Here is a 55988-nt window from a genome sequence, read left to right on the forward strand (position 1 = left end):
CCCGGTGCCGTCTTTCGGCCCGGGAAGTGCCGTCCTGCGCCGGAAGCGCGTGCCGGGCCCGGCGGAGATGCTGGGGTCGCACACCGCACTTCCACCGCCGGAAAGGACAGGCCAAGGCCGTGTTCGTCGCCTGGAGAGACTTGAGATTCGCCAAGGGGCGCTTCTCCCTGATGGGGACCGTCATCGTACTGATCACCCTGCTGGTGGGGCTGCTGTCCGGGCTGATGGCCGGGCTGAGCAGGCAGAATGTCTCCGCGATCACGTCCCTGCCCGCCGACAGGCTCGCCTTCCGGGCTCCCGGCGGCGGGCAGAAGCTGTCGTACTCCGACTCCACGGTCACGCAGGCGCAGTGGAAGGAGTGGTCCGAGGCACCGGGTGTCGAAAGCGCCGAGCCGCTGGGGATCACCATCACCAGGGCCACCGTCGGAGACAGGAGCACCGGGGTCTCGGCCTTCGGCGTGGAGCCCGGCTCCCGCCTCGCCCCCGACAGCGAAAGGATCACCGGCAGCGCGGTGGTGCTCTCCACCGCGGCCGCCGACGACCTCGGCGTCGGCACCGGAGACGCCCTGACCCTGGCGGACCGGCAGCTGAAGGTGGCCGCCGTCGCGGGCGACGCCCACTACAGTCACACGCCGGTGATCTGGACCAGCCTGGACACCTGGCAGAAGATCGCGCCGCCCACCGGCACCGCGGAAGGTCCGACCGCCACCGTCATCGCCCTGCGCGTCACCTCCGGCGCCGACACGGCGGCCATCGACCGCCGGGCCGGGACCGAGACGGTCTCCACCGGCGACTCGCTGTCGGCGATCGGCTCCTACAGCTCCGAGAACGGCTCCCTCCAATTGATGCGCGGCTTCCTGTTCGCCATCTCCGCCCTCGTCATCGGCGCCTTCTTCACGGTGTGGACCATCCAGCGCGGCGGCGACGTCGCCGTCCTCAAGGCCCTGGGCGCCTCCGACGTCGATCTGCTGGGGGACGCCCTCGGCCAGGCCGCCGTCCTGCTCGTCGGCGGCACACTGATCGGCACCGGCATCGCCGTCGCCTCGGGAGCGCTCATGGCCGACTACGCCGTGCCGTTCCTCCTCACCCCCGCCACCGTCCTGATCCCGGCCGCCGTGATCGTCCTTCTCGGTGTGCTCGGCGCGGCCGTGTCCGTCCGCCGCATCACCTCCGTCGACCCGCTGACCGCCCTGGGGAGCGCACGATGAGCCTGGTCCTGGCCGATGTCACCCTCACCTATCCGGACGGCGGCACCCGGCTGACCGCTCTCGACCAGGTCCGCCTGGAGGTGCCCGGGGGCAGCCTGACCGCCGTGGTGGGCCCTTCCGGCTCCGGGAAGTCCAGCCTCCTCGCGGTCGCCGCCACCCTGATCACTCCCGACACCGGCACCGTCACCGTCGACGGTCAGGACACCACCCGCCTCACCCGTGGCGAACTGACCGCACTGCGCCGCCGCACGATCGGCATCGTCTTCCAGCAGCCCAATCTGCTGCCTTCCCTGACCGCCGTGGAACAACTCCAGGTGATGGCACAGATCGACGGCCGCAGCCCCCGCACCGCCCGAGGGCGGGCGATGGAACTCCTCGACACCGTCGGCCTCGCCGGCCAGGCCGGCCGCCGCCCGCACCAGCTCTCCGGCGGCCAGCGCCAGCGCGTCAGCATCGCTCGCGCCCTGATGAACGATCCCACCGTCCTCCTGGTCGACGAGCCCACCAGCGCCCTCGACCACGAGCGCGGCGCCGCCGTCCTCGACCTCGTCGCCCACGTCACCCACCAGCAGGGCGTCGCCACGGTCCTGGTCACCCACGACCGCACCCACCTCACCGCCGCCGACCGGATCGCCGAAGTGCGGGACGGACGCCTGCACATCCCGGCACCGACGCGCTGAGGCCGTGGGGAGAACCGGGTTCCCGTTCGGCGGTACTCGGCGGGCCCCTGTGCGCCTGCCGTGGGGAGACTCGTCCATGGACGAGTCTCCTATCCGGGCCGGGCGCAGGGGTGCCGTGGCCGTCGTGCTGGTGTGCGCCGCCGTGCTCCTGGGCGGCTGCTCCGATCCGGCGGACTCGGCGCGGAAGGGCGGGCCGCCGACCGCGCAGGCGGCGCTGCCGATGGCGGCGGACGATCTCCAGGACCAGTACCAGAAGGTCATCAAGGACGTGCTGCACTCGGTCGTGCAAATCCAGGCGGGGCAGTCCCTCGGCTCGGGCGTGATCTACGACGACCAGGGCCACATCGTCACCAACGCGCACGTGGTCGGCACCGAGAAGACCTTCCGGGTGACCACGGCCCGCAGCGGGGAACCGCTGGCGGCGAGCCTGGTGTACTCCTACCCCGAGCAGGACCTCGCGGTGGTCAAGCTGGACAAGGTCCCGGCGGGCCTGCGCCCGGCGGTGTTCGGCGGCTCGGACGAGGTGGAGGTCGGCCAGATCGTGCTGGCCATGGGCTCGCCCCTCGGACTGTCCTCCAGCGTGACCCAGGGCATCGTCTCGGCCACCGGACGGACCGTCAGCGAGCCCGGCGACGACGGGAACACCGGCGCCACGATCCCCAACATGGTGCAGACCTCGGCCGCGATCAACCCGGGCAACAGCGGGGGCGCCCTGGTGAACCTGAAGGGCCAGGTCATCGGCATCCCGACGCTGGGCGCGGCCGACCCCGGCATGCAGGGCGGGGCGGCGCCGGGCATCGGCTTCGCCATCCCGGCGTCCATGGTGCGTACGGTCGCGGGGCAGATCATCGCGGACGGCAAGGTCACGGACTCGGGCCGGGCCGCCATGGGTGTCACGGTCCGCACGGTGGTGGACGACGGCTACCAGCCCGCCGGGGCGGCGGTGGTCACGGTGAAGCAGGGCGGTCCGGCGGCGAAGGCGGGGCTGAAGGCGGGCGATGTGATCACCCGGGTGGGCACCAGCCCGGTCGGCACCACCACGGAACTCGCCGAGGCGCTGGCGGGCAGGAAGCCCGGCGACAAGGTCGAGGTCACCTACCAGCGCTCGGGCTCCCGGCACACCGCCGAGGTGACGCTCGGCGAGCAGTGACCCCGACGGGAGCGGGAGTGTCCCCGCCCCCGCGGGACCGGGACTACGCCCCTTCGGCGTCGAGGCTCATCGGCCCGTAGATCTCGGTGCCCTCCTCGAAGAGGCGCACCTGGTCCGCGCCGCCCTCCAGCAGCGCCTTCCAGTTCTCGCCGACCCAGGACTCGGCGTCGCCCTGCGTGGTGAACTCCTCGGGCTCCACGGCGGGCGGGACCTCCGTCCCGTCGGCCTTCTCGAACCGCCACGTCCACGCTGTCATGCAAGCCTCCTTACGATCCGACTCCTGCGGGCAGCGTATGCGGTCGGCGGGGGCGCCCACAGGACATCGTGGATCATCGTCCGCTCAGGTGACCCGGTGCGCGGCGCCCGCCGGGACAGGTGAAAATCGGTTCCGTGGACGTCACTCTGCTCGGCACCGGTGCCCCCTCGGGGCTGCCCCGCCCCGACTGCCCCTGTGCCGTGTGCGCGAGCGCGCTCGGCCCGGACGCGCGGGCGGCCACCGCGCTGCTGGTGGACGGGGTCCTGCTGCTGGACCTGACCCCGGGCGCCGCCTTCGCCGCCGCCCGCGCCGGGCACTCGCTGGGCCGGGTCCGCCAGGTGCTGCTCTCCCACCCGCACGACGGGCCCGCCGTGGAGGTCCCCGCCGGGCTCCCCCAGCCGGTCCGGGTGCCGGACGGCCGCGAGCTGACCCTGCTGACGGGGCATCGGGTGCGGGCGCTGGCGATGGACGCGGGCGGCACCGGGTACGAGGTGACCGGGCCGGACGGGCTGCGGCTGCTGTACCTCCCGCCGGGCGGTTCCCCGGCCGGGCTGGAAGAGCTGGCAGAGCCGTACCACATGGTGCTGGCCGACGTCGTGGGGCGCCCGGACGCGCTGGCCCGGCTGCGGGCGGCCGGCGGGGTGGGTCCGGCGACCGACGTCGTCGCGGTCCACCTGGACCACGACGTGCCGCAGGCGGCGGAGCTGCCCCGGCGGCTGGCGGCGGCCGGGGCGCGCGCGGTGCCGGACGGAGTGACGCTGGCGGTGGGCGCCTACGACGAGGTGCCGGACGTGCCGCGCCGGACGCTGGTGCTGGGCGGCGCCCGCTCGGGCAAGTCGGTGGAGGCGGAACGGCGCCTGGAGTCCTTCCCGGACGTGGTCTACGCGGCGACCGGCGGCACCCGCGCCGGGGACCGCGAGTGGGCGGACCGGGTCGCCGCGCACCGCGAACGCCGTCCCGGCTCCTGGCGTACGGCGGAGACGACGGACCTCGTGCCGCTCCTCGCCGAGGACGGCCCGCCCCTGCTCATCGACTGCCTCTCCCTCTGGCTCACCGACGTGATGGACGCGGTCGGCGCCTGGGACGACGCCCAGTGGGCCGACGGCGGCGAGAAGGCGCTGCGCGCCCGGGTCGACGAACTGACCCGGGCGGTCCGCGCGACCCCGCGCACCGTGGTCGCCGTCTCCAACGAGGTCGGCTCCGGCATCGTCCCCGCCACCCCCTCGGGCCGCCGCTACCGCGACGAACTCGGCCGCCTGAACACGGCGTTCGCGGCGGAGTGCGAGCAGGTCGTACTGGTGGTGGCGGGGCAGGCGCTGGTGCTGCGCGGCTAGAACCGTCCTGGTTTGCGGGCCACGAGCCGGTAGGTGTTGGCGAAGCGGGTGCGGCGGGTCAGGGGGGTGAGGAGGCGGTCCAGGGCGGTGGCCGCTCTCAGGGGGGCGTGGAAGGGGCGGGGGAAGGTCTCGGTGAGGTCCTGGGGCTGGTGGACGCGGGCCGTGGTGGTGACCGTGCAGCCCAGGGCGCTCAGTTCGGCCTCCAGGTTGGGCAGCGGGAGCAGGTGCGCGTGCCGGTGCGGGAGCCAGTGCGGGCCCAGCAGGGCGGCGTAGGCGCTGTCGGGGGCCGGGGACTCGACGACGAGGTGGCCGCCGGGGCGGAGCACGGTCAGCGCGGCGCGCAGTTCGGCGCGCGGGTCGGGGACGTGGGCCAGGTGGTGGAGCAGGCTGACCACGTCGTAGCGGGCGCGCAGCCGGTCGGTGACGCCGGGCGTGGTGAGCAGCCCCCGGTGCGCCTCCTCGACCCGCCCCTCGGCGAGCGCCCGTTCGACCCGCGCGGTGGGGTCGAGGCCGTCGAAGCTGGTGTACGGGAAGAACTCCCTTGCGGCCTGGGGGAAGTGGCCGTGCCCGGTGCCGACGTCCAGCCAGCTCTCGGGGTCGGCCAGCCCGGCCAGGGCGCGTGCGGTGGCCCGGTGCGAGCGGCCGGACGGCGCGGGGGCGTCGCCGGCCGGCCGGGGGTTCTGGAAGGCGTGGGCGCACGCCCCGCACTCGTCGAGGGCGACGGCGCGGGGTCCGCGCAGCCGGGTGCGCAGGCGGGCCGAGCCGCACCAGGGACAGTCCTCGCGGCGCGGCCCGGGGAACCGGTCGCTGACCTGCGGGGCGGAGGGCGAGGACGGCATGGCGGCTCCTGTACGGCATTTCGCGGTAAACCGGAACGTATGGGATGCCGATCTTGGGCGCAATGACGTGCGCCGGGCGTGGTGGCGGTGTGGCGCGGGGCGTCGCGCGCGCGGGCGGTACTGTTCCGCGAATGGACAGCCTTCAACTCGACGACTTCACCGATCTGATCGAGCGCCCGGACGGCGGCATGCGCCAGGACGCCGAGGCGCGGCGGGAGCGCCTGGCCGTGCCGCCCGGCGCGCTGGGCCGGCTGGACGAGCTGGGCGAGTGGCTGGCGGCCGCGCAGGGCGCGGTGCCGGTACGGCCCGTTGAGCGCCCGAAGCTGGTCCTCTTCGCCGGTGACCACGGCATCGCCGCCCTCGGCGTCTCCCGGCGCCCGGAGGGTGGCGCGGCCGGCCTGGTCCGGGCGGTGCTGGAGGGCGCGAGCCCGGCCGCCGTGCTGGCCCGCCGGCTGGACGTACCGGTACGGGTGGTCGACCTGGCCCTGGACTGCGACCCGGACACCCTCCCCGCCGAGGTGACCCGGCACCGGGTGCGGCGCGGCAGCGGCCGGATCGACGTCGAGGACGCGCTGACCGCCGAGGAGGCGGAGGCGGCGTTCCGCGCGGGCATGGCCGTCGCCGACGAGGAGGCCGACTCCGGTACGGATCTGGTGGTGCTCGGCGACGTGAGCGTGGGCGGCACGACGGCGGCCGCCGTCCTGGTGGCCGCGCTGTGCGGCACGGACGCCTCGGTGGTGACCGGGCGCGGCGGCGAGCCCATCGACGACCTGGCCTGGATGCGCAAGTGCGCGGCGGTACGGGACGCGCTGCGCCGGGCCCGCCCGGTCCTCGGCGACCAGCTCCAACTGCTGGCGACGGTGGGCGGCGCCGACCTGACGGCGATGACCGGCTTCCTGCTCCAGTGCGCGGTGCGCAAGCTGCCGGTGATCCTGGACGGCGTCGTCGCGGCGGCCTGCGCGCTGGTGGGCCAGCGGGTGGCGTTCCGGGCGCCGGACTGGTGGCTCGCGGCCCACGACAGCGGTGAGCCGGGGCAGACGAAGGCGCTGGACCGGATGGCGCTGGAGCCGCTGCTGACCACGGGCGTGCGGGTCGGCGAGGGCGCGGGCGCCCTGCTGGCCCTCCCCCTGGTCCGCTCGGCCGCCGCGCTGGCCGCCGAGCTTCCGGAGCGGCCGGAGACCGAGCGGGCCGGGAAGCCCGGGGAGTCTGCGGAGAGCGTCTAGCCCGGCCGCGGCCCACGGCGCCGATGAGCGCGATTCACGGCAAATGCGGACATATGATCACCGCTCATGGAAGATGCCCGAGTTGCCGACCGGTCGAACGGGCCGGACCGGCGGAAGGAACCGGACGAGCGGTCCGAGCAGCCGGGGCGGCGGGCGGGCGGGAAGTCGTCCCGCCGGGCCGCCGCCTGCGCGGTCTGGTACCTGCGGGCCGTCGCGTTCGTCAACTTCCTCAGCGCGGTGTGGGTCTCGCTGGGCCAGGACGTGCGCCGCCACAACCAGGAGAACCTGTTCACGCCGTACCTGCTGACGGCCGGGTTCGCCTCGGGTGTGTTCACCGCGTTCCTGGCCATCACCATGCGGCGGCGCAAGCGGGCCGCGTGGATTCTCAACCTGGTGCTCAGCGGGGCGTTCCTGGCCCTGTTCGCGGTCGCCATGGCCTTCCCGGAGATCCGCCGCTCCGCGCAGAACTGGGTCTCGCTCGTGCTGACGGCCGCCTTCGTCGCCGTCCTGCTGGTCGGCCGCCGGGAGTTCTACGCCAAGGGTGACCGCTCCAACCCCCGGCTCGCCGCGAGTGTGGCCCTCGGTGGCGGTACGGCGGCCTCGCTGCTCGCCGCGCTGCTGGTGACGGTCACCAACCAGGCGCCGGACGCGGCCCGTTCGACGTTCCTGGAGCGCTGGGAGTACGGCACGCTGCGGCTGGTGTCGGTGGCCACCGAGGAGTCCGGCTTCCCCGGCATCGACACGCCCAACTGGGCCGACGTCAGCATCAACGTGCTCAGTACGGTCCTTCTCCTCGCCGTCCTGTACGCCGCGTTCCGCTCCCGCCGCGCCGTCGACCCGCTCACCGAGGTGGACGAGGCGCGGCTGCGGGAGCTGCTGGACAAGCACGGCGAACGCGACTCGCTCGGCTACTTCGCGCTGCGCCGGGAGAAGAGCGTGCTGTGGTCCCCCACCGGCAAGGCGGCCGTCGCCTACCGGGTGGTGGGCGGGGTCAGCCTGGCCTCGGGCGACCCGCTGGGCGACCCCGAGGCATGGCCCGGCGCGATCGCCCCCTGGCTCACCGAGGCCCGCGCCCACGGCTGGATTCCCGCGGTGATGGGCGCGAGCGAGGAGGCCGGGACCGTCTACGCCCGGCATGGCCTGGACGCCCTCGAACTGGGCGACGAAGCCGTCGTGGAGGTCGCCGAGTTCACCCTGGAGGGCCGCGCGATGCGCACCGTGCGCCAGGCGTACAACCGGGTGCGGCGGGCCGGGTACGAGGTGCGGATGCGGCGGCACGAGGACATCCCGGCGGCCGAGATGGCCCGGCTCGTGGAGCGGGCCGACGACTGGCGGGACGGCGCCACCGAACGCGGCTTCAGCATGGCGCTGGGCCGGCTCGCGGACCCGGAGGACGGACGGTGCGTGATGCTGGAGTGCACCGACGCCGAGGGCCGGCTGCGCGCCCTGCTGTCGTTCGTGCCATGGGGTCCCGACGGGCTCTCGCTGGACCTGATGCGCCGTGACCGGGACAGCGACAACGGGCTGATGGAGTACATGGTCATCGACCTCCTGCGCCGCTCGCCGGAGATCGGGGTCACCCAGGTCTCGCTGAACTTCGCCATGTTCCGCTCGGTGTTCGAGCGCGGCGCCCGTCTCGGCGCCGGGCCGGTGCTGCGGCTGTGGCGCTCGCTGCTGAGCTTCTTCTCCCGCTGGTGGCAGATCGAGTCGCTGTACCGGGCCAACGCCAAGTACCGGCCCATCTGGGAGCCGCGCTTCCTGCTCTTCGAGAAGAGCGCCGACCTGCCCCGGATCGCCCTGGCGGCGGCCCGCGCGGAGGGGTTCCTGGAAGCGCCGGGCCTGCCGAAGTGGCTGCACCGCAGACAGTTGGAGACCCACCGGTGAGAGCGTGGGCCCGCGCCGAGTGGGGCCCGCTGTACGCGGCCCTGCGGGCGGCGCTGCTCAGGCGCGGTCCGCTGCTCGGGGCGCCGCTGACGCTCGGCGCGGTGGGCCTGACCGCGCTGCTGCAGTTCGTGCAGAACCAGCCCTGGGGCTTCGCCCTGGTGGAGGCGGCCGGTGCCGTGCGCGCCGCCGACCCGCTCTGGCTGGCCCTGCTGCGCACCCCGCTCTCCCTGTTCGTACCGGCGCTGGACCTGCCGGTGTGGGGCGCGCTGGCCCAGGTACTCTGCGTGTTCGGCATCGCGGAACTCTGCCTCGGGCGCCGCCGCACCCTGCTCATCGCCTACACCGCCACGCTCGCCGGGACGCTGTACGCCCGTGTCGGCATCGCCCTCGGCCCGCACGCCCCCTTCGGCCTGCCCGCCTCCGACGCGCTGGTGGTGGACACCGGCCCCTCGGCCGCCGTGGTGGGGCTCGCGGTGTACGTGGCGGTACGGCACCACGCCCGTGTGACGGCGGTGGCGGTGCCGGCCGCGATGGTGATCGAGGTGCTGCTGAAGGACAACCTGGCCGGCAAGGAGCACCTCGCGGCCCTGCTCGCCGTGGGCACCCTGTGCCTGGCGGGGCTTCAGCCGCCCCTGGGCAGCCGGGCCGGAGAGGGGTCGGGCTTGCCGCCGATCCAGTCCTGAACCACCCGCCGGGGCCCCGCCCAGCGCCGGTCGTGCCGGTAGGCCCGCAGCAGGGACCGGGCGCGGGCACGCGGGCGCCGGCCGTAGAAGCGCCGCGCCCAGAACGAGGCCGGCCGGGCCAGCCGGACGGCGCCCGCGAGTGCCAGCAGCGGCACGATCGCCCCGAACACGGCGGTACGGGCCTTGCCCTTGCTCAACGCGACCAGCGAGATCAGGAAGTTGACCGCGACGAACGCGATGACCCCACCCCGGTCCTGCAACTCGGCCTGCGAGAGGTCGTTGACGCCGAACGGGGAGAAGCCCGCGAGCAGCAGCCCGACCAGCGCGGCGGTGATGACCACCACCTCGACGCTCTTGCGGCCCTCCGCGCTCCAGTACACGTCGTCCAGATGCAGGATCAGCGCGAACTCGTCCAGCACCAGCCCGGCGCCGATCCCGAAGACCACGGCGGCGATCGCGCCGCCCGCCCCGTGCCGGTCGCTGGCGACGGCGCCGAAGCCGCCGACGATGGTCAGCACCACCCCGGGCACCACGTGATGGATGTGCAGCCCGCCCGCCTTGACGTTGCCGAACGGGCCCTTCCCGGCGCGGATCAGCCGGACGATGACCCGGGTCACGACGAAGGTGACCACGAACGAGAAGAGGGCCAGCAGCAGCGGAAGCTTGCCCGGTTCCAGGATGTTCCGCTCCCACCAGTGCCCCATGTGCGCACTTTATCCCCGGCCCGCCGACCGGGCCCGGCAACCGCCCCGGTAGCCTGCGCCGATGCCCGAGACCCCCTCGCCCGGCCCGCTCGACGGACCCCGCTTCGCGTTCGGCACCCTCACCGTGATCCCGGTCCGGGTGCACCGCTGGGACCGGACGGCAGCGCGGGCGGGCATGCTGTGCGCCCCGCTGACCGGACTCACCGTCGGCCTCGCGGCGGCCGGGCTCGGGCTGTCGCTCCTGCTGCTCGGGGCGGGCCCGCTGCTGGCCGCCGTCGCGTCCGTCGCCGTACCGGCCGCGCTCACCCGGGGGCTGCACCTGGACGGGCTCGCCGACACCGCCGACGGGCTGGGCAGCGGCAAGCCCGCCGAGCAGGCGCTCGCCGTCATGAAGCGGTCCGACATCGGGCCGTTCGGCGTGCTGACCCTGGTGCTCACGCTGCTGGCCCAGGTCGCCGCGCTCGCCGGGCTGTACGGCGACTCGTGGGCGCGGGGCGCGCTCGGGGCAGTCGTCTCCGGGGTCGCGGCCCGGCTTTCGCTCACGCTGGCCGCGCGCGCCGGGGTGCCGGCCGCCCGTCCGGAGGGGCTCGGGGCGGCGGTGGCCGGGGTGGTGCCGGTGCCGGGCGCGCTGGCGGTGGGGGCGGCGGTGACGCTGGCGGCCGGGTCGGCCGGGGCGCTGCTCGGGCCGTGGGATGCGGTGCGTACGGCGGCGGCCGTGCCGCTCTGCCTGGTCCCGGCCGAACTCCTGCTGCGCCGCTGCGTGCATCGCTTCGGCGGGGTCACCGGGGACGTGTTCGGCGCCCTCGCGGAGACGGCGGCCACGGCGGCGCTGCTCGTGCTGTGCCTGGGCGGCGCCGGCTGAGCACGGCAACTGTGCCGCACCTGGGGCGAGTTGTCCCCCTCGCCCGACAGAAGCGCCCGGTGTGCGGGCGGCCGGGGTGGTCCTCGGCCATGAGTGAACGAACGTACACGCGTAGTCTCGTGGCGGGTGTTCGCCGACAGGGAGTCGACCCACCCCTTGCGGCGGTCGCCCCTCGCGGACGACCGGCTTGCGCAAACGGCCCCAGCAAACTTCACATCGGAAGCGAGATTTCACCACCGTGACTGCTCTGACTCTCAAGCCAGCCGTCGCGCCGGGCCCGCGGGCCGACGCGATCGTGATCGGTGTCGCCAAGGCCGGCACGGGCCCCGTCGTGGCGCCCGGTGCCGAGGCCGTGGACCAGGCGTACGACGGCGGGCTGGCCGGCGTCCTGAAGACCCTCGGTGCGTCGGGCGCCGAGGGCGAGCTGACCAAGCTGCCCGCCCCCGCCGGTCTGGACACCCCGCTCGTGGTGGCGGTCGGCCTGGGCGCCGAGCCCGAGGCGGACGCCGGGTACGACGCCGAGGCGCTGCGCCGGGCCGCCGGTGTGGCCGCCCGCGGCCTGTCCGGCACCAAGAAGGCCGCCTTCGCGCTCCCCGTCGACGGTCCGGGCGCGCTGGCCGCGATCGCCGAGGGCGTGCTGCTCGGCGCGTACGCCTTCGACGCGTACAAGGAGAGCCCGAAGGACGGCGAGGCGAAGGACGGCAGCGGGCCGCTCGGCGAGGCCGTGCTGCTCGGCGGGGAAGAGGGCGAGGCCGGATTCCAGGCCGCCGTCGACCGTGCGACGGCGATCGGCGAGGAGCTGAACCGCGCCCGCGACCTCGTCAACACCCCGCCGAACGACCTGGACCCCGAGGCGTTCGCCGCCGTCGCGCAGGCCGCGGCCGACGAGCACGGTCTGACCATCGAGGTGCTGGACGAGCAGGCGCTGAAGGACGGCGGCTACGGCGGCATCCTCGGCGTCGGCGGCGGCTCGGCGTCCACCCCGCGCCTGGTCAAGCTGGCGTACAAGCACCCCGAGGCGGACAAGCACCTCGCCTACGTGGGCAAGGGCATCACCTACGACTCGGGCGGCATCTCGCTCAAGCCCGCCGGGCACAACGAGACGATGAAGTGCGACATGGCCGGCGCGGCCGCCGTGTTCGCCGCCGTCGTCGCGGCCGCCCGCCTCGGCCTCAAGGTGAACGTGACCGGCTGGCTGGCGCTCGCCGAGAACATGCCGTCCGGCTCCGCCACCCGCCCCGGTGACGTGCTGCGCATGTACAGCGGCAAGACCGTCGAGGTGCTCAACACCGACGCCGAGGGCCGCCTGGTCCTGGCCGACGCGCTGTGGGCGGCCTCGGCCGAGGAGCCGGACGCGATCGTGGACGTCGCCACGCTGACCGGCGCGATGGTGCTGGCGCTCGGCAACCGCACCTTCGGGATCATGGCCAACGACGACGCCTTCCGCACCTCGCTGCACGAGGTGGCCGAGGAGTCCGGTGAGCCGGCCTGGCAGATGCCGCTCCCCGAGCACCTGCGCAAGGGCATGGACTCCCCCGTCGCCGACATCGCCAACATGGGCGAGCGGATGGGCGGCGGCCTGGTCGCCGGCCTCTTCCTGCGCGAGTTCATCGGCGAGGGCATCACCTGGGCGCACCTGGACATCGCGGGTCCGGCCTTCAACGAGGGCGGCCCCTTCGGCTACACGCCCAAGGGCGGCACCGGGACCGCCGTGCGCACCCTGGTGCGGCTGGCCGAGCAGACCGCCGACGGCGACCTCGGCTGACCTCGCGGCACACCCTGGGGGGCGCGGACCGACCCGGTCCGCGCCCCCGGCGTGAGGCGTCCGGAGCGGACGTGGGGCGTCTCACACCCCGGCCCGGCGTCCGTCGCACCCCCGACAGGTGCAAAGATGGAGCCCGGCAGGACAGGGCCCCCACCACAGGGCCGAAGCATTGAGCGGCCGGACACCAGCCGCCTGCCGGTCATCGGAGACCGGCACAGGCGCACATGCATGGAGGACGTGACGTGGCGAACGACGCCAGCACCGTTTTCGACCTAGTGATCCTCGGCGGTGGCAGCGGTGGTTACGCCGCGGCCCTGCGCGGAGCGCAGCTTGGCCTGGACGTCGCCCTGATCGAGAAGGACAAGGTCGGCGGCACCTGCCTGCACAAGGGGTGCATCCCCACCAAGGCCCTGCTGCACGCGGGCGAGATCGCCGACCAGGCCCGCGAGAGCGAGCAGTTCGGCGTCAAGGCGACCTTCGAGGGCATCGACGTCCCCGCCGTCCAGAAGTACAAGGACGACGTGATCTCGGGCCTGTACAAGGGCCTCCAGGGCCTGATCGCCTCCCGCAAGGTGACGTACATCGAGGGCGAGGGCCGGCTGTCCTCCCCCACGTCGGTGGATGTCAACGGGCAGCGGATCGAGGGCCGCCACGTCCTGCTGGCGACCGGCTCCGTGCCGAAGTCGCTGCCGGGCCTCCAGATCGACGGCGACCGGATCATCTCCTCCGACCACGCCCTCGTCCTGGACCGCGTGCCCAAGTCCGCGATCATCCTCGGCGGCGGTGTCATCGGCGTCGAGTTCGCGTCCGCGTGGAAGTCCTTCGGGGCCGACGTCACCGTCATCGAGGGCCTGAAGCACCTGGTGCCGGTCGAGGACGAGAACTCCTCCAAGCTGCTGGAGCGCGCGTTCCGCAAGCGCGGCATCAAGTTCAGCCTGGGCACCTTCTTCGAGAAGGCCGAGTACACCCAGGACGGTGTCAAGGTCACCCTCGCCGACGGCAAGGAGTTCGAGGCCGAGGTCCTCCTCGTCGCCGTCGGCCGCGGCCCGGTCTCCCAGAACCTCGGTTACGAGGAGCAGGGCGTCAACATCGACCGCGGCTACGTCCTGGTCGACGAGTACATGCGCACCAACGTGCCGACCATCTCGGCCGTCGGTGACCTCGTCCCGACCCTCCAGCTCGCCCACGTCGGCTTCGCCGAGGGCATCCTGGTCGCCGAGCGGCTGGCCGGTCTCAAGACCGTCCCGATCGACTACGACGGCGTCCCGCGTGTGACGTACTGCCACCCGGAGGTCGCCTCCGTCGGCATCACCGAGGCCAAGGCCAAGGAGATCTACGGCGCGGACAAGGTCGTCGCCCTGAAGTACAGCCTCGCGGGCAACGGCAAGAGCAAGATCCTCAAGACCGCGGGCGAGATCAAGCTCGTCCAGGTCAAGGACGGTGCCGTGGTCGGCGTCCACATGGTGGGCGACCGCATGGGTGAGCAGGTCGGCGAGGCCCAGCTCATCTACAACTGGGAGGCGCTGCCCGCCGAGGTGGCCCAGCTCATCCACGCCCACCCGACGCAGAACGAGGCGCTCGGCGAGGCGCACCTGGCGCTGGCCGGAAAGCCGCTGCACGCCCACGACTGAGCCTTCGGCCCCCGGGCGCGACGACACAGACTTCCGCAATTCCTAAGGAGCAACAGAAACCATGGCGGTTTCCGTAACCCTTCCGGCGCTCGGTGAGAGCGTCACCGAGGGCACTGTCACCCGCTGGCTGAAGGCCGAGGGCGAGCGCGTCGAGGCCGACGAGCCGCTGCTCGAGGTGTCGACCGACAAGGTCGACACCGAGATCCCCTCGCCCGTCGCCGGTGTACTGGCCTCGATCAAGGTCGCCGAGGACGAGACCGTCGAGGTCGGCGCCGAGCTGGCCCTGATCGACGACGGCTCCGGCGCCCCCGCTGCTGAGGCTCCCGCGGCCGAGGCCCCCGCCGCCGAGGCTCCGGCCCCGGCCGCCGAGGAGGCCCCGCAGTCCGCCCCGTCCACCGAGCAGGAGGCGCCCGCCGAGGCGCCGACCGCCGAGGCGGCCTCCGGCGGCGGTTCCGCCGAGGGCACCGACGTGGTCCTGCCCGCGCTGGGCGAGTCGGTCACCGAGGGCACCGTCACCCGCTGGCTGAAGTCGGTGGGCGACTCCGTCGAGGCCGACGAGCCGCTGCTCGAGGTCTCCACGGACAAGGTCGACACCGAGATCCCGGCGCCCACCTCGGGCACCCTGCTGGAGATCGTGGTCGGCGAGGACGAGACCGCCGAGGTCGGCGCCAAGCTCGCCGTCATCGGTGCCGCGGGTGCCGCCCCGGCCGCCGCTCCGGAGGCCCCGAAGGCGCCCGCCGCCGAGGCCCCGGCCGCTCCGGCCCCGGCTGCCCCGGCTCCGGCCGCCCCCGCCGCCCCGGCCCCGCAGGCGCCCGCCCCGCAGGCCCCGTCGGCTCCGGCGCCGCAGCAGCAGACCGCGCCGGCTCCCGACCCGGCCCCGGCCGCCCCGGCTCCGGCTCCGGCTCCCGCGCCCGCCCAGGCTCCGGCCGCCGCGCCGAGCGCGCCGACCGCCACCCAGGCGACCGACGAGGGCGCCTACGTGACCCCGCTGGTGCGCAAGCTCGCCGCCGAGAGCAGCGTCGATCTGGCCTCGGTCAAGGGCACCGGTGTCGGTGGCCGCATCCGCAAGCAGGACGTCATCGCCGCCGCCGAGGCCGCGAAGGCCGCCGCCGCCCCGGCTCCGGCCGCGGCGCAGGCTCCGGCCGCCGCGAAGAAGGCTCCGGCGCTGGAGGCTTCCCCGCTGCGTGGCCAGACCGTCAAGATGACCCGCATCCGCAAGGTCATCGGCGACAACATGGTCAAGGCGCTGACCGAGCAGGCCCAGCTCTCCTCGGTCGTCGAGGTCGACGTCACCCGTCTGATGAAGCTGCGCGGCAAGGCGAAGGACTCCTTCGCGGCCCGTGAGGGCGTCAAGCTCTCCCCGATGCCGTTCTTCGTCAAGGCCGCCGCGCAGGCGCTGAAGGCCCACCCGGTCATCAACGCCCGCATCAACGAGGCCGAGGGCACCATCACCTACTTCGACACCGAGAACGTCGGTATCGCGGTGGACTCCGAGAAGGGCCTGATGACCCCGGTCATCAAGCACGCCGGTGACCTCAACCTCGCGGGCATCGCCAAGGCGACCGCGGAGCTGGCCGGCAAGGTCCGCGCCAACAAGATCACCCCGGACGAGCTGTCCGGCGCGACCTTCACCATCTCCAACACCGGTTCGCGCGGCGCCCTGTTCGACACGATCATCGTGCCGCCGAACCAGGTCGCCATCCTCGGCATCGGCGCCACGGTGAAGCGCCCGGCCGTCCTGGAGACGGAGGAGGGCACGGTCATCGCCGTCCGCGACATGACCTACCTGACCCTCTCCTACGACCACCGTCTGGTCGACGGCGCCGACGCGGCCCGCTACCTGACCACGGTCAAGCAGATCCTGGAAGCAGGCGAGTTCGAGGTAGAGCTCGGCCTGTAACCCCGGCCTGTGACGAAGCCCCCTGTCGTTCGACAGGGGGCTTCGTCGTTCCTGGCCCGGAGGAACGAGCACGTGTCGGCGCAGGCCGGCTGCAACTCCCCAGGGGCGCGGGGAACTGCGCGACCAGCCACATCGGACCCGCACACACCCCAAACCCGCACCCCTACGGCGAGATGCTTCGAAAACACCCTGTGCCCCTCGTCTCACCTGGGCAAAAGCACCCCTATGCGCCGCACGCCGACCGCAGGGCACCCGTATCGTCGTAGAGCCGCCTCGCGAAGGAGCCCAGAATGACCGCGCCCGTAATCCACTCGCTGCGCGAACAGATCCGCGAGCACATCGTGGAGGGCATCGTCAGCGGCCGCTGGCAACCGGGCGAGCGCATCGTGGAACGACGGATCGCCACCGAGCTGGAGGTCAGCCAGACCCCCGTACGCGAGGCCCTGCGCGAACTGGAATCCCTCCGCCTCATCGAATCGGCCCCCAACAAGGGCGTACGCGTACGCAACCTGACCGCGGCCGACCTGGAGGAGAGCTACCCCGTACGGGCCGGCCTGGAGGCCATCGCGGCGGAACTCGCGGCCGAGACCCTGGCGGAGAGCTGCGAGGCCCTGGAGCCCCACGTGGCGGCCCTCTACGAGGCCGACCAGGCCCAGGACGGCACCGGCCAGGTCCGCCACACCGTCGGCTTCCACCGCGAACTCGTCCGCGCCGCGGGCAACTCGGTGCTGCTGCACACCTGGGAGGGCCTGGGCATCGAGGTGTTCACCGCCCTGTCGATCCGCTGGCTCGGCACCGTCCAGCAGTCCTACGCCGAGGAGCACGAGGAGCTGGTGCAGGCGTTCCAGCGCCGCGATCCCCGTATCGCCGAGCTGGTGAAGGCACACGTGCTGGGCTGCGCGCCGCGCCCCTGAAGCGGCTGAGCGGCACCCCGCTCACCTGGGAAAACAAGGCACGGCGTGCCTGTACGAAAGACACCGGGTGCCTACTTTCGCGTCGAGACCGGGTTTTCGTCCCCAAACCTTTGATCGATCATCGATCAGGGAGTTATTGTCACCGACGGACTTCTACCGAGTTCTCGCCCTGTCCTGCCAAAGACCAAGGGCAACCCCGAACCCTCACCCATGAGGGATTCCCCCTTCGACTGAGGAAGGCGGCGAGATGACCGACCCCAACGCCATCCAGCCGAGCGCGCTCGACCAGCTCCCGGACCGCGACCCGGAGGAGACCGCCGAATGGCGTGCCTCCCTGGACGCCGTGGCCAGGGAAGCGGGCCCGCACCGCGCCGCGTACCTGATGCGGCGCACGCTGGAGCGTGCCGAGGCGGGCGGCGTCGCGCTGCCGAAGCTCCTGGAGACGGACTACGTCAACTCCATCCCCACCGCCGCCGAGCCGGGCGTACCCGGTGACGAGGCGATGGAGACCCGGATCACCGCGTGGAACCGGTGGAACGCGGCGGCGATGGTCACCCGCGGCAGCAAGCACGGCGTCGGCGGCCACATCGCCACCTTCGCCTCGGCCGCGTGGCTGTACGAGACCGGCTTCAACCACTTCTTCAAGGGCAAGGAGTCCCCGGACGCCGACGGCTCCGGTGACCAGCTCTACATCCAGGGCCACGCCTCCCCCGGCATCTACGCCCGCGCCTTCCTCGACGGACGGCTGGACGAGGCGCACCTGGACAACTTCCGCCAGGAGGCGGCCGGCAACGGCCTCCCGTCGTACCCGCACCCGCGCCGGCTGCCCTGGCTGTGGGAGTTCCCGACGGTGTCGATGGGCCTCGGCCCGCTCTCCGCGATCTACCAGGCGCGGTTCAACCGCTACCTGACCAACCGCGGCATCAAGGACGTCTCCGCCTCGCACGTGTGGGCGTTCCTCGGTGACGGCGAGATGGACGAGCCGGAGTCGACGGCGGCCCTCGCGCTCGCCGCGCGTGAGGAGCTGGACAACCTCACCTTCGTCATCAACTGCAACCTCCAGCGCCTGGACGGCCCGGTCCGCGCCAACTTCAAGATCGTGCAGGAGCTGGAGGCCCAGTTCCGCGGCGCCGGCTGGAACGTCGTCAAGACGCTGTGGGGCACCGCCTGGGACGAGCTGTTCCAGCTCGACACCACGGGCGCGCTGGTCCGCCGCCTGCGCCAGGTGCCGGACGCCCAGATCCAGACGTACCAGACGCGTGACGCGGCCTACATCCGCCAGGACTTCTTCGGCGCCGACCCGGCGCTGGTGGAGATGGCGAAGCTGCTGAGCGACGACAAGATCCTGGAGTGCTTCCACCTGTCGCGCGGCGGTCACGAGGCCCGCAAGGTCTTCGCCGCGTACAAGGCGGCCGTGGAGCACAAGGGCGCGCCGACGGTGATCCTGGCCCAGACGGTCAAGGGCCACACCCTCGGTCCGGGCTTCGCCTCCAAGAACGCCAACCACCAGATGAAGAAGCTCTCGGTGGACGAGTTCAAGGCGATGCGGGACCTGCTGGAGCTGCCGATCTCCGACAGCGCGTTCGCCGACGGCCAGGTGCCCTACGGCCACCCGGGCGCCGACTCCCCCGAGGTCCGCTACCTCCAGGAGCGCCGCGCGGCCCTCGGCGGTCCGGCCCCGGCCCGCCGCACGCACCCCGTCGCGCCGCTGCCCGCCCCGGCGGAGAAGGCGTTCACCTCCTTCGACAAGGGCTCCGGCTCGCAGAACGTCGCCACCACCATGGCGTTCGTCCGCCTGGTCAAGGACCTGGTCCGCGACAAGGAGACCGGCAAGCGCTGGGTGCCGATCGTCCCCGACGAGGCGCGCACCTTCGGCATGGAGTCGCTGTTCCCCTCCCTCGGCATCTACTCGCCCAAGGGCCAGACGTACGAGCCGGTCGACCGCGACCAGCTGATGTACTACAAGGAGGCCAAGAACGGCCAGATCCTCAACGAGGGGATCACCGAGGCCGGTTCGATGGCCGACTTCATCGCCGCGTCGACCGCGTACGCCACGCACGGCGAGACGATGATCCCGTTCTACATCTTCTACTCGATGTTCGGCTGGCAGCGCACGGCCGACCAGATGTGGCAGCTCGGCGACCAGCTCGGCCGCGGCTTCCTCGTCGGCGCGACCGCCGGCCGTACGACCCTGACGGGCGAGGGCCTCCAGCACGCCGACGGTCACTCCCCGGTGATCGCCGCGACCAACCCGGCCGCGCTGACGTACGACCCTGCGTTCGCCTACGAGGTCGCCGCGATCGTCAAGGAGGGTCTGCGCCGGATGTACGGCGAGGCCGCGCCGGGCGAGGACCAGGACGTCTTCTACTACCTGACGGTCTACAACGAGCCGATGCCGCAGCCGGCCAAGCCCGCCGTGCCCGGCATCGACGAGGGCATCGTCAAGGGCCTGTACCGGTTCAACACGGCCGAGTCCGCGGGCGTCACCGTCCCGGCGAACGCGCCGCGCATCCAGCTCCTGGGCTCGGGTACGGCGATCCACTGGGCGCTGGACGCGCAGCGGATGCTGGCCGAGGAGTGGGGGGTGGCCGCCGACGTGTGGTCCGCGACCTCCTGGTCCGAGCTGCGCCGTGACGCGATGGACGCCGACGCGGCCCTGCTGCGCGGCGAGGAGCGGGTGCCGTTCGTGCGGCGGGCGCTCCAGGGCGCCGAGGGCCCGGTCCTCGCGGTCTCCGACTACATGCGCCAGGTCCCGGACCAGATCGCGCAGTGGGTCGACCAGGACTGGTCCTCGCTGGGCGCGGACGGCTTCGGCCTCTCCGACACCCGCGCGGCGGCCCGCCGGCACTTCGGTGTCGACGCCGAGTCGATCGTGGTCGCGTCCCTGGCCCAGCTCGCCAAGCGCGGCGGGGTCAAGGCGACGGCGGTGAAGGAAGCCCGCGAGAAGTACGGGCTGTGACCTCCTGAGGTCCACTGAAGGGGTACGGCGTGCTGCCGTGCCCCTTCTTGCCTTTGCCGTGCCGTTCCGCGTGCGGGGCGGGGGTGGAGGCCCGATGCTGGTGGCGTGATGGACGAGACGGAGTTCTGGGAGCTGATCGACGCCACCCGCGAGGCCGCCGAGGGCGACCCCGAGGAGCAGGCCGACCTGCTGGTGGACCGGCTGCTCCAGTTCGACCCGGACATGGTGCTGGACTTCGCCCGTCACTTCGAGGCCCGCTACAACCGCGCCTACCGCTGGGACCTGTGGGGCGCGGCCTGGCTGCTGCTGGACGGCGCCGGCGACGACGCCTTCGACTACTTCCGCTGCTGGCTCATCGGCCAGGGCCGTGAGGTCTTCGAGGGCGCCCTGCACGACCCCGACTCGCTCGCCGAGCTGCTCGACGAGTTCGACGAGGAGATAGACGGCGACGGCGAGGAACTCGGGTACGCGGCCGACGAGGCGTACGAGCGCCTGACCGGCATGGTCGCCCCCGACCTGGGCATCGCCCCCGCCCCCGGCGAGCCCGAGGGCACCCCCGTCGACTTCGAGAACGACGGCACCCTGGCGGAGCGGTACCCGGCCCTGTGGGACCGCTTCAAACCGTGAGCCCTCTCAGCCGCGGCCCTGGAGCCTGGCCGCCTTGGCCCGGATGGCGGGGAGGGCGGCGGTGAGGGCGGCGCCGGGGCAGGTGGTGGCGTAGCCGGTGTTGTGGCCGGCGATCGCGGGGAGGGTGGCGGGGGTGCCCGAGTGGTAGCGGCTGAGGTCGCTGGTGGAGGTCAGGCGGACGCGGGCGCGGGGGTCGGTGTCGGAGGGGCCGAGCTTCCAGGCGGCGAGCGCGGCGATGGCGTCGGTCATGGCCACGGGGACCTCGGCGCCCGCGGTGAAGGTGCCGAGCGCGGCGATGCCCGCCGAGCGGTGGTTGAACCCCTGGGTGTGGGCCCCGGTGACCGCCCGGCCGACGCCGCCGGCGCGTCCCTCGTAGATGGTGCCGCAGCGGTCGACGAGGAAGTTGTAGCCGATGTCGTCCCAGTTCCGGGCGCCGGTCTGGCCGGCGTACAGCGAGCGGATGATGCGCGGGGCGTCGGCGCAGTCGTAGCCGTTCGGCGAGTCGGTGTGGTGGACGAAGACGGCCACGACCCGGTCGTCGTAGCGCGGCGGGGGCTGGCGGCGCAGGGTGGCCCGGTCGAGCCAGGCGGAGCGGGGCAGGATGGCCGGGCGGGGCGCGCGGTGGGCGACGGGGGCGGTGCTGGGCGCGGGGTGCGCGGGGCGGGCCGTGACGGCGCGCTCGCTGCCGGACACGAGCAGCAGCAGGGCGGCGACGGCGGTCAGGGCCGGCAGGACGCCGGGCAGGCGCGCGGTACGCCACGGGCGCGTCCACTTCATGATCCCACTGTCGGTCCGGCGCGGCGGGTCCGCGATGTGTGGTGTGCCACCCGGTGGAACCATCGTCCAGGTCCGGGGCGTTTCTGTGGGTACACACATACGGGAAGCCCCCTGGGTCGTGACTGATCAGCGGGCCCGCTCCTTCCGTACTAGGGGGTGTCTTGTCGGTCAGGCCGGATGAGGGAGCGGCGTCTGGTGCCGTGCGTCGCAAGGCGGAGGAGGGAGTCGATGCGGAGCATCGGGGACCGACGACAACGCGGCGAGGTGCGGTGCCAGGCGTCGCGAGCCCGGCGTGATCGACAAGACACCCCTAGGGGGTCCGAGAGAAAGGCGGCTTCGTGGACCTGCTCGACGTGCTGCTCGTGCTGGTGATCCTGCTGTACGCGGCTTCCGGGTACCGGCGCGGGCTGGTGGCCGGCTGTGTCTCGCTGGCCGGCTTCGTGGGCGGTGCGGCGATCGGGGTGTGGGCGCTGCCGTGGGTGACGGGGCTGGTGACGCGCGGCTCGGCGGCGGCGACGGTGGTCGCGGTGCTCACCGTGCTGGTGCCGGGCATGATCGGGCACGAGCTGGCGGGCCGCCTGGCGCTCCGGCTGCGCAGCCGGATGGACCGGGCGGGCAGCGGCCCGCTGCGGGTGGCGGACGGCATCGGGGGCGCCGCCGCCAACGGGGTCGCCGTACTCCTCGTGGCGTGGGTCGCGGCGAGCGTGCTGGGCGCGGCGCCCTCGCAGACGGTGACGACGGCGATCCGTAACTGCGCCCTGCTGGGCGCGGTGCAGCAGACGATGCCGGAGACGACCCCCGCCTGGTTCTCGCGGGCCACCTCCGCGCTGACGGAGGCGGGCTTCCCGCAGGTCTTCAACCCCTTCGAGAACGAGTCGACCGCGCAGGTGGCCGAGCCGTCCGGCGACAGCGTGACCCCGGCGGCCACGGAGGCGGCCCGGCGCAGCACGGTGAAGATCGAGGGCTCGGCGGGCGCCGAGGGCCGCGAGGGCAGCGGCTTCGTGTACGCCCCGCGCCGGGTGATGACCAACGCGCACGTGGTGGCGGGCATCGACAACCCGACGGTACGGATCGGCGGGGTTGGCCCGGTGTACCAGGCGCGGGTGGTGCTGTTCGACCCGAACAAGGACGTGGCGGTGCTGTACGTACCGGGTCTGCGGGCCCCGGTGCTCCCCTTCGACTCCTCCGCCCGGCGCGGCCAGTCCGCGGTGGTCGCGGGCTACCCGCAGGACGGCAGCCTGGATCTCCAGGCGGCGACGGTGGCGAACCGGGTGCGGGCGACCGGCCAGAACATCTACAGCGACCGCACGGTGACCCGCGAGATCTACTCCATCCGCTCCACCGTCCGGCCGGGCAACTCCGGCGGCCCGCTGCTCACCACGGACGGCCGCGTCTTCGGGGTGGTCTTCGCCCGCTCCACCTCCAGCGCCGAGACGGGGTACGTGCTCACCGCGTCGGAGGTCTCGGCGGACGCTGCCCGCGCGCGGACGGCGACGGTGCCGGTCGACACGGGTGAGCTGATCACGTCGTAGGGAGTAGACGGGCGCCCTGAACCGGGGCATGCGGGGCATGCTGGGATCATGGACTCTTCCCGAATCGCGGTGACCGGCGCGTCCGGTCTCATCGGCAGCGCCCTGGTGCGGTCCCTCACCGACGACGGGCATCAGGTGGTGCGGCTGGTCCGGCGCGAGCCGCAGGGCCCGGACGAGGTCCGCTGGGACCCCCAGGAGAGCTACGTGGACGCGGCCGGGCTGGCCGGGGTGGACGCCGTGGTGAACCTGGCGGGCGCCGGGATCGGCGACAAGCGCTGGACGCCGGAGTACAAGCGGATGATCCGCGACAGCCGGGTGTTCGGCACGACCGCGCTCGCCGAGGCGGTCGCCTCCCTCCCCGAGCCCCCGCGCGTCTTCGTGGGCGGCAGCGCGATCGGCTTCTACGGCGAGACCGGCGACCGGATCACCGACGAGGACGCCCCGCCCGGGGACGGGTTCCTGCCCTCGGTGTGCGAGGAGTGGGAGGAGGCGGCCGCGCCGGTGCGGGAGGCGGGCGTACGGACGGCGTTCGTGCGGACCGGTCTGGTGGTGTCCTCGGCGGGCGGGGCGTGGGCCAAGATGTTCCCCCTGTTCAAGGCGGGGCTCGGGGGGCGGCTCGGCAACGGGAAGCAGTACTGGTCGTACATCGCGCTGCACGACGAGGTGGCCGCGATCCGGCACATCCTGGACCGGGAGGACCTGTCCGGGCCGTTCAACCTGACCGCGCCGGACCCGCTGACCAACCAGGAGATCACCGAGGCGATGGGGCGGGTGCTGCACCGGCCGACGCCGTTCCCGGTGCCGGCGGCGGTGCTGAAGACGGTGCTGGGCGAGATGGCGGAGGACGTGCTGGGCAGTCAGCGGGTGGTGCCCAAGCGGCTGCTGGAGTCCGGGTTCCAGTTCGCCTTCCCCGGCATCGAGGACACGATCCGCGCGGCGGAGTAGTCCGGGGGCATAGGCGTGATCTTGGTGGGCACCGAGCGGTCATGACCGTATGCGACCGCCGTGCGACCGTGCCCTGCCGGTGCGCGACTGGCATTGACCGACAATGACCCTAACCTCGACCCGAACTCGCGTATCCGGCGGGCCAGTTGAGGGCATGACCTCTCCACCGCCGTGCAACCACAGGAGGGGCCTCGTGCTTGAGCCCGCGTACCAGGTGGACGTCGTCGTCGTGGGGGCCGGGGTCGCCGGACTCGCGGCGGCCCATCGGCTGAACAGCGCAGGAGTGACGACCGCAGTCCTGGAGGCCGCCCCGGGGGTGGGCGGCCGTATGTCGACCGAGCGGGTCGACGGATTCCGTCTCGACCGGGTCGGACGGCCCCTGACCACATCCGGCACCGAGCTGCGCACCGTGCCGGGCCTGGCGCCGCTCGCGCTGCGCCGGTTCGCGCCCGGCGTGCTGCTGCACCGGGACGGGCGCAGGCACCGGGCGGGCGCGCCGGCACCCGTGGGGGGCGCCAGGGGCGCACTCCAGGTGGCGCGCGCCCTGGCGAGCGCCCCCAGGGGGCCGGTCGCTGTGCTGCCCGGCCGGACCGGGACACCGGTCGGCGGGGCGTGGGACCAGGCCCGGCTGAACGCCGCGCTGGCCCGGATCGCGGCCACCCCGGTGGACCGGCTGCTGGCCCGCCCGGAGCAGGCCGCCGCCGACGCGCTGGCGGCGCGCGGGATTCCGGCCCGTACCGTCGACGGCTTCCTGCGGCCGCTGCTCGCCGCGCTGCTGTGCGACCCGGGGCTGGGCACGTCCAGCCGGGGCGCCGACCTCGCCCTGCGGGCGTTCGCCGGGGGCCGGCTGAGCGTGCCGGAGGGGGGCTCGGATGTGCTGCCGGAGCTGCTGGCGGGCGCGCTGCCGCCGGGCACGGTACGCACCGGGGTGCGGGTCACCTCGGTCTCCACCACCTCGGTCACCACCGCCGAGCACGGTGTGCTGCGCTGCCGCGCGGTGCTGCTGGCCACGGACGCCCGTGCGGCGGCCGAGCTGCTGCCGGGGCTCCGGGTCCCCGACTTCCACCCGGTCACCGTCGTCCACCACACCACCGACGACCCCGGCCCGGCGCTGTCCACAGGCACCTCGCTGCTGCTGGACGCGGACCGGGGCGGCCCGGTCGCGCACACCGCCGTACTCAGCAACGTCGACCCGAGCCGCGCCCCGGCGGGCCGCACGCTGATCTCCTCCACCGTCCTCGGCACCCCGCCCGACGACCTGGACGCCACCGTCCGCACCCACCTGGCCCGCCTGTACGGCACGCCCACCACCCACTGGGAAACCCTGGCCGTCCACCACACCCCGGACGCCGTCCCGGCCACACCCCCCGCCTACGACCCCCACCGCCCGGTACGCCTCCTGGCCGGCCTCTACGTCTGCGGCGACCACCGCGACACCGCCACCCTCCAGGGCGCCCTCCACTCCGCCACCCGAGCCACCACAGCCCTCCTGACGGACCTGGGAGCCACCACCCCGCTGCACCTGGCGGACCCGCCGGCATCCCTGCCGCACGCGGCCTGACCCCTAGGGGGCGCCCCCCTGCGGAGGGCGCCCCCTTTCGCTACCCCAGCGCTGCCACCCGTTCCCGGTAGCCACGGGCCGGGGCCGCGTCGCGGTAGGGCTCCAGGCGGCGTTCGAAGTCGCGGATGTATTCGACGGCGCGGACCGAGCGCATCTCGGCGGCCTGGGCGGCGGATTCGGCGGCGAGGGCGCAGGCCTGGTCGAGGTCGCCGAGGCCGAGGCGGGCGGTGGCGAGGACGACGCGGGAGAAGAGGCGGCTGCGGGCGTGCGTGGCGGAGCGCAGCCGCAGCGAGCGCTCGGCGTGCTGCGCGGCCGCCCGGAACTGATGCAGGTCCCGGTGGCAGTGGCCGAGTTCGTCCGCGAGCTGGGCCTCGTCGAAGAAGCGCGCCCAGTGCGGCACGTCGTCGCCGGGCCGGGCGGTCTCCAGGGCGCGCTCGGCGCGTACGAGTGCGCCGGTGCACGCCCTCGTCTCCCCGAGGACGGCGTGCGCCCGCGCCTCCACCGCGTGCAGCAGGGCCTGCACGACCGGCGTCGCGCCGGTGCCGACCCCCTGCTGGGCGACCCGCGCCAGCTGGACCGCCTCCCGCCCGTGCCCGAGGTAGACGGCCTGGCGGCTCATGGTGACCAGCACGTACGAGCCGTAGGCCCGGTCCCCGGCCGCCTGGGCGAGCCGCAGGGCCTGCACGAAGTACCGCTGGGCGAGCCCGTGCGCGGCGATGTCGTACGAGGTCCAGCCGGCCAGCCGGGTCAGGTCGGCGGCCGCGCCGAACAGCCTGCGGCCGGTCTGCTCGGAGTAGCTGCCGCGCAGCATCGGCTCGCACTCGTGCTCCAGATAGCGCACGAGGGCCTGCCGGGCGTGCCCGCCGCCGTACTGGTCGTCCAGCGCCCGGAACAGCTCCCCCACCGACCGCAGCGCGGCGAGGTCCCCGCCGGTCACCCGGTGCCCGGAGGGGCGCTCGACGGGGGGCGCGGGGGCGCGTACCGGCCCGGCCTGCGCCGGTACCCGGACGGCGGGCTCGCGCGCCACCCGGTCGTCGGCCTTGCCGATCAGCCAGTCGCGGCTGGGCACGACCAGCCCGGCGGGTGTGAACGCGATCTTCCGCAGCTCGGCATGGCTGCCCGAGTCCTTGCGCCACAGCCCGCTGACGATGTCGACGGCCTCCTCGGGCGTCCCCGCGAACTCAAGCCCGGCGTAGACCGGCGCGCACGCGTCCAGACCGAGGTCCTGGGCGGTGAGCCGGCGGCCGAGGCGGCGGGTGAAGACCTCGGCGATCAGCGCGGGAGTGGTCCCGCGCGGCTGCTGGCCACGTAGCCAGCGGGTGACGGAGGTCTTGTCGTATCTGAGGTCCAGCCCGTGTTCCAGGCCGAGCTGATCGACGCGACGGGCCAGACCCGCGTTGGAGAACCCCGCCTCTGCGATGAGCGCGGCGAGCTGGCGGTTGGGGGTGCGCTGCGCGGGTCGGTCCGTCATGTGCGGTGCGGTCTCCTGCCTGACAGGCCACTGAGGTGCCGGGACGGGCTGTGAACAGCCCTTTTGGCCTCACGAACGGCGCGAATGTAGCGGAGAGTGAACAAGCCCTCGCACTGTTCCCCAGGCATTCATCCGATCGTGTGAGGATTACCCGCGCGGCTGACGTCACCCGTCCGGACGTACAGTGGCGTGGGCGCCGTACGCGCCTGACAGACCCGACGAGGGGTGCCCGGCTTGAGGGAGGCGCTTGCCGTGAGTGACTTGCGGTTCGTCCACATGGGGTTCGGCGCGGACGCCGTCGACTACCAGGAGGCGTGGGACGAGCAGCGCCGGGTGCACGCCGCCCGGTTCGCCGACGAGGTCCCCGACACCGTGCTGCTGCTGGAGCACCCCCCGGTGTACACCGCCGGCCGCCGCACCGACCCGAGCGAGCGCCCGCTGGACGGCACCCCCGTGATCGACGTGGACCGGGGCGGCAAGATCACCTGGCACGGTCCGGGCCAGCTCGTCGGCTACCCGATCCAGAAGCTCCCCCGCCCCGTGGACGTCATCGCCCACGTCCGCCGCCTGGAGGAGGCCCTGATCCGCGCCTGCGCGGAGTACGGCGTCGAGACCAGCCGCATCGAGGGCCGCAGCGGTGTCTGGGTGCTGGGCGACCCGGTCGAGCAGCGCCTCGGCGGTCTCTCCCTCGACTTCGATCCCCGGATCGCCGACGAGGAGTTCGACCCCCGCATGAACGGCCCGGAGTACGCCCCCTCCAACGCGGGCCAGCGCCGCGAGGACCGCAAGCTCGCCGCGATCGGCATCCGGGTGGCCAAGGGCGTCACCATGCACGGCTTCGCGCTCAACGTGAACCCGGACAACCGCTGGTTCGACCGCATCATCCCGTGCGGCATCCGCGACGCCGGTGTCGCCTCGCTCGCAGGCGAGCTGGGCCGGGACATCACGATCGAGGAGGTCGTACCCGTGGTCGAACGCCACTTGCGCGAAGTCATGGCCGAGGCCGTCCTCGCCCCCCGCGTGATCGAGAAGCCCGCGGCGGTCTGATCCGGGAATGCGGCCTGCGTCCGCGAGGTTTTCACCCCCGGTAGGACCCGATGAACACGGGCGTACTCTGGTGTACGCCGAAGAATCGAAGACTTAACTTCGCAACAAGCAGGGAGCCGGTCGTGTCCGCAGTCGCACCCGACGGACGCAAGATGCTGCGCCTGGAGGTCCGTAACAGCCAGACCCCCATCGAGCGCAAGCCCGAGTGGATCAAGACGCGGGCGAAAATGGGACCCGAGTACACCAAGATGCAGAACCTCGTGAAGAGCGAGGGCCTGCACACCGTGTGCCAGGAGGCCGGCTGCCCGAACATCTACGAGTGCTGGGAGGACCGCGAGGCGACCTTCCTCATCGGCGGCGACCAGTGCACCCGGCGCTGTGACTTCTGCCAGATCGACACCGGCAAGCCCGAGGCCCTGGACCGGGACGAGCCGCGCCGCGTGGGCGAGTCCGTGGTCACCATGGACCTGAACTACGCCACGATCACCGGCGTCGCCCGCGACGACCTGGCCGACGGCGGCGCCTGGCTGTACGCCGAGACCGTGCGCCAGATCCACGCCCAGACCGCGGGCCGCGAGACCGGCCGCACCAAGGTCGAGCTGCTGGCCCCCGACTTCAACGCGGTGCCCGAGCAGCTCGCCGAGGTCTTCGAGTCCCGCCCCGAGGTCTTCGCGCACAACGTCGAGACGGTCCCGCGCATCTTCAAGCGCATCCGCCCCGGCTTCCGCTACGAGCGCTCGCTGAAGGTCATCTCCGAGGCCCGCGACTTCGGCCTGGTGACCAAGTCCAACCTGATCCTCGGCATGGGCGAGACCCGCGAGGAGGTCGTGGAGGCGCTCCAGCAGCTCCACGACGCCGGCTGCGAGCTGGTCACCATCACCCAGTACCTGCGCCCCTCCGTGCGCCACCACCCCGTCGAGCGCTGGGTGAAGCCGCAGGAGTTCGTGGAGCTGAAGGAGGACGCCGAGCGGATCGGCTTCTCCGGTGTGATGTCGGGCCCGCTGGTCCGTTCCTCCTACCGCGCCGGGCGCCTCTACCAGATGGCGATCGAGAAGCGTGGTACGTACATCGCCGCCCAGGCGGTGTGAGCAAGCCGTGTGAAATCACGCACAAGTTCCTACCGGCCAGTAATGGCCGAGTCGACGCGGTCCCGTCCGTCCTCGCTGATGAGGGCCCATGGCGGGGCCGCGTCGGTGCGTACGGAGCCCGCGCCGAGGTTTCACCACCGTTTGACCGGTCGGTCACGCACTGGTAACACCGATCAGTGACCCTGGAATCACGCCCCGTACACCACCCGCACCGAGGGGGGACCTCGATCATGCAGGCCGCACCCGTCCGCGCCACCGCCATCCCGTCCTTCACCGTCGCCCTGCGCGCGGTCGAGACGCTGCTGCTTCAGGGCGGCCAGCGCACCGCCCGCCGCAACGCCTGGACCTCCGTCCTGGAGGACCGCCGCCGTGCCAGGAGCCGGGTCGAGGCCCAGCAGTTCCTCGACCGCGCCGCCACCCGTCCGTAACCCCCGCCTCACGCCGGGCACCGCCGTCGAGAGTGCTCCGGCGGCCACGTAGACTCGTGGACATGGCGAGGAAGGAAACCGCGGCGGACGCCGCGAGCGCAGGGCGACTGAAGCAGATCGCCCTCACGTACAAGATGACCCGTAAGGCCGACAAGACGATCGGTCTTGTACTCGCGGCTGTCGGGCTCGGCATTTTCGCCGTCCTCCTCGCGATCGGCTTCCTGATCGGGCACCCCGTCTACGGCGGCATCCTGGGTCTGATGCTCGGTCTGCTGGCGACGATGATCGTGTTCGGGCGCCGGGCCGAGCGGGCCGCCTTCGGGCAGATGGAGGGCCAGCCGGGTGCGGCGGCCGCGGTACTGGACAACATCGGCCGGGGCTGGGTGACCACCCCCGCGGTCGCGATGAACCGCAGCCAGGACGTGGTGCACCGGGCGGTCGGCAAGGCCGGCATCGTGCTGGTCGCCGAGGGCAACCCGAACCGGGTCAAGAGCCTGCTGGCGGCCGAGAAGAAGAAGATGAACCGCATCGTCGCGGACGTGCCGGTGCACGACGTGATCGTCGGTGACGGTGAGGGCCAGGTCCCGCTGAAGAAGCTGCGGACGACCATGCTGAAGTACCCCCGGGTGCTGACCGGCCCCCAGGTGACCGCCACCAACGACCGGCTGCGGGCGCTGGGCGACCTGATGAGCAACATGCCGCTTCCCAAGGGCCCGATGCCGAAGGGCATGCGGATGCCGAAGGGCGGCGGCAGGGGCCGCTAGTTCCTACGACACGAGAAGGGGCGCCCGGAGAATCTCCGGGCGCCCCTTCTTCTTGCTTCTTGCTTCCTGCGTTCTCAGATCCTGACCTCGACGGTCTTGGCGAGGCGGTCGTGCAGGCCACGGCCGTCGCGGTCCCAGACCAGGGCGGGGACGGCCAGGCAGAGCAGGAAGGTGCGCAGCAGGGCGCGCGCCGGGTTGACGGTGCCGGTCTCCAGGGCGACCACGCGCAGCCCGAACAGGCGCTTGCCCGGCGTGGAGCCGAGGGTGCCCACGGTGAGGACGCTCAGCACGAGGAAGAGGAGCAGCGCCCAGTTGCTGGTGGCGGGGCTGTTGCCGTGGGTGATCAGGCCGTATGCGATCAGCACGCACAGCGCCCAGTCCACGGCGAGCGCGCCGAGCCGGCGACCCGGACGGGCGATCGAGTTCGGTCCGCTCTCCGGCAGACCGAGCTGCTCGCCCCGGTACCCGAAGTCGGCGCCCGCATCTTCCATGGCCGCGCGCGGCCCGGAGAGCCACGACCCCATCACTTCCCTGTTGTCCACCCCACAACGGTACTGCGCCTGTTTTCTGGCAGTACGGGCAGGGGTGGGTGGAGCTAGGGTTGACGCGTGGCTGGTTAACTTCTGCGAAACAAACGAGTCACGCCCGAGAAATCACGCGTCCCTAGGGTCGAGACCAGCGTGTGCCACCGCACTGGCCGCACGAGACGATCTACCACCCCGGCGGGAACGGTCGGGAGTAGGAGGAGCTGGATGTTCCAGAACGCCGACGAGGCCAAGAAGTTCATCGCGGACGAGGACGTCAAGTTCGTCGACGTCAGGTTCTGCGACCTGCCGGGCGTCATGCAGCACTTCACGGTGCCCGTCGAGGCGTTCGACCCGGACGAGGAGCTGGCGTTCGACGGGTCGTCGATCCGCGGTTTCCAGGCCATCCACGAGTCCGACATGGCGCTGCGCGCCGACCTGTCGACCTCCCGGGTGGACCCCTTCCGCCGCGACAAGACGCTGAACATCAACTTCTTCATCCACGACCCGATCACGGGCGAGCAGTACTCCCGTGACCCGCGCAACGTGGCGAAGAAGGCCGAGGCGTACCTCGCGTCCACCGGCATCGCCGACACCGCGTTCTTCGGCCCCGAGGCCGAGTTCTACGTGTTCGACAGCGTGCGCTTCAAGACCGCCGAGAACGAGGCGTTCTACCACATCGACTCCGAGGCGGGTGCCTGGAACACCGGCGCGCTCGAGGACAACCGGGGTTACAAGGTCCGCTACAAGGGCGGCTACTTCCCGGTCCCGCCGGTCGACCACTTCGCCGACCTGCGTGCCGAGATCTCGCTGGAGCTGGACAAGGCCGGCCTCAAGGTCGAGCGCCAGCACCACGAGGTGGGTACGGCCGGCCAGGCCGAGATCAACTACAAGTTCAACACGCTGCTCGCCGCCGCGGACGACCTCCAGCTCTTCAAGTACATCGTGAAGAACGTGGCCTGGCGCAACGGCAAGACCGCGACCTTCATGCCGAAGCCGATCTTCGGCGACAACGGCTCGGGCATGCACGTCCACCAGTCGCTGTGGTCGGGCGGCGCCCCGCTCTTCTACGACGAGGCCGGTTACGCGGGTCTGTCGGACATGGCGCGCTACTACATCGGCGGCATCCTCAAGCACGCCCCGTCGCTGCTGGCCTTCACCAACCCGACGGTGAACTCGTACCACCGTCTGGTGCCGGGCTTCGAGGCACCGATCAACCTGGTGTACTCGCAGCGCAACCGCTCCGCGGCGATGCGTATCCCGATCACGGGCTCCAACCCGAAGGCCAAGCGCGTCGAGTTCCGCGCGCCGGACTCCTCGGGCAACCCGTACCTCGCGTTCTCCGCGCTGCTCCTGGCGGGCATCGACGGTATCAAGAACAAGATCGAGCCGGCCGAGCCGATCGACAAGGACCTCTACGAGCTGGCCCCCGAGGAGCACGCGGGCGTCGCCCAGGTCCCCACCTCCCTCCCGGCCGTCCTCGACCGCCTCGAAGCCGACCACGACTTCCTCCTCCAGGGCGACGTCTTCACCCCGGACCTCATCGAGACGTGGATCGACTACAAGCGCACGAACGAGATCGCGCCCCTGCAGCTGCGTCCGCACCCGCACGAGTTCGAGCTGTACTACGACGTGTAATCGTCGCCGCTTGACGCAGCGGAAGGCCGCCATCCCGACCGGGGTGGCGGCCTTCGGCCATTCCGCTTCCCGTGATGAGGATTCTCCTGGCAGAAGGCGTGTCACTGGGTACCGTGATGGCACGCTGATGCGGCAGGGTGTCTTGCCAGAACCGGTCCCGGCGCCGGGGCGAGCAACGGGCTCTTGAGAGTCACCCGCAAGTGCAGTAGCCGCACACTCACGGACACACGATCTGTCTCTCCTGCCGTTGCCGGGCGGCAAGCGAAAGGGGCTGCGTATGTCCAGGTCGAGAAATATCAGTCGTCCCGCCAAGAAAATCTGTAAGCAGACGCCTCTCAAGCTCCCAACCGCGTACAGAATCGCTCGCCAGGGGAGCCTCTACTCCCCTAGTGCCATCACGGATGCCCCCGGACCGCAGCAGCTTCGGTTTGAGGCGCACCTGGCTCATGTACTCGCGGCTGGCTTTAGGTACCGCCAGCTCAATGGTGCTCTCCTCGGGGTGCGGGAAGCATATTCAAGCGGGCAGAAGCTGAATCTGAGCCTTGAGCCCCACATGCAGGACTTTTTTCCCAGAATTGCATCAGTTTCGGCTTGCCGCCTCACTAAGGGAAGAAAGTGCGACGGGGCTGGACGGTCCCACACGGCGTAGTTCTCGACTGTAGGAGTGAAGGGGATCGCCCCGCCCAGACGCGACTACAGTCGCTCGATCTCCACCGCCAGGACTCCGAGAGCCTCCTTTTCGGGCGGATAGATTCCGCGGATGTTGGCAAGCTGCTGCTCGCGGTCGGCCGTCGGGTTGACCTTGTCAGGGCCCTCGGTGTCCAGCATGGTCTCGAAATCCGCGTACTCCGTGACGCGCAGAATCCGTACGTCGCAGGTCTCGTCCGTGCCCTTCACCCGGAAGCGGATGGTGTCGCCGGTGCCGAGGCCGGCCAGGTGTGGGTACTTGACCCGGACCTCGATGGTCTTGGTGCCGTCGGCGACGAGGTCGAAGTACTGGCGGTAGAGGTTGAGGTCGTGGACGCGGGTCATGGGGAGGGTACGCTCCTGGGAGGCGGTGCGGTGAGCAGGCGGCCGAGTACGAGCGGAAGAAGTGGCGGGGGGTCCGAGAGCAGTGTCTGGGCCATGGCGAGCAGTTGCTCGGTGACGGTGCCGGGCCATTGACGGGTGTCGAGCATCCAAGGAGCCGCGCCTTGGGGCAAGGGGGCCCGGCCCTCTCGTATGAGGGATTTCGACAGCTTGGCGCCGGTGTCGGTCACGGCCTGAGGGCAGAACAGCCGGGCTGGAAGCTGGGCACGAGTGAGGCCGGCGGCCTGGAGTGCCTAGTCGACGGGGTGGGAGCCGAAGACCCGGTCGCCACCCTTGACCATGGCATGGAGAGTTCCGTGCGGCCCGGTGAGGGCGAGTTCCTTGACCAGGTTGCGGTACAGGGTGGCCAGGTCCAGGTACGCGCCCGCAGCGGGCCCGACCATGGCCGTGTACGGGCCGTGGTGAAGGCAGACTGCGGAGACCTCGGCGGACTCGGGAGCAGTGAGGCGCACCCGAGTCCGATCGGCATACTTCTCCGCACAGCCGCACTCGGGTTGCGGGCAGGGGGCACGGATGTGCGGGGTGCCGGTGGACGGCGCGAGCCACCAGCGGACAGCGTCGATGCGCGGTAAGTTGCGTACGAGGTTCATCGTGAGCTGGAGCAGCAGCGCCTCCGAGCCCGTCGTGGGCGCGAACCCGCCCGAGGTCTCCATGCGATCGTCCACAACACGCCTGGTCGGGGCCGGGTGTGGGTCGGTACGGACGTCCTGCCGGAGGCGGTCGCGCTCACCGTCGAGAACACTGGTGGCCGCGACGCTCACCGAGCCGTTCCGGCGCGGTACCGAGCGGGTGCACACCGATCACGCGGGGGCCGGGCTCGGCCTGGCGATCGTCCAGACCATCGCGTACGCCCACGACGGGACCCTGTCGCTCACCCCGCGCCCCTCGGGCGGGCTCCGGATCACGGTGGAGCTGCCGGTGGGCAGGGCCGGGTGACGGCCGAGGGCCGCCACCCCGGCGGGGATGGCGGCCCTCTGCTCTCACGTGATCATCCAGGGACGACGATCACCACGACGCTTCCGTTGTTGTAGCCGTAGCCGGGGCCGTAGCCGTGGTTGAAGCCGTAGCCGGGGCCGTAGCCGTAGCCGCAGTTGCCCCACCAGCCGCAGCCGCGGTTGGTGGGCACCTGGGTGGCCGTGGAGGCCGAGGCGGTGCCCGCGTTGGCGGCGGCTCCGCCTGCCGCCAGGAGGAGACCGGCGGCGGATGCCGCGACGAGACGCTTGGCGCGCTGTGCATTCATGGACGTACCTTCCTTCCACCCCGCGTGCGGTACATGACTGCACGGTTCGGATGGCCGCGCACGAGGAGTGGGAAGTCCGGCGCGGTCGGTGGGCTGGCCGCCTTCGGTCGCCGGGACGACACGGAACGCGTCCCGCTCTGCGGCACTCTCTCGATGCTAGGTGAGCACCTCCGGCTCGGCATCCGGAGCCGGACCGGGTGCAACCTTTTCCGCCGCTCAGGCTTCCTACTCTCGGGGGATCATGGACCCCGTCTCCGGGAAGGGTTGCGTGACATGACCGAACAGGACGACTGGCAGCGCGAGTTCGACCTCAGGTGGGCCGACTCCGCCGCACACAAGGAGCCGTCCGCCCGCGCCCGCATGCTCGCGGCCCGCTGGAAGGAGAACCCCCCGGACCCGGCACCGTTCCGCGCCGACCCGACCCCGGCCCGTGGCTCCCGCGGCGGCTCGTGGGTGTCGACGGCGGTCGTGCTGGGGTGCGTGGCGGCGGTGATCGTGCTGCTGGGATGGGCGCAGATGAGGTCGGGCCATTAACGGCAGGGACCCGGCGGAGTGGCTGGAGCTGGACTGGCGGGCGCGGGCCTGGTGGACGCCGGATTCGCCGGCTGACAGCCGTATGCTGCTCAGCGCCTTGGCGACGGGCGAGCCCCTCGCCGACGACGAGTTCACACGCGCCCTCTGCCACCGCGACGGCCGCGTCCGCCACCGCGCGCTGACCGAGGTCGCCGGGCACCCGGAGCTGTTCCCGCTGGTCGTCGTACGCTGCGCCGACTGGGCCGAGCCGGTGCGCGACCGCGCCCGCGAGCTGCTCGCCCAGATCCTCGACGCCGGGACGGCGGTGGCCCTCGCCCCCATGATCCTGCGCGTCGCCGACCGGCACCGGGGTGACCACGCCCTCGGCCTGCTGGACGGCGTACTCCGCCGGGCACCTCGCGCGCGACTGGCTCCGCTGCTGGCCTCCGGCGACCGCGCGGTGCGCCGGTACGCGTACCGGATGGCCGTCGAGGAGGGCAGCCTCTCCCCCGTCGAGCTGGCCCGTGCCGCCGCCGAGGACGACGACGCGGTGATCCAGGGCCGGTGTGCCGAGGCAGCGGTGGCCGGTGGTGCCGACGCGGAGGTGCTGGAGATCCTGCTCGGCGGCCGGAATCCGCAGGCCAGGTCCGCCGGGGTCACCGCGCTGCGGCGGTCCGGGCGCCCGGAGCGGGCCGTGGACTTCCTCGCCGACCGCTCGGCCCTGGTGCGGGCCTCCGCGCGGTACGTCGTACGGCAGCACGGCATCGACCCCCTGCCCTGGTACCGGGCGCGCTGCGCGGACCCCGCCGTGGAGCCCGGTGCCGCGATCGGGCTCGCGGAGTGCGGCGGGCGGACGGACGCGCCCCTGCTGTGGGCGCTGCTGGAGCATCCGGCGCCGGGCGTACGGGCGCGGGCGGTGGCCGGTCTTCGCACGCTCGACGTGGCGGACGTACGACGGCTGCGGCCCCTGCTGGACGATCCGGCGCCCGGTGTGGTCGGCGAGGCCACGCTCGCCCTGCTGCCCTCGGCCGGCCGGCTGCCCGAGGAGTGGCTGCTGTCCCGGCTGGACGCCGGGCGCCCCCGCTGGGAGCGGGTGTCGGCGTGGCGGCTGCTGGACGCGCGCGGTGATCTCGTACGGCTCCGGGCGGCCGTGTCGCTGCTCGACGACGCGGACGTAAGGCTGCGGGCGCGGGCCGAGCACGCGGTCCTGCGCGTGCGGCGCGGGACGCCGCGTACGTGGCGGAGTGCGGAGATCGCGGCGCTGCTGGACCGGGCCGAGGCGATGGGCCGGTGAAGGCTTTGCCGCTCGCGGCCATCGGCATGGGCCGCGCCGGGTGCACACTGGACGCAGGGGGAGAGGGCGAGTATGGGGTGATGCGGGATGCAGAGCCGTTTCCGGAGTGACCGTCGGCTGACCGTGCGGATGACGGTCACCATGTTTCTGCTCGGACTGCTGTACGTGGCGTTCGTCGCCGCGCTGATCGTGCTGCTGAAGTCGTGGATTCTGGTCGCGGTGCTGGTGGCCGTGATGTTCGTGGCCCAGTTCTGGTTCTCCGACAAGATCGCCATGTACGCGATGCGCGGGCATGAGGTGGAGCGGGAGCAGTATCCCGAGCTGCACGCGGTGGTGGACCGGCTGTGCGCCATCGCGGACATGCCGAAGCCGGTGATCGCCGTGTCCGAGCTGGACATGCCCAACGCGTTCGCCACCGGCCGGAACCCCGATCACGCGGTGGTCTGTGTGACCACCGGCCTGCTGCGGCGGCTGGAGCCGGCCGAGCTGGAGGGCGTGCTGGCGCACGAGCTGTCGCACGTGGCGCACAAGGACGTCGCCGTGATCACGATCGCGTCGTTCCTGGGCGTGATCGCCGGGCTGATCGTCCGGTTCATGTTCTACTCGCAGCTGTTCGGCGGGGGCCGGCGCGACCAGAACACCGCCGCGATCTTCGCCGCGGTGATCGGTGTCTCGGCCGCCGTGTACGCGATCAGCTTCCTGCTGATCCGGGCCCTGTCCCGGTACCGCGAGCTGGCCGCCGACCGTGCGGCCGCGCACCTGACCGGCCGCCCCTCCGCGCTGGCGTCGGCGCTGACCAAGGTGTCCGGCGAGATCGCCCGTATCCCGACCAAGGATCTGCGCACCGCGCAGGCGTTCAACGCGTTCTACTTCACCCCCGCCACCGGCAAGGAGCCGGGCATCGAGCGGATCTTCTCCACCCACCCTCCGCTGGAGCAGCGGCTCGCCCAGCTGGGCCGGATCTCCGCCGAGCTGGGCGAGGCCGCCACCCCCGAGAAGACGGGCTGACCATTGGGTCTGCTGGACATCCTGCTGGGGCGTACGAAGCCGGTGGCGCCCGATCTCGATCAGCTCTTCGCGCTGCCCTCGGCGGCGATCACCCTCCAGGCGGCGGCCGGGTTCACCCCGACCGGCGCCGGGGCGGTGTGCTTCGCGACGGTGGAGGGCGCGGCGTTCGAGCAGACGCACCAGGAGATACGGGCGCTGCTGGACGCCGACGCCGAGCGCGAGGGGCCTCCGGTCGCGCTGACCCAGGACGACTACGGGTACTCCTGGCTCAGCTCCCGCCGCTCCCCCGAGCGGCTTCCCGAGCTGGTGAACGACCTGCACGCGGTGAACAGCTCGCTGGAGGCCAACGGCTTCGGCCCCCAGCTGCTGTGCTCCCTCGCCGCCTTCCACCGGGCGGACCAGGACGACGACCGCCGGCTGGCGCTCGTGTACCTGTACAAGCGGGGCACCTTCTATCCGCTGTGCACCCGCCCCGGCCACCAGCGCCGGGACAACGCCCTGGAGCTTCAGGTGGCGTCGGCGCTGGAGGGGGACCTGCGGATCGAGAAGGACACCGCCCGGTGGTTCCCGCTGTGGGACGCGCCGGGGATGACGGACTGAGGCCGGGGATGACGGGCTGAGAGGGGCCCTCAGCGGCTCTTCTCCCGCTGCTGCCGCCGCGCCTCGTGGGGACGCTCCCGGCGGTAGCGCCGCTCCCACCTGGCCTGCCGGTCACGGCGGTCGCGGTAGGCGCGGTACGTCTCCGGGGGCGGTCCCCCTCCGGGCGGCGGGGGTGGTGGTGGCGAGCCACGGCCGCCCCTGAGGTACAGACAGAGCAGGGCGACGGCGGCGAGCCAGTAGAGGTGGTCACCGATGCCGAGGACGGCCAGAGTGAGGGTGGCGGCGACGATGAGAACGCTCATGACGGAACCTCCTGGCGATTCAACGTACCGGCGCGGCTACTGTGCGTGCATCTCTTTTTCCGGCTCCGGTGACTGTGGGTGAACACCAGGGCACGGCTCAAGCGCCCTTCCCTGTCCATGAGTTCACTGTCGACTGCGACGGCGAGCGCCTGAGCGCGGTACCGCGGGAGACCCCGGCGCAGGGCCCACCGCCGTACTGCTCCACGGCGCGGGCAACGGCAGCAAGGAACGCCTGCTGCCCCTGCTGCCGGCCTTCGCGGAGCGGGACCGCCACGCGCTCGCCTTCGACTTCTCCGGCCACGGCCGCAGCACGGGCCGCCTGTCCGAACTGAGCCTGCGCCGCCGCTTCGAGCAGGCGGTCGCGGTGATCGACGCCCACGCGGGAGCCGGCCCCCTCCTCCTGGTCGGCTTCAGCATGAGCGGCCAGACGGTGGCGGATCTGCTCCCGTACTACGGGCGCCGGGTGGCCTCCGTCGGCCTGTGCGCGCCGGGGGTGTTCGCGGCGGCGGCCTGGGGCGAGCCGTTCGGTGACGGTACGGGCGCCTTCACCAACATCCTGCGCACACCGGGGAGTTGGCAGGACTCCCCCGCCCTGCCTGCCCTCCGCGACTTCGAGGGCAGGGCGGTCCTGGTGACACCGGGCACGGACACGGTCATCCCGGCTGAGGTGACGAAGGCGGTCGAGGCGGCGCTGTCCACGCGGGCCCGGTACTCCCGACTCGAACTTCCTTACGCTGAGCACAAGTTGGGGCTGTGGTTCCGCGATCACCCGGAGGACGGGCGCAGGCTCGTGGCCGAGCTGCTGTGGGGGTGAGTGCCGGGCGTCCCTCGGGGACGCCCGGCCTGCGGGGTCAGTGCAGCAGGGCCCGGACCATGCGGCAGGTCGTGGTGGACGGCGGGTGGACGCCGAGACGGGCCGCCGTGTCGCGTATCGCCTCGTCGCGGGCCTGGGCCGGGAGGTAGACGCCCGAGTCGAGCAGGGCTATGGCGAGGCGCATGGCCTTCAGGCGCCGGTTGTGCGTCACGTACCACTCACGCGGCTGTCCGGCGGGCAGCGGGCGCTTCGCGGCGGGCGTGTACGGCGAGTCGAGCGGCACGGGCCGCCTGGCGGTGGACTGGGTCGGCGACGGCTTGTTCCTCAGAGCGGCAACGGACACAAACACCCTCCTGTCGCGAGCGGAGCACCCACCGGAACCCCCCGGTGAATCCTCTCGAACACTGCCCCCATTCTACCGGCGCCCACTGACAACGGGGAGGGCGCGAAGAAGCGCTGAACCCGCTGGTGGGGAGGTGAACTGACGTACTGTCACACGAGTGACGCGAGGGGCGTCAGGAATTCGAACAGGCGTCGGCGGTTCAACTGCCGTATGACGTAGGTCACTTACCCGACGCGTGTCACCGTTGAGACACGGCGGCCGGGGCTCCCGTACATAGCGGCGTACGCTCCCCTACCCCCCTGGAGGCGCCGATGTCGCGCAGTAGAAGTCTCGGCACCAAGAAGAAGATCGCGCTGCTCGTCAGCGCCGCGGCGGTGGCGGGCGGTGGGGCCTTCGCCCTGGCGGCCACCTCGAACGCGGCGCAGAGCCCGCAGGACGCCAAGACCCTGTCGTCCGCCGCGGACTCCACCACCTGCCAGGGGTTCGCCACCGCCCTCGGCAACAACCAGAAGTTCATCGCGGACCAGAAGGCGAACCCGGACGCGCAGTCGTCGGCCCGGATCGCCAACCGCGAGGCGGTCATCGAGCAGATCAAGGTCCAGCAGAAGGCGGCAGGCTGCACCGTTGGGGAGTCGGCTCAGGACTCCCAGGCGGGCAACCAGCAGGGCGCCGGACAGCAGGGCGCGGGTCAGCAGGCCGGTGGCGGGCAGCAGGCCGGCGGGCAGCAGAGCGCGCCGCCCGCGCAGAGTGCCCCGCCCGCGCAGGGCAACGGCGGTGGCGCCGCCGCCTCCGGCCAGCAGGTCTGCAACGGCTCGACCGTCACGCTCTCCGGTGAGGGCGGCGCCCCGGCCGCGTCCAGCAACCAGTTCCCGATCGGGACCACGCTGAAGGTCACCAACCTGGACAACAACAAGTCCACGACCGTCAAGGTCGCCTCGGTGTCCGGCAGTTGTGCCCTCCTCAACAACGCGGCCTTCGAGCAGGTCCGGGAGCCGGGCAAGTTCCTGATCCGCCGCGCCGTGATCGAGAAGGTGGGGTGAGGCGCCACGAGGTGAACGGAAACCGGTGAGACGACGGCCCGGACCGACCTGACGTCGGCTCCGGGCCGCTCCCCGGTCTCCGGCACCCCGCGCACCCCGCGCCGACGGGCGGGGCCCGGGACTCGCCGCCTTGCGCGCCCACCCGCGCAGGAGGAACAGGCGGCGCCCCCGGGCCCCGCCTCCGTCATGCCAGGGCCATGGTGAGTCCCCACACAGAACTCCCGGGTAACACGGGGTTCACACACGGGCAATGATCGGGAAATCGGCTGTTGGCACGCTGCGGGACATATCGACGCGGTGTCCGTGCCGCGGCGTCGCGGCATCTCGTCTGCGTCCGAACCACCCCGAAGGATGTGTCCCCGTGACCTTCAAGGCCGAGTACATCTGGATCGACGGCACCCAGCCGACGGCCAAGCTCCGTTCCAAGACGAAGATCATCACGGGTGCCCCGGCCGGTCTCGACGCGCTGCCGATCTGGGGCTTCGACGGCTCCTCCACCAACCAGGCCGAGGGCCACGCCTCCGACCGCGTGCTGCGGCCGGTCTTCACGTGCCCGGACCCGATCCGCGGCGGCGACGACATCCTGGTGCTGTGCGAGGTCCTCGACATCGACATGACGCCGCACGTCTCCAACACCCGTGCCGCGCTCGCCGAGACCGAGGAGCGCTTCGGCGCCCAGGAGCCGATCTTCGGCATCGAGCAGGAGTACACCTTCTTCGACGGCACCCGCCCACTCGGCTTCCCGGAGAACGGCTTCCCGGCCCCCCAGGGCGGCTACTACTGCGGTGTCGGCGCCGACGAGATCTTCGGCCGTGACGTCGTCGAGGCCCACCTGGACAACTGCCTCAAGGCCGGTCTCGGCATCTCCGGCATCAACGCCGAGGTCATGCCCGGACAGTGGGAGTTCCAGGTCGGCCCGCTCGCCCCGCTTGAGGTCTCCGACCAGCTCTGGGTGGCCCGCTGGCTGCTGTACCGCACCGCCGAGGACTTCGGCGTCTCCGCCACCCTCGACCCCAAGCCGGTCAAGGGCGACTGGAACGGCGCGGGCGCGCACACCAACTTCTCCACCAAGGCCATGCGCGAGGGCTACGAGGCGATCATCACCGCCTGCGAGTCCCTCGGCGAGGGCTCCAAGCCGCTGGACCACGTCAAGAACTACGGCGCCGGCATCGACGACCGCCTCACCGGTCTGCACGAGACCGCCCCGTGGAACGAGTACAGCTACGGCGTCTCCGACCGCGGTGCCTCGGTCCGCATCCCGTGGCAGGTCGAGAAGGACGGCAAGGGCTACATCGAGGACCGCCGTCCCAACGCCAACGTCGACCCGTACGTGGTGACCCGTCTGCTGGTGGACACCTGCTGCGCCGCGCTGGAGAAGGCCGGCCAGGTCTGATCCCACATCGTGAGAAGGGGCGCCCGCCTGCCGGTGGGCGCCCCTTCGGCGTACCGCCCACCGGCAGCGGGTTTCGGCCAAGAAGGCGTCAAGGAGGCGTCCAAGGGGTGAGAGAAGGCTCCTCGGCGGCGCCCGCGTCTGCTTCAATGGGGCGCATGGTCGGCTTCCAGAACTTCGTCGCTACGGGTCGTGAGGACCTGGAGCCGTTCTGGCCTTCCCGTCAGCATGACGACTTCGACCGAGTGTGTTGCCGCGCGGCCATCGCGCGAGCCCTCTGAGCACCGTAGATCCCTGAGCGCCGGACATCACCGGCCCCACGGACCATCCGGCCTCCGGCCAGCGCGTCACGACGAACGTCCCCCAGGTGTGCGCCCGACCACGAGTCTCGACCGTGAGTCCCCGACCGTGAGTCAGGGCCGCCGCCTCGCCCGACGACACTCCTCGCGCGAAAGAGCTGACCTCTCATGGCGACCCACCGTCCTCAGTCCACCGCCACCACCCTCACCGACCGCCCCGCCGCCCCGGCCGCGGGCCCCCGGCACCGGCTGCGCGCCGTCGACCGGGACGAGGAGTGGCATCTGCCCTCCCCCGCCGTCCCGGAGGCGGTCGCGGCGACCGTGGCGGACCTGCTGCCGCCCGGCGCCACCTGGCTGCCCGCCCCGCCGCACACCCTGCCCGACCTCCCCGGCCGCCCGCCGATGGTCGGCTATCTGGTCCTGGTCCCCGCCGACCAGCGGCCGCCCTTCGCCCCGGTGGCCGTCCCCGCCCCGGCCGGCCCCGCCCCCGAGCCGGTGGTACGGATCGACGCCGTACGCCGGATCGCCCATGTCGACAGCCGCGAACTCGACCTGACCTACCTGGAGTTCGAGCTGCTCGCCCATCTGGTGGCGCACCCGCACCGGGTGCACACCCGCGACCAGCTGGTGACCACGGTGTGGGGATACGGCCATGTCGGCGACGGCCGTACCGTCGACGTGCACATCGCCCGGCTGCGCCGGAAGCTCGGCGCCCAGTACCGGCACGCCATCCAGACCGTGCGCCGGGTCGGCTACAAGTACACGCCGCCCACAACCGGTTGAGCGGGTCCGCTCTGAGCGGACGTGGGTGCCGCCCGCGTCCGCCCGGGGCATGATCCCCGGCATGAAGCTACTCGTGCTGGGCGGAACCGAGTTCGTGGGCCGGGCCGTGGTCGAGGCCGCGCTGGAGCGGGGCTGGGAGGTGACCGCGTTCAACCGCGGCAACCGCCAACCCCCGCCGGACGTAAGGTCGTTGCACGGTGACCGCACCTCCCCCGAGGGCCTGGCCGCGCTCACCGCCGACGGCACCCGCTGGGACGCCGTCGTGGACACCTGGACGGGCGCGCCGAAGACCGTGCTGGAGACGGCCCGCCTGCTGAAGGACCGCGCCGAGCGGTACGCCTACATATCCACCCGCTCCGTCTACACCTGGCCCTGGCCCACCCTGGGCGGCCTCGCCGAGGAGGGCCCCCTGGTGGAGGGCGCCGCCGACGCGGACGCCACCGACTACGCGGCCGACAAGCGAGGCGGCGAGCTGGCCGTCCTTACCACCTTCGGCCCCGACCGCGCCCTGCTGGTCCGGGCCGGCCTGATCCTCGGTCCGTACGAGAACGTCGGCCGCCTCCCCTACTGGCTGACCCGGATCGCACGAGGCGGCGAGGTGCTCGCGCCCGGTCCGCGCGAGATGCCGATCCAGTACGTCGACGCCCGTGACCTGGCCGAATGGCTGCTGGGCGCGCTGGACAAGGGGCTGAGCGGGCCGTTCGACCTGGCGAGCGCGCCGGGTCACTCCACGATGGGCGAGCTGCTGGAGCGGTGCCGGGAGGTCACCGGCTCGGCCGCCGAGCTGCGCTGGACCGACCCGGAGACGATCCTCGCGGCCGGGATCGAGCCGTGGACCGAGCTGCCGCTCTGGACGCCTCCGGAAGGCGAGCTGTCCTGTGTGCACCGGGGGGACGTGTCGCGGGCGCTGGCCACCGGGCTGCACTGCCGGCCGGTGGACGAGACGGTCGCCGACACCTGGCGCTGGCTGACCTCGATCGGCGGCCAGGCGCCCGAGCGGCCGGGCCGCCCGGCGCCGGGGGTGCCCGCCGACAAGGAGGTGGCGGCACTCAACGCCCGCCCCAACTCCCCCAGTTCAGACGGCATTTAACGCGTCGAGCCCGGGTAGACCTGGGAAATATTTGTGAGACCGGTGAACACCTCTGGGGCGGCGTGCGTATGGAAGGGCGCCGCTTCACTCCTGTCGGGCGCCTCGAAGCTGCCCCGCAAGGAAGTCAGAGGAGTTCCATGGGACGCAACATACGTAAACGCCGCTCGCCGCTGGCCGTGAAGGTCACCGCCGCATCGGCGGCCCTAGCGCTCGGCGGGGGCGGGCTGATCTGGGCGAACTTCTACGCCTCGGCTCACGAGTCGAACAACGACGCGTGGGGAGGCAACCGCACCAAGGCCGCGTCCGCGCAGGTCGCCACGATCTCGTGCCCGGACGTCGGCCAGAAGCTGACCAACGTGCCGGACAAGGCCCGTACCGACGTCGCCGGTGAACTGTCCAACCTGGACCGGCAGATCACCGAGGCGTACCAGCGCCTGGCGACCACGCGGGACGCGCAGACCCGGGACGCGAGCTTCGTCCAGAACAGCATCCTGCAGCCGCTCAAGGACCGCCGCCAGAACATCCTGGACCGGATCAAGCTGGAGATCACCCGCGTGGGCGGCACCGCCCCTGGTGACCTGGACACGCTGGCCGGCTGCACCGGCACCCCGGCCGACCAGACCAACGCCGGCGGCCAGCAGGGCGGCCAGAACGGCGGTCAGCAGCAGGGCGGGGGCCAGCAGCAGGGCGGCCAGCAGGGTGGCGGCCAGAACAACGGTGGCCAGCAGCAGGGTGGCGGTCAGCAGCAGGGCGGCCAGAACGGCGGTCAGCAGGGTGGCGGCCAGCAGGGCGGCAACATCGGCGGTCAGGCCGGCAACGGCCCCGTCGCGGCCGACTTCGTCGACATCACCAAGGCCCAGGCGAACGTCAAGGCCAAGCCGCGCAAGGCCCGCAACGCCTCGCGGGGCACCTTCACCACGCGCTGCGGTGTGAACACCAACAAGAACCACAACACCGACAACGTCATCGTGGCGCCCGGTGTGAAGAACGGCGCGCACCACCTGCACGACTACGTCGGCAACCAGAAGATCGACGCGTTCGCCAGCAACGACACGTTCCTCCAGGGCGGTTCGAGCTGCCAGAACAAGAGCGACCTGTCGTCGTACTACTGGCCGGTCGTCCGCGTCCAGGACGGTTCGCAGGACTTCGACCAGAACAACGACGGCGGCGGCAAGGAAGGCAACGTCGGCAAGATCCTGACGCCGGTCCAGGCGCAGATCAAGTACGTCGGCAGCCCCACCGGCAAGGTCGTGGCGATGCCGCAGTTCCTGCGGATCATCACCGGTGACGCGAAGACCACCACCAACGGTCTGGCCAACGCCAACGCGCACTGGAGCTGCACCGGGTTCGAGAACAAGGTCCAGCTCACCGAGCAGTACCCGATCTGCCCCCAGGGCAGCAAGGTCGTGCGGTCCTTCGCCTTCCAGAGCTGCTGGGACGGCCAGAACACCGACAGCGCCAACCACCGCACCCACGTGGCCTTCGCGGATGCCAACGGGAACTGCCAGAACGGCTTCAAGGCCATTCCGCAGCTGACCATGCGCCTGGTGTACGACATCAAGCCGCCCACCCTCGAGAACGGCCAGGTGAAGAACGCCTACGCCGTGGACGGTTTCCCGGAGCAGCTGCACAAGCCCTCCACAGACCACGACGACTTCATCAGCATCACGACCGGCGGTCTCGCCAACAAGATCGCAAACTGTGTGAACCGCGGCCAGAACTGCTCGTGATCCGCGGCTCGTGATCCAGAACTCGTGATCCCCCGAAGACCCCCCTCCTCGGGGGATCACGACAGAAGGCCGGTGCCGGGAAGCCTCCCGGCACCGGCCTTCGCCGTGTGTGTGCCGCGTCAGCCTGAGTGCTTCGCGCCGTGCCCGCTGTGGTCGGCGCCCGCCTCGACCTCGCCACCGAGCGTGCCGCGCAGCGCGTTGACCACGCCGTCGTCGCCCACCGCCACCCACTTGCGGCCGACGAGGTAGTGACCGCCGTAGTCCTTCGCGTCGTTGATCCACTCGCGTTGGCCCCGGTCGGTGGCGAAGGTGGCCAGGACGAACTTCCCGTCGGCGTTCTTGCAGAGCGCCTGGCGGATCTCGTCGGCGTCGGTCTGCATGTCCGGGCGGCACTTCACCTCGGCGGCCAGACTCTCCAGGCTGCCGGTCGCGGTGGCCGGCACCTTCGCGGTGTCGTCCTGGCCCGCGCCGCAGCCCGCCAGCGTCAGCACCACGGCGCCCACGAGCACCGCGCTGGTCATCCTCATCCGTTCCTCCGGTCCTGGTGGGCACGGGCATCCGCACCCTAGCCCTCGCAACGGGTACGGCTGCGAGGCCCGACATGCTCAAATCCCTTGATCGGTACGCCCGGTGCCTGCAAGAGTGGTCCGATGGACCGAGACTGGGAAGAGCGCGTGGCGGCCGCCTGGGCCGCCTTGGACACCTGGCCCGAGGACGACGCGGCGGGCTTCCGTGCCGTGATCGACAAGCTGGCCGACGAGTTGCCCGAGGACCATCCGCTGGGCCTGTTCGAGCGGGCCTGCGCCTTCGACTCGACCGGCCACTCCGGTGACGCGGTCGGGCTGTACCGCGCGGCCCTGGACAACGGCCTGACGGAGGCCGACCCGTACAAGGGCCGCCGGACGAAGATCCAGCTGGCCAGCTCGCTCCGCAACACCGGCCACGCGGAGGAGGGCGTCGCCCTGCTCACCCCCGAACTGGACGCTCACTCGGACGAGTTGAACGACGCGGTACGGGCGTGCCTGGCGCTGTGCCTGTCCAGCCTGGGCCGGGACCGCGAGGGACTCTCGCTGGTGCTCGGCGCGCTGGCCCCCCATCTCCCGCGCTACCAGCGGTCGATGGCCAACTACGCCCGCCTGCTGACCGAACCGGCGTGATCCGGGCCGCACATCACCCGTGCGGCGGTGACCTAAGACCGTCTCGCTCGTTCTCCCCGATGTGCAGTCACAGGATGTAGCCCAGCGTCACGCACCCGCCTCCTCCCGGAACCAGGACCCGGCCGTCGACGTCGGCCGGGCCGAGGCCGCGCTCGTCGAGCACTACCCCCGGCTGGTCCGGCTCGCCTACCTGGTGCTCCCGCCCACTCTCGGCCGGGGGCGCCGGGTCCTGACCGCACACGCCCTCGCCCAGCGCGCCCTGCCGCGCGGCCGCAAGCAGCGCGCCCTGATCCCGGCCCAGCCGACCGGCCGGGACGGCGACCCCGGCTACGAATTCGTCCGGCTCCGGGTGCTGCGCAGCGCGCTGGAGGCGTCCGAGCCGCGCAAGGGACTCCCCAAGCTGTCCCAACTCCCGGCCCCGCTCCCCCAGGTGTGGGGGCTGAGGCTCTTCCCGCGCTCGGGCGGCGCCGATGAACTCGCCCTGGACCAGCGGCTGTCGGCCCTGACCGGCCCGGCCCGCGCCGCCTACGTCCTGCGCGGCCTGGAGGGGCTGGCGGACGACGACGTGCGCAAGATCCTCAAGGCCGCAGGGGTCACCCGTACCGAGTCCGCGCTGGCCGGGGCGAACGGGGTGCCCGCGCAGTACGCGCTGCTCGCCTCCCCCGAGTTCGACGCCTGCTCGCTCCAGGCCCGGCCCACCGATCTGATGCGCCGCCGCCAGCACACCAAGGCGGCGGTGGCCGCGGCCGCCGCGCTCGCGGTGGCCTGCGTGCTGGTGGCGGTGCCCGGCGGCGGCTGGGGCCCGGACGGCGCCGCCGCCCCCGCGTACGCGGAGAACCCCGCCGCCGCGGCCGCGCTCGACCCCGCCAAGGTGCAGCGGGTGACCCCGGCCGCGTGGAAGACCTCGGCCCGTACCGACTTCTCCGTCTGGCCCGCGCGCGGGCCGCTCGCCGGTGACGAGGGCCTGCTGCGCCGCGCGCTGGCGGTCTGGGCCCGCCCCGGCGCCACCGTCCGCGTCTCGGCCACCCCCGGCACCTTCACCGGCGGCCCCGCCGGACCGCCCCAACTCCTGTACGCGGGCGACGTGGACGCGGCCCGCGTGGTGGTCCTCTACGACGGCCTGCGCATCGCCCGCTACGCCGAGCCCAGGGACGGCACCGAGGGCGCGGCCCTCGACTTCGCCCGGGTGGACGGCGCGACCGGCGCCGAGGCGAGCGCGCTGGTGCTGGGCCGCTCCGACGGCAACGTCCGCTATCTGACCGCCCCTTGGGTGAAGGAGGCCGCCGGGCGGGACCTGACCAAGCCGGAGTCGCGGCCGACCGCGCTCACCCTGACCGACGGGGTCACCTCCCCGCTGGCCAGCCCCGCGCTGCGCACGGGCGACTGCACCTCCTGGACCGCGCTCCAGCTGACGGACGGCTCCGGCACCCAGCTCTCCAGCGATCTGGGCGAGCTGGTGCCGGCCCACCTCACCGCGGGCCGGCCGGGTGCGGCCGAGGAGGCGACCGGGGCCGAAGGGCTGCGCGCCTGGGCGCCGTTCGCCTGCTCGCTGGCGGCGGAGCGGGCGGCCGGGGTGCGCGGGGTGAACGCGTGGGCGTTCGCCGAGCAGCCGCTGCCGGACGCGAGCGGCGCCGGGCAGTGGGTGTGCACCCGGGCCGAGACCTGGCGCGGTGACGGCACGGCCGCGCTGGCCCAGTTCCGTACGCCGGGCGGCGCCGCCGGGGCGGTGGTGGCCAAGGGCACGGACACCACGGCGTGCGGCCCGCGTGATCCGCACGTGCTGGCCGGGGTGCTGTGGAAGTCGAGCGGCGGCCACTGGTATCTGCTGGCCGCGGGCAGCCGGGGCGTGACCTCGATCCGGTCCTCGGGCGGGGTGACCGCGTCCGGGCAGGGCCAGTTGCTGGTGGCCAAGGCGGAGCAGGGCGCGCAGGCGCAGCTGGCGGGCACGCTGGAGGGCGGCCGGAAGATCAGCGGGCTGCACTGACCGGGCGCTGCTGACAGTTTGCCGAACAAGGTCGTGCACGGGGGTTCTCAGGTGCGGTACCCGTCAGTACATTGACGCCATGTCTAACAAGCAGGCCCGGCCGGTACAGGCCGAGCGCATCCCGCTGAAGGCGCGCAAGGTGTCCTTCGCCTGGGAGGACACCCCGCTGCACTGGGTGCCGGGCGACCCCTTCACCACGCACACCATCAATGTGCTGCATCTGCTGCTGCCCGCCGGCGAGCGGTGGTTCGTCCATGTGTACAAGCAGGCGCTGCCGCTGATCAAGGACGAGCGGCTGCGCGAGGATGTCATCGGGTTCATCGGGCAGGAGGCGATGCACTCCCAGGCCCATGACGAGGTGCTGCCGCACCTGCGCGAGCAGGGGCTCGACCCGACGCCGTACACCGCGCAGGTCGACTGGTTCTTCGAGAAGCTGCTCGGGGACCGTACTCTGCCGCCCGGCCGGGTCCGCCGCTGGTGGCTGCTGGAGCGGATCGCGCTGATCGCGGCGATCGAGCACTACACCGCGTTCCTCGGCGACTGGGTGCTGAACGCGGCCGAGCTGGACCGGCGGGGCGCCGATCCGACCATGCTGGACCTGCTGCGCTGGCACGGCGCCGAGGAGGTCGAGCACCGCTCGGTCGCCTTCGACCTCTTCGTGCACGTGGACGGCGACTACCGGCGCCGGGTGCGGACCTGGGCGCTGGCCTTCGGGGCGCTGATGTTCCTGTGGCAGCGCGGGGCCCGCTTCTTCATGGAGCACGATCCGACGCTGGTGGACGGCAAGGCGTCGTTCCGGGAGTTCTACATGAGCGGGCGCCGGGGCACGCTGCCCGCGACGGGCGCGCTGCTGAAGTCCATCCCGCGCTATCTGAGCCGGGCGTACCACCCGTCCCAGGAGGGCTCGACCGCGCAGGCGGTGGCCTACCTGGCCTCGTCCCCGGCGGCGCTGGCCGCGGAGAAGGCGGAGCACGATGCCTGAGCAGACCACCCGGTCCGTCGCCGCCGCCGCGCTCCTGGTGGGCGCCGGGCTGCTGACCCGGCGGGCGCTGCGCCGCCGGGTCAAGGACTCGCCGCTGTGGCCGATGCCCACGCTGGACCCGCCGATCTCCGGGCGCCCCCGTACGCGGGCGCTGCGGCTGCTGCTGACCGGGCACGAGCGTGTCGCGGACGGCGTGGTGCGGCTGCGGCTGGAGGGCAGCGACCTGCCCGCCTGGGAGCCGGGCGCGCATCTGGACCTGGTGCTGCCGTCGGGTCTGGTCCGCCAGTACTCGCTGTGCGGGGACCCGGCCGACTCCTCGGTGTACGAGGTGGCCGCGCGGCTGGTCGAGGACGGCCGGGGCGGCTCCCGGGAGGTGCACGAGCAGCTCACCGAGGGGGCCGAGCTGGAGGTGCGTGGCCCGCGCAACCGGTTCCCGCTGGTGGAGGCGCCCGCGTACGTCTTCGTGGCCGGCGGCATCGGGATCACCCCGGTCCTGCCCATGCTGCGGGCGCTGTCGGAGGACGTGGACGTGCGGCTGCTGTACTGCGGGCGTACGCGGGCTTCGATGCCGTTCCTGAAGGAGGCGGCGGCACTGGCCGGGGACGGGTGCACGGTGGTGGCCGAGGACGAGGACGGCCGCCCCGACCTCGTCGCGCTGCTGACCGGGCTGCCCGAGGGCGCGGTGGTGTACTGCTGCGGCCCGGAGGGGCTGATGGCGGCGGTGGAGGCGGCGCTGCCCGAGGGGACCGCGCTGCACCTGGAGCGGTTCGCCCCGCGTACGGCAGGCGGCGCGGACACCGCCTTCGAGGTCGAACTGCGGCGCAGCGGCCGGACGTTGACCGTCCCGTCGGATTCGACCCTGCTGGCGGCGGTGCGCCGGGAGCTGCCGGACACCCTCTACTCCTGCGAGCAGGGTTTCTGCGGGACCTGCCAACAGCGGGTGCTGGAGGGCGAGGTGGATCACCGCGACGAGCTGCTGACGGACGGGGAGCGCGACGATTCGATGCTCATCTGCGTGTCCCGCTCCCGGGGTGAGCGGCTGGTGCTGGACATGTGAGCGCGCGGGGTGCGGCCGGGCGGAACCGGATCGTCCAAGTGTCGTTGCCGGTCGGTAAGGTTGAACCCATGGGTACCGGGGTTCGCCGCAGGATGGGCGTCGAGGAGCGGCGGCAGCAGTTGATCAAGGTCGCGCTCGACCTGTTCAGCCGGCGCTCGCCGGACGAGGTCTCGATCGACGAGATAGCGTCGGCCGCCGGCATCTCCCGCCCGCTGGTCTACCACTACTTCCCCGGCAAGATGAGCCTGTACGAGGCCGCGCTGACCCGGGCGGCGGAGGATCTGGCTGGCCGCTTCGAGGAGCCGCACGAGGGCCCGCTGGGTGCCCGGCTGCTCCGGGTGATGGGCCGCTTCTTCGACTTCGTGGACGAGCACGGGCCGGGCTTCTCCGCCCTGATGCGGGGCGGTCCGGCGGTCGGCTCCTCGGCCACCAACGCCCTGGTCGACTCGGTGCGCCAGGCGTCCTACGAGCAGATCCTGTCCCATCTGGGGATCACCGAGGCGCCCGCCCGGCTGGAGCTGGTGGTGCGCTCGTGGATCTCGCTGGTGGAGTCGACGGCGCTGATCTGGCTGGAGGGCCGCCGGGTGCCGCGCGAGGAGCTGGAACGTCAGCTCGTGCACGACTTCGCCGCCCTGGCCGCGATCAGCGCCGCCTACGACCCCGAAATGGCCGCCGTGGTCCGCACCTTCGTACAGAACGAGCCGGGCGACGGCCCCTTCGCGGAACTCGCCACCCGGCTGATCTCTCTGGCGTCCTGACCCCTTACCGGGTGAACACCGCCACCGTCCGTGCCGGGACCGTGAAGGTGCCCGAACCGGGTGCGTAGGACGCCGACTTGACGATGTCGTCCGTGCCGGTCGCCTGGGCGGGGTGCAGGTGGTAGTCGATGCCCGCGAGGGCGGGGACACGCTGGTTCTGCTGCCCGGGGGTGGCGTTGAAGACCACGACCAGGTCACCCAGGCGCATGGTGATCACGCCGGGGGTCTCGTCCTTGCCGGAGAGCGGGAAGGAGAGGCGGTCCTGCACCTGGGCGGTGGTGGCGAGGGAGAAGGCGTCCTCGGTGGTGCGGATGCGCAGCAGGTCGCGGTAGGCGGCCGAGGCGCCGGTGATCTGCGGGCAGCTCACCTTCACCGTGCTCAACAGGGGCTTGGCGTAGGACCACTTGGACTGGTTGTCGGCCGCCGGGGGCAGCCCGCGTCCGAAGCCGTTGCCGTCGGCGCAGTTCCAGTGGATGGCGTTGAACCAGTCGCCGCTGTCGAAGGAGTTGCGGTCCAGCGACTTGGAGCGCAGCAGGTCGGTGCCCGCCTGGGACAGGGCCGGGCCCTGGGAGAGCGCGGCCGTGGCCATCGCGAGGACCTGCATCCTGGCCCGGTCGGAGGCGCTCGTCCCGGCCGGCAGCTTGAAGGTGAGGGCGTCGAACAGCGACTCGTTGTCGTGGGCGTCCGCGTAGGCGAGGGCGTCGCCGGGGGCGGCCGCGTATCCGGCGGGTGAGCCGTTGTAGTCGACCCCGGCGCCGGTGACCTCCTTCCCGTCGTTGTCGGTGAACCGGTATCCGGCGAGGTTGCCGGTGAGGCCGACCTTGATCAGGTCCTGGTAGTGCAGCAGCCGGGCCTTCTGCTCGGCCTCGGTGCCGTTGGCGGTGGAGGAGTTGGGGTCGGTGTAGAGGCCGGAGGCGAAGCCCTGGACGCCGGGGTCCTCGTCGAAGGGTCCGCCGCCGCGCACGGCGTCACGGGCCCGGTCGGAGAAGGTGGCGATGCCGGTGCCGGCCATGTTCTTCTGGGTGGCCTGGACGAAGCGGGCGTCGTCGGCGACCTCGCCGAAGTTCCAGCCCTCGCCGTACAGGATGATCTTCTTCCCGTCGACGCCGTCCTTGGCGACGGTCAGCGCGTCCAGCGCCTTGCGGACGGCCAGGATGTTGGCCTTGGGGTGGTGGCCCATGAGGTCGAAGCGGAAGCCGTCGACCTTGTACTCCTTGGCCCAGGTGACGATCGAGTCCACGACGAGCTTGCCCATCATGGCGTTCTCGGTCGCGGTGCCCGCGCAGCAGGTGGAGTTGGCCACGCTGCCGTCGGCGAGGAGCCGCTGGTAGTAGCCGGGCACGATCCGGTCGAGCACCGAGGTGTCCGCCTGCCCGCTGGCCGCCGTGTGGTTGTAGACCACGTCCATGACGACCCGCAGCCCGTCCTGGTTGAGCGACTGGACCATCTTCCGGAACTGCACGGTACGGCCCGTGCCGTCGGGGTCGGTGGCGTAGGAGCCCTCGGGGACCGTGTAGTGGAACGGGTCGTACCCCCAGTTGTAGGCGTCCTTGGCGGCGGTCTTCGCCACGCACTCCTGCTGCTTGTCGGAGTCGGCCGGGAAGGAGGCCAGGTCGCAGTCCGGGGTGGCCTGGTCGGCCTTCTTCTCGGGGATGGTGGCGATGTCGAACGCGGGCAGCAGGTGCACGTAGGAGGTGCCGGCCTTCGCCAGCTCGCGCAGGTGCTTCGAGCCGTCGCTGTCCTTGTCGGTGAAGGCCAGGTAGCTGCCCCGGTCCCCCGCCGGGACGGTCTTGTCGGCCACCGAGAAGTCCCGGATGTGCAGCTCCTGGATCTGCGCGTCCCGCAGCGGCACCGCCTTGGGCTTGGTGAGCCCGGCCCAGCCCTCGGGGGCCAGCGAGCGGTCGGCGAGGTCGACGACGAGGCTGCGCTCGGAGTCGGCGGTCAGGGCGACCGAGTAGGGGTCGGTGACCGAGTTGGTGACGAGCTTGCCGACGCTGGGCGCCCACACCTTGACCACGTACCGGTAGGGCTTGCCCTTCCAGGACGCGGGGCCGGTGACGGACCAGACGCCGGTGGTGTCGTCGCGGCGCATGGGCGTCAGCGTGCCGTCCAGCTCCAGCGAGACGCTCTGGGCCGTGGGCGCCCAGACGGAGAGGGTGGGCCTGCCGCCCTGGAAGACCGGGCCGAGGCCGCTCTTGGCGGCGCTCGCGTAGACGTCGTCCAGCACCCCGGCGATCTGCACCCCGGTCGCGGCCAGGACCGCGCCGCCCGCGGACCGCTGGGAGGCGACGAGCTGGCCGGTGAGGGACTCGCGCACCCGGTCGCGGTCGCGGGGGTCGACGGTCCAGGCGGTGTAGTCCTTCAGGTGCGGGAACTTCGCCTTCTGGGCGTCGGTGAGCGTGCCCTTCTCCAGCCGCAGCCAGCGCTCGTCGTCGCTGGTCAGCGCCCCGTCCTTGACGGCGATCGAGCCGTCGCGGGAGTACAGGAGCTGGGTGGAGGCGGCGCCCTCGGCGCCGTTCCAGGCGAGGGTGTCGCGGTCGATCCAGACCGCCTTGGCGGTGGTCAGGTCGAGCGCGGCCGCGCTGCCCTTGGGCTGCGGGAGCAGGTACTTCTCCTGGCCGCTCAACAGCCACACCTCGTGGCCGTCTCCCTTGAGGTCGAGGGACTGGTCGGTGGGCAGGTCCTTCTCGTCGCCCTTGTGGAGGATGTAGCTGAGACTGGTGGCACCCTCGGTGAGCGGTACCTCGTAGACCGCGCCATAGGCGTCAGTCTTCACCGGCATGAGGGGCTTCGACCAGTCGGTGGGGTTCGCGGCACCGGTCCAGGTGTGCAGGCCCCAGCCGTCGTACTTCCCGTCGGCGCGGTGGTAGTGCAGTACGGCCTTGCCCTGGTCCTGGGCCGGATAGTCCGGGCGCTCGGTCAGCACCTCGGGCTTGCCCTGCTCCAGCCAGACCTCACCCGTCTTCGTGACGTCGATGCTCCGGTCGGCGGAGACGTCCTTGTTCCCGTCCTTGTCGATGACCAGGAAGCCCACGTCGGAGGCGCCCGGCTTGAGCTTGACGTAGGCGAAGGCGCCGTAGGCGTCGCGGCCGGTGAAGGGGTGGGTCGCCGGCCACTCGGTGGCCTCGCCGTCGGCGAGGTCGCCCCAGGCGTACAGGCCCCAGTTCGCGTAGTCCCCGTCGGCCCGCTCGTAGTGCACCACCGCGTAGTCACGGGAGGCCGCGGCGGGCGGCTCGGGCGTGGGCGCGGTGCCGGTCACCGAGGAGGCCAGGGCACTGGCGGTGCGTCCGGCGGAGTCGATCACCACGGCCTTGTACCGCAGCGCGGTCCCGGCGGGTACGTCCTTGCCGAGGGCCTGGGTGACCTTGTACGGCGCGTGGTCGGCCGAACCCAGCGTCTTCCAGGGCCCGTTGCCGACCTGCGCGGCGAAGACGACCCGGTTCAGCCCGCCTCCGCCCACATCCGCGCCGACCTCGACCGTGCCGGCGGCTCCGGCGGCCGGGGCGGTCAGGGTGAGCGTGGGCCGGGTGGCGGGGGCGGCGGGGCGCTTGGTGGCCCGGTAGACCACGGCGGTCCCGGCGGGGACGGTGAGCGTGAGCTTGCGCCCGGCGTCCGACTTCACGGTGCGCGCGGCCCCGTAGATGCCCTGGTACGTCATGCGGGCGGAGCCGGTCGGGAGGGACACGGTCTCGACGGAGGCGGCGTTGTTGAGGGCGACGACGTACTCGGCGCCGGTGCGGGCGTCGGTGCGGGTGAAGGCGTAGACACCGGCGCCGTCGGCCGCGTAGCGCTCGGTCTGCACGCCGTCCGTCAGCGCCGGGTTGGCCTTGCGGAGCTTGGCGAGCGCCGCGATGTCCTTGTACAGCGGGGCCTTGGTGTCGTAGGCGTCGCGGGCGTGGGTGCGGGTGGTGCCGATCTCGTCGTCGTCCAGGTAGTCGGCGACCTTGGAGGCGAACATGGTCTGGCGGGCGTCCTTGTCGCCGCCGGAGCCGGTGAAGCCCTGCTCGTCGCCGTAGTAGACGACCGGGTTGCCCCGGCTGAGGAACATCAGCTGGTTGGCGAGGCGGTCCTTGCGCAGGATCTCGGCGTCGGACGCCTTCGGGTCGTCCTGCTTCAGGAAG

49 protein-coding genes and 2 pseudogenes (1 of these 51 running past the window's edge) are annotated in these 55988 nt (G+C 72.4%); 38 read left to right on the forward strand and 13 right to left on the reverse strand.

From position 1 onward, the window contains the following. The first annotated feature begins 119 nt into the window (after positions 1 to 119). The 3 genes from D0Z67_RS07680 (at position 120) to D0Z67_RS07690 (ending at position 3038) form a co-directional block, all read left to right on the forward strand. A complete protein-coding gene (locus D0Z67_RS07680) occupies positions 120 to 1208 on the forward strand; it encodes an ABC transporter permease (RefSeq protein ID WP_031179876.1) in 1089 nt (362 codons plus the stop codon). Then, on the forward strand, positions 1205 to 1888 hold the full coding sequence (locus D0Z67_RS07685; protein ID WP_031179875.1) for an ABC transporter ATP-binding protein: 684 nt from the start codon (positions 1205 to 1207) through the stop codon (positions 1886 to 1888). The genes D0Z67_RS07680 and D0Z67_RS07685 overlap by 4 nt, the downstream gene beginning before the upstream one ends. Before the next feature lie 76 nt (positions 1889 to 1964). Further along, positions 1965 to 3038: a S1C family serine protease gene (locus tag D0Z67_RS07690; protein WP_031179874.1), complete on the forward strand. Its 1074-nt coding sequence runs from the start codon at positions 1965 to 1967 to the stop codon at positions 3036 to 3038. A 43-nt stretch (positions 3039 to 3081) separates the two neighbouring features. Here the strand turns inward: D0Z67_RS07690 and D0Z67_RS07695 are convergent, their stop codons facing one another. Beyond that, entirely contained in the window at positions 3082 to 3294 is a 213-nt protein-coding gene (locus tag D0Z67_RS07695; RefSeq protein ID WP_031179873.1) for a hypothetical protein, read from the reverse strand. Positions 3295 to 3428: 134 nt separating this feature from the next. Here D0Z67_RS07695 and D0Z67_RS07700 point away from each other — a divergent pair, with 134 nt between their 5' ends. Then, on the forward strand, positions 3429 to 4628 hold the full coding sequence (locus D0Z67_RS07700; protein ID WP_031179872.1) for a bifunctional adenosylcobinamide kinase/adenosylcobinamide-phosphate guanylyltransferase: 1200 nt from the start codon (positions 3429 to 3431) through the stop codon (positions 4626 to 4628). Here the strand turns inward: D0Z67_RS07700 and D0Z67_RS07705 are convergent. Further along, positions 4625 to 5467, reverse strand: a complete 843-nt coding sequence (locus D0Z67_RS07705) for a class I SAM-dependent methyltransferase (RefSeq protein ID WP_031179871.1) — start codon at positions 5465 to 5467, stop codon at positions 4625 to 4627. The two genes, D0Z67_RS07700 and D0Z67_RS07705, sit on opposite strands and share 4 nt — an antisense overlap. Positions 5468 to 5598: 131 nt before the next feature. Between D0Z67_RS07705 and cobT the strand changes: the two genes are divergently transcribed. From cobT to D0Z67_RS29900, 3 genes are all read left to right on the forward strand, one after another. After that, entirely contained in the window at positions 5599 to 6690 is a 1092-nt protein-coding gene (gene cobT, locus D0Z67_RS07710) for a nicotinate-nucleotide--dimethylbenzimidazole phosphoribosyltransferase (protein WP_031179870.1), read from the forward strand. A gap of 66 nt (positions 6691 to 6756) precedes the next feature. Continuing rightward, positions 6757 to 8574 (forward strand): phosphatidylglycerol lysyltransferase domain-containing protein, encoded by a 1818-nt coding sequence (locus D0Z67_RS07715; RefSeq protein WP_031179869.1) that lies wholly within the window; start codon positions 6757 to 6759, stop codon positions 8572 to 8574. Further along, entirely contained in the window at positions 8571 to 9257 is a 687-nt protein-coding gene (locus D0Z67_RS29900; protein WP_031179868.1) for a hypothetical protein, read from the forward strand. The genes D0Z67_RS07715 and D0Z67_RS29900 overlap by 4 nt, the downstream gene beginning before the upstream one ends. On the opposite strand, the gene D0Z67_RS07725 is transcribed toward D0Z67_RS29900, so the two are convergent. Continuing rightward, positions 9197 to 9961 (reverse strand): hypothetical protein, encoded by a 765-nt coding sequence (locus tag D0Z67_RS07725; RefSeq protein ID WP_031179867.1) that lies wholly within the window; start codon positions 9959 to 9961, stop codon positions 9197 to 9199. The genes D0Z67_RS29900 and D0Z67_RS07725 overlap by 61 nt on opposite strands. Before the next feature lie 61 nt (positions 9962 to 10022). Between D0Z67_RS07725 and D0Z67_RS07730 the strand changes: the two genes are divergently transcribed. The 7 genes from D0Z67_RS07730 (at position 10023) to D0Z67_RS07760 (ending at position 20619) form a co-directional block, all read left to right on the forward strand. After that, a complete protein-coding gene (locus tag D0Z67_RS07730) occupies positions 10023 to 10823 on the forward strand; it encodes an adenosylcobinamide-GDP ribazoletransferase (protein WP_031179866.1) in 801 nt (266 codons plus the stop codon). A 238-nt stretch (positions 10824 to 11061) separates the two neighbouring features. Then, positions 11062 to 12588, forward strand: a complete 1527-nt coding sequence (locus tag D0Z67_RS07735; protein ID WP_031179865.1) for a leucyl aminopeptidase — start codon at positions 11062 to 11064, stop codon at positions 12586 to 12588. A 242-nt stretch (positions 12589 to 12830) separates the two neighbouring features. Then, positions 12831 to 14219, forward strand: coding sequence for a dihydrolipoyl dehydrogenase (lpdA, locus tag D0Z67_RS07740; protein ID WP_031179864.1), 1389 nt, complete (start codon positions 12831 to 12833; stop codon positions 14217 to 14219). Positions 14220 to 14280: 61 nt separating this feature from the next. After that, positions 14281 to 16119 (forward strand): 2-oxoglutarate dehydrogenase, E2 component, dihydrolipoamide succinyltransferase, encoded by a 1839-nt coding sequence (gene sucB, locus D0Z67_RS07745; protein WP_031179863.1) that lies wholly within the window; start codon positions 14281 to 14283, stop codon positions 16117 to 16119. 290 nt (positions 16120 to 16409) lie between these two features. Beyond that, a complete protein-coding gene (locus D0Z67_RS07750; RefSeq protein WP_031179862.1) occupies positions 16410 to 17033 on the forward strand; it encodes a GntR family transcriptional regulator in 624 nt (207 codons plus the stop codon). Between the two features lie 247 nt (positions 17034 to 17280). Beyond that, positions 17281 to 19992 (forward strand): pyruvate dehydrogenase (acetyl-transferring), homodimeric type, encoded by a 2712-nt coding sequence (gene aceE / locus D0Z67_RS07755; protein WP_031179861.1) that lies wholly within the window; start codon positions 17281 to 17283, stop codon positions 19990 to 19992. A 108-nt stretch (positions 19993 to 20100) separates the two neighbouring features. Continuing rightward, positions 20101 to 20619, forward strand: a complete 519-nt coding sequence (locus D0Z67_RS07760) for a DUF4240 domain-containing protein (RefSeq protein ID WP_031179860.1) — start codon at positions 20101 to 20103, stop codon at positions 20617 to 20619. A gap of 6 nt (positions 20620 to 20625) precedes the next feature. Here the strand turns inward: D0Z67_RS07760 and D0Z67_RS07765 are convergent, their stop codons facing one another. Continuing rightward, positions 20626 to 21396: a peptidoglycan recognition protein family protein gene (locus tag D0Z67_RS07765; protein ID WP_051887506.1), complete on the reverse strand. Its 771-nt coding sequence runs from the start codon at positions 21394 to 21396 to the stop codon at positions 20626 to 20628. Between the two features lie 338 nt (positions 21397 to 21734). On the opposite strand from D0Z67_RS07765, the gene D0Z67_RS07770 reads away from it, so the two are divergent. The 3 genes from D0Z67_RS07770 (at position 21735) to D0Z67_RS07780 (ending at position 25434) form a co-directional block, all read left to right on the forward strand. Then, positions 21735 to 22928 carry a MarP family serine protease gene (locus D0Z67_RS07770; RefSeq protein ID WP_031179858.1) on the forward strand — a complete coding sequence of 398 codons (1194 nt, stop codon included), beginning with the start codon at positions 21735 to 21737 and terminating at the stop codon, positions 22926 to 22928. Between the two features lie 48 nt (positions 22929 to 22976). Further along, positions 22977 to 23873: a TIGR01777 family oxidoreductase gene (locus D0Z67_RS07775; protein ID WP_031179857.1), complete on the forward strand. Its 897-nt coding sequence runs from the start codon at positions 22977 to 22979 to the stop codon at positions 23871 to 23873. 193 nt (positions 23874 to 24066) lie between these two features. Further along, positions 24067 to 25434: an FAD-dependent oxidoreductase gene (locus D0Z67_RS07780; RefSeq protein ID WP_031179856.1), complete on the forward strand. Its 1368-nt coding sequence runs from the start codon at positions 24067 to 24069 to the stop codon at positions 25432 to 25434. Positions 25435 to 25474: 40 nt separating this feature from the next. On the opposite strand, the gene D0Z67_RS07785 is transcribed toward D0Z67_RS07780, so the two are convergent. Continuing rightward, entirely contained in the window at positions 25475 to 26905 is a 1431-nt protein-coding gene (locus tag D0Z67_RS07785; RefSeq protein ID WP_031179855.1) for an NsdA family TPR-like regulatory protein, read from the reverse strand. A gap of 252 nt (positions 26906 to 27157) precedes the next feature. Here D0Z67_RS07785 and lipB point away from each other — a divergent pair, with 252 nt between their 5' ends. The 4 genes from lipB to D0Z67_RS07805 all read left to right on the forward strand — a co-directional run bounded on the left by lipB (position 27158) and on the right by D0Z67_RS07805 (position 30232). Beyond that, a complete protein-coding gene (gene lipB / locus D0Z67_RS07790) occupies positions 27158 to 27952 on the forward strand; it encodes a lipoyl(octanoyl) transferase LipB (RefSeq protein WP_031179854.1) in 795 nt (264 codons plus the stop codon). A gap of 122 nt (positions 27953 to 28074) precedes the next feature. Further along, positions 28075 to 29040 carry a lipoyl synthase gene (lipA, locus tag D0Z67_RS07795; protein WP_031179853.1) on the forward strand — a complete coding sequence of 322 codons (966 nt, stop codon included), beginning with the start codon at positions 28075 to 28077 and terminating at the stop codon, positions 29038 to 29040. A gap of 230 nt (positions 29041 to 29270) precedes the next feature. Next, the gene (locus D0Z67_RS07800) at positions 29271 to 29468 is read left to right on the forward strand and encodes an SCO2195 family GlnR-regulated protein (RefSeq protein WP_031179852.1); all 198 of its coding nucleotides are present in this window, start codon (positions 29271 to 29273) and stop codon (positions 29466 to 29468) included. A 62-nt stretch (positions 29469 to 29530) separates the two neighbouring features. After that, positions 29531 to 30232: a DUF4191 domain-containing protein gene (locus D0Z67_RS07805; protein WP_031179851.1), complete on the forward strand. Its 702-nt coding sequence runs from the start codon at positions 29531 to 29533 to the stop codon at positions 30230 to 30232. 74 nt (positions 30233 to 30306) lie between these two features. On the opposite strand, the gene D0Z67_RS07810 is transcribed toward D0Z67_RS07805, so the two are convergent. Further along, positions 30307 to 30774: an RDD family protein gene (locus tag D0Z67_RS07810; RefSeq protein WP_031179850.1), complete on the reverse strand. Its 468-nt coding sequence runs from the start codon at positions 30772 to 30774 to the stop codon at positions 30307 to 30309. 210 nt (positions 30775 to 30984) lie between these two features. On the opposite strand from D0Z67_RS07810, the gene glnA reads away from it, so the two are divergent. Continuing rightward, complete coding sequence (gene glnA / locus D0Z67_RS07815) at positions 30985 to 32394, forward strand: type I glutamate--ammonia ligase (protein WP_031179849.1); 1410 nt, start codon at positions 30985 to 30987, stop codon at positions 32392 to 32394. A 693-nt stretch (positions 32395 to 33087) separates the two neighbouring features. On the opposite strand, the gene D0Z67_RS07820 is transcribed toward glnA, so the two are convergent. After that, positions 33088 to 33426, reverse strand: a complete 339-nt coding sequence (locus D0Z67_RS07820) for an ASCH domain-containing protein (protein WP_031179848.1) — start codon at positions 33424 to 33426, stop codon at positions 33088 to 33090. Beyond that, a pseudogene (locus tag D0Z67_RS07825) lies at positions 33423 to 34064 on the reverse strand (hypothetical protein); the annotation flags it as partial. The pseudogene D0Z67_RS07825 and the gene D0Z67_RS07820, both read right to left, overlap by 4 nt. 69 nt (positions 34065 to 34133) lie before the next feature. Here D0Z67_RS07825 and D0Z67_RS07830 point away from each other — a divergent pair. Next, positions 34134 to 34419 (forward strand): annotated as a pseudogene (locus D0Z67_RS07830) (ATP-binding protein); the annotation flags it as partial. Between the two features lie 52 nt (positions 34420 to 34471). Here D0Z67_RS07830 and D0Z67_RS07835 read toward each other — a convergent pair. After that, complete coding sequence (locus D0Z67_RS07835) at positions 34472 to 34723, reverse strand: hypothetical protein (RefSeq protein WP_031179846.1); 252 nt, start codon at positions 34721 to 34723, stop codon at positions 34472 to 34474. Positions 34724 to 34996: 273 nt separating this feature from the next. Here D0Z67_RS07835 and D0Z67_RS07840 point away from each other — a divergent pair, with 273 nt between their 5' ends. The 4 genes from D0Z67_RS07840 (at position 34997) to pspAB (ending at position 38138) form a co-directional block, all read left to right on the forward strand. Further along, a complete protein-coding gene (locus D0Z67_RS07840) occupies positions 34997 to 35257 on the forward strand; it encodes an SCO2583/SCO2584 N-terminal domain-containing protein (protein ID WP_031179845.1) in 261 nt (86 codons plus the stop codon). 97 nt (positions 35258 to 35354) lie between these two features. Then, complete coding sequence (locus tag D0Z67_RS07845; RefSeq protein WP_338058799.1) at positions 35355 to 36530, forward strand: hypothetical protein; 1176 nt, start codon at positions 35355 to 35357, stop codon at positions 36528 to 36530. A gap of 87 nt (positions 36531 to 36617) precedes the next feature. Further along, the gene (gene htpX / locus D0Z67_RS07850; RefSeq protein ID WP_031179843.1) at positions 36618 to 37538 is read left to right on the forward strand and encodes a zinc metalloprotease HtpX; all 921 of its coding nucleotides are present in this window, start codon (positions 36618 to 36620) and stop codon (positions 37536 to 37538) included. Positions 37539 to 37541: 3 nt separating this feature from the next. Continuing rightward, the gene (pspAB, locus tag D0Z67_RS07855) at positions 37542 to 38138 is read left to right on the forward strand and encodes a PspA-associated protein PspAB (RefSeq protein ID WP_031179842.1); all 597 of its coding nucleotides are present in this window, start codon (positions 37542 to 37544) and stop codon (positions 38136 to 38138) included. Between the two features lie 29 nt (positions 38139 to 38167). On the opposite strand, the gene D0Z67_RS07860 is transcribed toward pspAB, so the two are convergent. Continuing rightward, entirely contained in the window at positions 38168 to 38440 is a 273-nt protein-coding gene (locus D0Z67_RS07860; RefSeq protein WP_031179841.1) for a hypothetical protein, read from the reverse strand. Positions 38441 to 38684: 244 nt separating this feature from the next. Between D0Z67_RS07860 and D0Z67_RS07865 the strand changes: the two genes are divergently transcribed. Further along, the gene (locus D0Z67_RS07865) at positions 38685 to 39254 is read left to right on the forward strand and encodes an alpha/beta fold hydrolase (RefSeq protein WP_234312644.1); all 570 of its coding nucleotides are present in this window, start codon (positions 38685 to 38687) and stop codon (positions 39252 to 39254) included. 37 nt (positions 39255 to 39291) lie between these two features. On the opposite strand, the gene D0Z67_RS07870 is transcribed toward D0Z67_RS07865, so the two are convergent. Then, the gene (locus D0Z67_RS07870) at positions 39292 to 39597 is read right to left on the reverse strand and encodes a hypothetical protein (protein ID WP_037774459.1); all 306 of its coding nucleotides are present in this window, start codon (positions 39595 to 39597) and stop codon (positions 39292 to 39294) included. Between the two features lie 311 nt (positions 39598 to 39908). Between D0Z67_RS07870 and D0Z67_RS07875 the strand changes: the two genes are divergently transcribed. The 5 genes from D0Z67_RS07875 to D0Z67_RS07900 all read left to right on the forward strand — a co-directional run bounded on the left by D0Z67_RS07875 (position 39909) and on the right by D0Z67_RS07900 (position 45929). Beyond that, complete coding sequence (locus tag D0Z67_RS07875; RefSeq protein WP_031179839.1) at positions 39909 to 40637, forward strand: RlpA-like double-psi beta-barrel domain-containing protein; 729 nt, start codon at positions 39909 to 39911, stop codon at positions 40635 to 40637. Between the two features lie 361 nt (positions 40638 to 40998). Continuing rightward, positions 40999 to 42030, forward strand: a complete 1032-nt coding sequence (glnII, locus tag D0Z67_RS07880; RefSeq protein ID WP_031179838.1) for a glutamine synthetase — start codon at positions 40999 to 41001, stop codon at positions 42028 to 42030. Between the two features lie 464 nt (positions 42031 to 42494). Further along, entirely contained in the window at positions 42495 to 43109 is a 615-nt protein-coding gene (locus D0Z67_RS07890) for a winged helix-turn-helix domain-containing protein (protein WP_031179837.1), read from the forward strand. 61 nt (positions 43110 to 43170) lie between these two features. Continuing rightward, a complete protein-coding gene (locus tag D0Z67_RS07895) occupies positions 43171 to 44199 on the forward strand; it encodes an NAD-dependent epimerase/dehydratase family protein (protein WP_031179836.1) in 1029 nt (342 codons plus the stop codon). A 137-nt stretch (positions 44200 to 44336) separates the two neighbouring features. Continuing rightward, positions 44337 to 45929, forward strand: coding sequence for a DUF1996 domain-containing protein (locus tag D0Z67_RS07900; RefSeq protein WP_031179835.1), 1593 nt, complete (start codon positions 44337 to 44339; stop codon positions 45927 to 45929). Between the two features lie 119 nt (positions 45930 to 46048). Here the strand turns inward: D0Z67_RS07900 and D0Z67_RS07905 are convergent, their stop codons facing one another. Continuing rightward, complete coding sequence (locus tag D0Z67_RS07905) at positions 46049 to 46456, reverse strand: hypothetical protein (RefSeq protein ID WP_031179834.1); 408 nt, start codon at positions 46454 to 46456, stop codon at positions 46049 to 46051. Positions 46457 to 46579: 123 nt separating this feature from the next. Here D0Z67_RS07905 and D0Z67_RS07910 point away from each other — a divergent pair, with 123 nt between their 5' ends. From D0Z67_RS07910 to D0Z67_RS07930, 5 genes are all read left to right on the forward strand, one after another. Next, positions 46580 to 47086, forward strand: coding sequence for a tetratricopeptide repeat protein (locus D0Z67_RS07910; RefSeq protein WP_031179833.1), 507 nt, complete (start codon positions 46580 to 46582; stop codon positions 47084 to 47086). A 61-nt stretch (positions 47087 to 47147) separates the two neighbouring features. Next, positions 47148 to 49070 carry a hypothetical protein gene (locus D0Z67_RS07915; protein ID WP_031179832.1) on the forward strand — a complete coding sequence of 641 codons (1923 nt, stop codon included), beginning with the start codon at positions 47148 to 47150 and terminating at the stop codon, positions 49068 to 49070. A gap of 79 nt (positions 49071 to 49149) precedes the next feature. Further along, positions 49150 to 50052 carry a metal-dependent hydrolase gene (locus D0Z67_RS07920; RefSeq protein ID WP_031179831.1) on the forward strand — a complete coding sequence of 301 codons (903 nt, stop codon included), beginning with the start codon at positions 49150 to 49152 and terminating at the stop codon, positions 50050 to 50052. Continuing rightward, positions 50045 to 51109: a PDR/VanB family oxidoreductase gene (locus D0Z67_RS07925; RefSeq protein ID WP_031179830.1), complete on the forward strand. Its 1065-nt coding sequence runs from the start codon at positions 50045 to 50047 to the stop codon at positions 51107 to 51109. Before D0Z67_RS07920 ends, D0Z67_RS07925 begins: the two co-directional genes overlap by 8 nt. A gap of 68 nt (positions 51110 to 51177) precedes the next feature. Beyond that, the gene (locus D0Z67_RS07930; protein WP_107059519.1) at positions 51178 to 51867 is read left to right on the forward strand and encodes a TetR/AcrR family transcriptional regulator; all 690 of its coding nucleotides are present in this window, start codon (positions 51178 to 51180) and stop codon (positions 51865 to 51867) included. Positions 51868 to 51871: 4 nt separating this feature from the next. Here D0Z67_RS07930 and pulA read toward each other — a convergent pair whose 3' ends face one another. Beyond that, positions 51872 to 55988, reverse strand: the 3' portion of a protein-coding gene (gene pulA / locus D0Z67_RS07935; protein ID WP_031179828.1) for a pullulanase-type alpha-1,6-glucosidase. 1280 nt of this gene lie beyond the right edge of the window; only the last 4117 of its 5397 coding nucleotides appear in the window; its start codon lies off the right edge, out of view; its stop codon occupies positions 51872 to 51874.

Source organism: Streptomyces seoulensis (assembly GCF_004328625.1).
GTDB lineage: Bacteria > Actinomycetota > Actinomycetes > Streptomycetales > Streptomycetaceae > Streptomyces > Streptomyces seoulensis.

What these genes read in the sequence shown, in the direction of transcription:
- aceE (WP_031179861.1), top strand. Translation starts at nt 17,281, where the DNA reads ATGACCGACCCCAACGCCATCCAGCCGAGCGCGCTCGACCAGCTCCCG.
- D0Z67_RS07705 (WP_031179871.1), bottom strand. Translation starts at nt 5,467, where the DNA reads ATGCCGTCCTCGCCCTCCGCCCCGCAGGTCAGCGACCGGTTCCCCGGG.
- sucB (WP_031179863.1), top strand. Translation starts at nt 14,281, where the DNA reads ATGGCGGTTTCCGTAACCCTTCCGGCGCTCGGTGAGAGCGTCACCGAG.
- D0Z67_RS07820 (WP_031179848.1), bottom strand. Translation starts at nt 33,426, where the DNA reads ATGACCCGCGTCCACGACCTCAACCTCTACCGCCAGTACTTCGACCTC.
- htpX (WP_031179843.1), top strand. Translation starts at nt 36,618, where the DNA reads ATGCAGAGCCGTTTCCGGAGTGACCGTCGGCTGACCGTGCGGATGACG.
- glnA (WP_031179849.1), top strand. Translation starts at nt 30,985, where the DNA reads ATGTTCCAGAACGCCGACGAGGCCAAGAAGTTCATCGCGGACGAGGAC.
- D0Z67_RS07835 (WP_031179846.1), bottom strand. Translation starts at nt 34,723, where the DNA reads ATGAATGCACAGCGCGCCAAGCGTCTCGTCGCGGCATCCGCCGCCGGT.
- D0Z67_RS07775 (WP_031179857.1), top strand. Translation starts at nt 22,977, where the DNA reads ATGGACTCTTCCCGAATCGCGGTGACCGGCGCGTCCGGTCTCATCGGC.
- D0Z67_RS07895 (WP_031179836.1), top strand. Translation starts at nt 43,171, where the DNA reads ATGAAGCTACTCGTGCTGGGCGGAACCGAGTTCGTGGGCCGGGCCGTG.
- cobT (WP_031179870.1), top strand. Translation starts at nt 5,599, where the DNA reads ATGGACAGCCTTCAACTCGACGACTTCACCGATCTGATCGAGCGCCCG.
- D0Z67_RS07760 (WP_031179860.1), top strand. Translation starts at nt 20,101, where the DNA reads ATGGACGAGACGGAGTTCTGGGAGCTGATCGACGCCACCCGCGAGGCC.
- D0Z67_RS07765 (WP_051887506.1), bottom strand. Translation starts at nt 21,396, where the DNA reads ATGAAGTGGACGCGCCCGTGGCGTACCGCGCGCCTGCCCGGCGTCCTG.
- D0Z67_RS07910 (WP_031179833.1), top strand. Translation starts at nt 46,580, where the DNA reads ATGGACCGAGACTGGGAAGAGCGCGTGGCGGCCGCCTGGGCCGCCTTG.
- D0Z67_RS07905 (WP_031179834.1), bottom strand. Translation starts at nt 46,456, where the DNA reads ATGAGGATGACCAGCGCGGTGCTCGTGGGCGCCGTGGTGCTGACGCTG.
- D0Z67_RS07715 (WP_031179869.1), top strand. Translation starts at nt 6,757, where the DNA reads ATGGAAGATGCCCGAGTTGCCGACCGGTCGAACGGGCCGGACCGGCGG.
- D0Z67_RS07690 (WP_031179874.1), top strand. Translation starts at nt 1,965, where the DNA reads ATGGACGAGTCTCCTATCCGGGCCGGGCGCAGGGGTGCCGTGGCCGTC.
- D0Z67_RS07920 (WP_031179831.1), top strand. Translation starts at nt 49,150, where the DNA reads ATGTCTAACAAGCAGGCCCGGCCGGTACAGGCCGAGCGCATCCCGCTG.
- D0Z67_RS07695 (WP_031179873.1), bottom strand. Translation starts at nt 3,294, where the DNA reads ATGACAGCGTGGACGTGGCGGTTCGAGAAGGCCGACGGGACGGAGGTC.
- D0Z67_RS07750 (WP_031179862.1), top strand. Translation starts at nt 16,410, where the DNA reads ATGACCGCGCCCGTAATCCACTCGCTGCGCGAACAGATCCGCGAGCAC.
- D0Z67_RS07930 (WP_107059519.1), top strand. Translation starts at nt 51,178, where the DNA reads ATGGGTACCGGGGTTCGCCGCAGGATGGGCGTCGAGGAGCGGCGGCAG.
- D0Z67_RS07725 (WP_031179867.1), bottom strand. Translation starts at nt 9,961, where the DNA reads ATGGGGCACTGGTGGGAGCGGAACATCCTGGAACCGGGCAAGCTTCCG.
- D0Z67_RS07785 (WP_031179855.1), bottom strand. Translation starts at nt 26,905, where the DNA reads ATGACGGACCGACCCGCGCAGCGCACCCCCAACCGCCAGCTCGCCGCG.
- D0Z67_RS07730 (WP_031179866.1), top strand. Translation starts at nt 10,023, where the DNA reads ATGCCCGAGACCCCCTCGCCCGGCCCGCTCGACGGACCCCGCTTCGCG.
- D0Z67_RS07685 (WP_031179875.1), top strand. Translation starts at nt 1,205, where the DNA reads ATGAGCCTGGTCCTGGCCGATGTCACCCTCACCTATCCGGACGGCGGC.
- D0Z67_RS07800 (WP_031179852.1), top strand. Translation starts at nt 29,271, where the DNA reads ATGCAGGCCGCACCCGTCCGCGCCACCGCCATCCCGTCCTTCACCGTC.
- D0Z67_RS07890 (WP_031179837.1), top strand. Translation starts at nt 42,495, where the DNA reads ATGGCGACCCACCGTCCTCAGTCCACCGCCACCACCCTCACCGACCGC.
- D0Z67_RS07925 (WP_031179830.1), top strand. Translation starts at nt 50,045, where the DNA reads ATGCCTGAGCAGACCACCCGGTCCGTCGCCGCCGCCGCGCTCCTGGTG.
- D0Z67_RS07900 (WP_031179835.1), top strand. Translation starts at nt 44,337, where the DNA reads ATGGGACGCAACATACGTAAACGCCGCTCGCCGCTGGCCGTGAAGGTC.
- D0Z67_RS07860 (WP_031179841.1), bottom strand. Translation starts at nt 38,440, where the DNA reads ATGAGCGTTCTCATCGTCGCCGCCACCCTCACTCTGGCCGTCCTCGGC.
- D0Z67_RS07875 (WP_031179839.1), top strand. Translation starts at nt 39,909, where the DNA reads ATGTCGCGCAGTAGAAGTCTCGGCACCAAGAAGAAGATCGCGCTGCTC.
- D0Z67_RS07805 (WP_031179851.1), top strand. Translation starts at nt 29,531, where the DNA reads ATGGCGAGGAAGGAAACCGCGGCGGACGCCGCGAGCGCAGGGCGACTG.
- D0Z67_RS07840 (WP_031179845.1), top strand. Translation starts at nt 34,997, where the DNA reads ATGACCGAACAGGACGACTGGCAGCGCGAGTTCGACCTCAGGTGGGCC.